The sequence below is a fragment of the Rhodococcus sp. T7 genome (assembly GCF_009872365.1).
In the GTDB taxonomy this organism is placed as follows: Bacteria; Actinomycetota; Actinomycetes; order Mycobacteriales; family Mycobacteriaceae; genus Rhodococcus_F.
In genome coordinates, this window is the sequence record NZ_WXYH01000358.1 from 1 (window position 1) to 42560 (window position 42560).

At 67.7% G+C, this 42560-nt stretch carries 43 protein-coding genes and 3 pseudogenes; 29 read left to right on the top strand and 17 right to left on the bottom strand.

What is annotated here, in order from left to right; translation table 11 throughout:
• Positions 1 to 138 (bottom strand): annotated as a pseudogene (locus tag MLGJGCBP_RS36605) (acyl-CoA dehydrogenase family protein); the annotation flags it as partial.
• A 131-nt stretch (positions 139 to 269) separates the two neighbouring features.
• On the bottom strand, positions 270 to 851 hold the full coding sequence (locus MLGJGCBP_RS36610; protein ID WP_160102031.1) for a TetR/AcrR family transcriptional regulator: 582 nt from the start codon (positions 849 to 851) through the stop codon (positions 270 to 272).
• A 227-nt stretch (positions 852 to 1078) separates the two neighbouring features.
• On the opposite strand from MLGJGCBP_RS36610, the gene MLGJGCBP_RS36615 reads away from it, so the two are divergent.
• From MLGJGCBP_RS36615 to MLGJGCBP_RS36635, 4 genes are all read left to right on the top strand, one after another.
• A complete protein-coding gene (locus MLGJGCBP_RS36615) occupies positions 1079 to 1558 on the top strand; it encodes a nuclear transport factor 2 family protein (protein ID WP_160102033.1) in 480 nt (159 codons plus the stop codon).
• Positions 1555 to 1902, top strand: coding sequence for a DUF485 domain-containing protein (locus tag MLGJGCBP_RS36620; RefSeq protein ID WP_160102035.1), 348 nt, complete (start codon positions 1555 to 1557; stop codon positions 1900 to 1902). Before MLGJGCBP_RS36615 ends, MLGJGCBP_RS36620 begins: the two co-directional genes overlap by 4 nt.
• Positions 1899 to 3503 carry a solute symporter family protein gene (locus MLGJGCBP_RS36625; protein ID WP_160102037.1) on the top strand — a complete coding sequence of 535 codons (1605 nt, stop codon included), beginning with the start codon at positions 1899 to 1901 and terminating at the stop codon, positions 3501 to 3503. The genes MLGJGCBP_RS36620 and MLGJGCBP_RS36625 overlap by 4 nt, the downstream gene beginning before the upstream one ends.
• Before the next feature lie 170 nt (positions 3504 to 3673).
• Positions 3674 to 4372, top strand: coding sequence for an HAD family hydrolase (locus MLGJGCBP_RS36635; RefSeq protein ID WP_160102039.1), 699 nt, complete (start codon positions 3674 to 3676; stop codon positions 4370 to 4372).
• Between the two features lie 32 nt (positions 4373 to 4404).
• Here MLGJGCBP_RS36635 and MLGJGCBP_RS36640 read toward each other — a convergent pair whose 3' ends face one another.
• The gene (locus MLGJGCBP_RS36640; RefSeq protein WP_160102041.1) at positions 4405 to 5487 is read right to left on the bottom strand and encodes an NAD(P)H-dependent amine dehydrogenase family protein; all 1083 of its coding nucleotides are present in this window, start codon (positions 5485 to 5487) and stop codon (positions 4405 to 4407) included.
• Between the two features lie 119 nt (positions 5488 to 5606).
• Entirely contained in the window at positions 5607 to 7484 is a 1878-nt protein-coding gene (locus MLGJGCBP_RS36645) for a M13 family metallopeptidase (RefSeq protein WP_201453302.1), read from the bottom strand.
• A 233-nt stretch (positions 7485 to 7717) separates the two neighbouring features.
• On the opposite strand from MLGJGCBP_RS36645, the gene MLGJGCBP_RS36650 reads away from it, so the two are divergent.
• The 6 genes from MLGJGCBP_RS36650 to MLGJGCBP_RS36675 all read left to right on the top strand — a co-directional run bounded on the left by MLGJGCBP_RS36650 (position 7718) and on the right by MLGJGCBP_RS36675 (position 11821).
• Entirely contained in the window at positions 7718 to 8068 is a 351-nt protein-coding gene (locus MLGJGCBP_RS36650; RefSeq protein WP_160102045.1) for a YrdB family protein, read from the top strand.
• Positions 8069 to 8335: 267 nt separating this feature from the next.
• Positions 8336 to 9568, top strand: a complete 1233-nt coding sequence (locus MLGJGCBP_RS36655) for an alkane 1-monooxygenase (RefSeq protein WP_087558810.1) — start codon at positions 8336 to 8338, stop codon at positions 9566 to 9568.
• The gene (locus MLGJGCBP_RS36660; protein WP_087558809.1) at positions 9568 to 9735 is read left to right on the top strand and encodes a rubredoxin; all 168 of its coding nucleotides are present in this window, start codon (positions 9568 to 9570) and stop codon (positions 9733 to 9735) included. The genes MLGJGCBP_RS36655 and MLGJGCBP_RS36660 overlap by 1 nt, the downstream gene beginning before the upstream one ends.
• A gap of 1 nt (position 9736) precedes the next feature.
• Complete coding sequence (locus MLGJGCBP_RS36665) at positions 9737 to 9922, top strand: rubredoxin (RefSeq protein ID WP_012689462.1); 186 nt, start codon at positions 9737 to 9739, stop codon at positions 9920 to 9922.
• Positions 9919 to 11193: an NAD(P)/FAD-dependent oxidoreductase gene (locus MLGJGCBP_RS36670; RefSeq protein ID WP_160102047.1), complete on the top strand. Its 1275-nt coding sequence runs from the start codon at positions 9919 to 9921 to the stop codon at positions 11191 to 11193. Before MLGJGCBP_RS36665 ends, MLGJGCBP_RS36670 begins: the two co-directional genes overlap by 4 nt.
• Positions 11194 to 11203: 10 nt before the next feature.
• Positions 11204 to 11821, top strand: a complete 618-nt coding sequence (locus MLGJGCBP_RS36675; RefSeq protein WP_160102049.1) for a TetR family transcriptional regulator — start codon at positions 11204 to 11206, stop codon at positions 11819 to 11821.
• Between the two features lie 42 nt (positions 11822 to 11863).
• Here MLGJGCBP_RS36675 and MLGJGCBP_RS54440 read toward each other — a convergent pair.
• From MLGJGCBP_RS54440 to MLGJGCBP_RS36705, 7 genes and pseudogenes are all read right to left on the bottom strand, one after another.
• A pseudogene (locus MLGJGCBP_RS54440) lies at positions 11864 to 12309 on the bottom strand (type I restriction enzyme endonuclease domain-containing protein); the annotation flags it as partial.
• 166 nt (positions 12310 to 12475) lie between these two features.
• Positions 12476 to 12739: a HepT-like ribonuclease domain-containing protein gene (locus tag MLGJGCBP_RS36685; RefSeq protein ID WP_160102051.1), complete on the bottom strand. Its 264-nt coding sequence runs from the start codon at positions 12737 to 12739 to the stop codon at positions 12476 to 12478.
• Between the two features lie 69 nt (positions 12740 to 12808).
• A complete protein-coding gene (locus MLGJGCBP_RS36690) occupies positions 12809 to 13087 on the bottom strand; it encodes a nucleotidyltransferase family protein (RefSeq protein WP_236581576.1) in 279 nt (92 codons plus the stop codon).
• 153 nt (positions 13088 to 13240) lie between these two features.
• Positions 13241 to 13482: pseudogene (locus MLGJGCBP_RS52310) on the bottom strand (hypothetical protein); the annotation flags it as partial.
• A 266-nt stretch (positions 13483 to 13748) separates the two neighbouring features.
• The gene (locus tag MLGJGCBP_RS36695) at positions 13749 to 14927 is read right to left on the bottom strand and encodes a 4-hydroxybenzoate 3-monooxygenase (RefSeq protein ID WP_160102053.1); all 1179 of its coding nucleotides are present in this window, start codon (positions 14925 to 14927) and stop codon (positions 13749 to 13751) included.
• Between the two features lie 91 nt (positions 14928 to 15018).
• Positions 15019 to 15756: an IclR family transcriptional regulator gene (locus MLGJGCBP_RS36700; protein ID WP_160102055.1), complete on the bottom strand. Its 738-nt coding sequence runs from the start codon at positions 15754 to 15756 to the stop codon at positions 15019 to 15021.
• Between the two features lie 16 nt (positions 15757 to 15772).
• Entirely contained in the window at positions 15773 to 17836 is a 2064-nt protein-coding gene (locus MLGJGCBP_RS36705; protein ID WP_160102057.1) for an acyltransferase family protein, read from the bottom strand.
• A 218-nt stretch (positions 17837 to 18054) separates the two neighbouring features.
• Between MLGJGCBP_RS36705 and MLGJGCBP_RS36710 the strand changes: the two genes are divergently transcribed.
• The 3 genes from MLGJGCBP_RS36710 (at position 18055) to MLGJGCBP_RS36720 (ending at position 20315) form a co-directional block, all read left to right on the top strand.
• The gene (locus MLGJGCBP_RS36710) at positions 18055 to 19332 is read left to right on the top strand and encodes an MFS transporter (protein ID WP_160102059.1); all 1278 of its coding nucleotides are present in this window, start codon (positions 18055 to 18057) and stop codon (positions 19330 to 19332) included.
• A gap of 90 nt (positions 19333 to 19422) precedes the next feature.
• The gene (locus MLGJGCBP_RS36715) at positions 19423 to 19896 is read left to right on the top strand and encodes a VOC family protein (protein WP_087558801.1); all 474 of its coding nucleotides are present in this window, start codon (positions 19423 to 19425) and stop codon (positions 19894 to 19896) included.
• 26 nt (positions 19897 to 19922) lie between these two features.
• A complete protein-coding gene (locus MLGJGCBP_RS36720) occupies positions 19923 to 20315 on the top strand; it encodes a VOC family protein (protein WP_160102061.1) in 393 nt (130 codons plus the stop codon).
• Here the strand turns inward: MLGJGCBP_RS36720 and aztA are convergent.
• Positions 20264 to 20944 (bottom strand): zinc ABC transporter ATP-binding protein AztA, encoded by a 681-nt coding sequence (aztA, locus tag MLGJGCBP_RS36725; protein WP_160102063.1) that lies wholly within the window; start codon positions 20942 to 20944, stop codon positions 20264 to 20266. The two genes, MLGJGCBP_RS36720 and aztA, sit on opposite strands and share 52 nt — an antisense overlap.
• 18 nt (positions 20945 to 20962) lie before the next feature.
• On the opposite strand from aztA, the gene aztB reads away from it, so the two are divergent.
• The 4 genes from aztB to aztD all read left to right on the top strand — a co-directional run bounded on the left by aztB (position 20963) and on the right by aztD (position 25268).
• On the top strand, positions 20963 to 21817 hold the full coding sequence (aztB, locus tag MLGJGCBP_RS36730) for a zinc ABC transporter permease AztB (protein ID WP_160102065.1): 855 nt from the start codon (positions 20963 to 20965) through the stop codon (positions 21815 to 21817).
• Between the two features lie 13 nt (positions 21818 to 21830).
• A complete protein-coding gene (locus MLGJGCBP_RS36735; RefSeq protein WP_160102067.1) occupies positions 21831 to 23087 on the top strand; it encodes an ABC transporter in 1257 nt (418 codons plus the stop codon).
• A gap of 5 nt (positions 23088 to 23092) precedes the next feature.
• Positions 23093 to 24004, top strand: a complete 912-nt coding sequence (gene aztC / locus MLGJGCBP_RS36740; protein WP_160102097.1) for a zinc ABC transporter substrate-binding protein AztC — start codon at positions 23093 to 23095, stop codon at positions 24002 to 24004.
• A 67-nt stretch (positions 24005 to 24071) separates the two neighbouring features.
• Complete coding sequence (gene aztD / locus MLGJGCBP_RS36745; RefSeq protein WP_160102069.1) at positions 24072 to 25268, top strand: zinc metallochaperone AztD; 1197 nt, start codon at positions 24072 to 24074, stop codon at positions 25266 to 25268.
• A gap of 9 nt (positions 25269 to 25277) precedes the next feature.
• Here the strand turns inward: aztD and MLGJGCBP_RS36750 are convergent, their stop codons facing one another.
• Genes MLGJGCBP_RS36750 through MLGJGCBP_RS36760 form a run of 3 tightly spaced genes read right to left on the bottom strand, consistent with a single transcriptional unit; the run spans position 25278 to position 28517 of the window.
• On the bottom strand, positions 25278 to 25697 hold the full coding sequence (locus tag MLGJGCBP_RS36750) for a carboxymuconolactone decarboxylase family protein (RefSeq protein ID WP_160102071.1): 420 nt from the start codon (positions 25695 to 25697) through the stop codon (positions 25278 to 25280).
• Positions 25698 to 25740: 43 nt separating this feature from the next.
• Entirely contained in the window at positions 25741 to 27285 is a 1545-nt protein-coding gene (locus MLGJGCBP_RS36755; protein WP_160102073.1) for an NAD-dependent epimerase/dehydratase family protein, read from the bottom strand.
• Positions 27285 to 28517 (bottom strand): aminotransferase class I/II-fold pyridoxal phosphate-dependent enzyme, encoded by a 1233-nt coding sequence (locus MLGJGCBP_RS36760; RefSeq protein WP_160102075.1) that lies wholly within the window; start codon positions 28515 to 28517, stop codon positions 27285 to 27287. The genes MLGJGCBP_RS36755 and MLGJGCBP_RS36760 overlap by 1 nt, the downstream gene beginning before the upstream one ends.
• A 185-nt stretch (positions 28518 to 28702) precedes the next feature.
• Between MLGJGCBP_RS36760 and MLGJGCBP_RS36765 the strand changes: the two genes are divergently transcribed.
• On the top strand, positions 28703 to 29818 hold the full coding sequence (locus tag MLGJGCBP_RS36765) for an acyl-CoA dehydrogenase family protein (protein ID WP_160102077.1): 1116 nt from the start codon (positions 28703 to 28705) through the stop codon (positions 29816 to 29818).
• Positions 29819 to 29895: 77 nt separating this feature from the next.
• The gene (locus tag MLGJGCBP_RS36770) at positions 29896 to 30264 is read left to right on the top strand and encodes an MmcQ/YjbR family DNA-binding protein (RefSeq protein WP_043824596.1); all 369 of its coding nucleotides are present in this window, start codon (positions 29896 to 29898) and stop codon (positions 30262 to 30264) included.
• Here MLGJGCBP_RS36770 and MLGJGCBP_RS36775 read toward each other — a convergent pair.
• The gene (locus MLGJGCBP_RS36775) at positions 30245 to 31597 is read right to left on the bottom strand and encodes a TIGR01777 family oxidoreductase (protein ID WP_160102079.1); all 1353 of its coding nucleotides are present in this window, start codon (positions 31595 to 31597) and stop codon (positions 30245 to 30247) included. The genes MLGJGCBP_RS36770 and MLGJGCBP_RS36775 overlap by 20 nt on opposite strands.
• Positions 31598 to 31656: 59 nt before the next feature.
• Between MLGJGCBP_RS36775 and MLGJGCBP_RS36780 the strand changes: the two genes are divergently transcribed.
• Positions 31657 to 33138: an SDR family oxidoreductase gene (locus tag MLGJGCBP_RS36780; protein WP_087558791.1), complete on the top strand. Its 1482-nt coding sequence runs from the start codon at positions 31657 to 31659 to the stop codon at positions 33136 to 33138.
• On the opposite strand, the gene MLGJGCBP_RS36785 is transcribed toward MLGJGCBP_RS36780, so the two are convergent.
• Entirely contained in the window at positions 33117 to 33719 is a 603-nt protein-coding gene (locus MLGJGCBP_RS36785; RefSeq protein WP_160102081.1) for a lipocalin family protein, read from the bottom strand. The two genes, MLGJGCBP_RS36780 and MLGJGCBP_RS36785, sit on opposite strands and share 22 nt — an antisense overlap.
• Before the next feature lie 186 nt (positions 33720 to 33905).
• Here MLGJGCBP_RS36785 and MLGJGCBP_RS36790 point away from each other — a divergent pair, with 186 nt between their 5' ends.
• The 9 genes from MLGJGCBP_RS36790 to MLGJGCBP_RS36830 all read left to right on the top strand — a co-directional run bounded on the left by MLGJGCBP_RS36790 (position 33906) and on the right by MLGJGCBP_RS36830 (position 42381).
• On the top strand, positions 33906 to 34571 hold the full coding sequence (locus MLGJGCBP_RS36790) for a fasciclin domain-containing protein (RefSeq protein ID WP_087558984.1): 666 nt from the start codon (positions 33906 to 33908) through the stop codon (positions 34569 to 34571).
• A 163-nt stretch (positions 34572 to 34734) separates the two neighbouring features.
• Positions 34735 to 35382: an alpha/beta hydrolase gene (locus tag MLGJGCBP_RS36795; protein WP_160102083.1), complete on the top strand. Its 648-nt coding sequence runs from the start codon at positions 34735 to 34737 to the stop codon at positions 35380 to 35382.
• Positions 35375 to 36715, top strand: coding sequence for an NAD(P)/FAD-dependent oxidoreductase (locus MLGJGCBP_RS36800; protein WP_160102085.1), 1341 nt, complete (start codon positions 35375 to 35377; stop codon positions 36713 to 36715). Before MLGJGCBP_RS36795 ends, MLGJGCBP_RS36800 begins: the two co-directional genes overlap by 8 nt.
• Complete coding sequence (locus MLGJGCBP_RS36805; RefSeq protein ID WP_160102087.1) at positions 36712 to 37452, top strand: DUF1365 domain-containing protein; 741 nt, start codon at positions 36712 to 36714, stop codon at positions 37450 to 37452. Before MLGJGCBP_RS36800 ends, MLGJGCBP_RS36805 begins: the two co-directional genes overlap by 4 nt.
• Entirely contained in the window at positions 37449 to 38852 is a 1404-nt protein-coding gene (locus MLGJGCBP_RS36810; protein WP_160102089.1) for a class I SAM-dependent methyltransferase, read from the top strand. The genes MLGJGCBP_RS36805 and MLGJGCBP_RS36810 overlap by 4 nt, the downstream gene beginning before the upstream one ends.
• On the top strand, positions 38849 to 40177 hold the full coding sequence (locus MLGJGCBP_RS36815) for an SAM-dependent methyltransferase (protein WP_160102091.1): 1329 nt from the start codon (positions 38849 to 38851) through the stop codon (positions 40175 to 40177). The genes MLGJGCBP_RS36810 and MLGJGCBP_RS36815 overlap by 4 nt, the downstream gene beginning before the upstream one ends.
• Positions 40174 to 40974, top strand: a complete 801-nt coding sequence (locus MLGJGCBP_RS36820) for a DUF1295 domain-containing protein (RefSeq protein ID WP_160102093.1) — start codon at positions 40174 to 40176, stop codon at positions 40972 to 40974. Before MLGJGCBP_RS36815 ends, MLGJGCBP_RS36820 begins: the two co-directional genes overlap by 4 nt.
• 98 nt (positions 40975 to 41072) lie before the next feature.
• Positions 41073 to 41651, top strand: coding sequence for a sigma-70 family RNA polymerase sigma factor (locus MLGJGCBP_RS36825; protein ID WP_087558783.1), 579 nt, complete (start codon positions 41073 to 41075; stop codon positions 41649 to 41651).
• Positions 41644 to 42381, top strand: a complete 738-nt coding sequence (locus tag MLGJGCBP_RS36830) for an anti-sigma factor (protein ID WP_160102095.1) — start codon at positions 41644 to 41646, stop codon at positions 42379 to 42381. Before MLGJGCBP_RS36825 ends, MLGJGCBP_RS36830 begins: the two co-directional genes overlap by 8 nt.
• Positions 42382 to 42560: the final 179 nt, after the last annotated feature.

Genomic DNA, 42560 nt, shown 5'->3' on the forward strand with positions numbered 1-42560 from the left:
CTGCACCGGATCCAACTCGTTCGCGACCGGCAGCACCTGCGTCATCGCGAACTCGCGAGCCAGATCCCGGATCGCCAAGCGGTCCTCGGTCAGATACCGCGGTGAATCGGTACGCGGCTGCGACGGCCGATGCGTCATGAAGGCTCCTCCACTCGTACTACGGGGCGCGTGAAACGGGGAACTCGCGGTTCCGCACTCGGATCACATTAACGCTTGTTCACCCAGTAGAGCACGGCCGGGAGCGCATCGTCAATGCCGAACTGCGCGGCTCAGGCCGGGCGGTAGCCCACCAGGTTGAGCGCGTACACGCCGTACGAATCCGCTACGGCCTGCGCGGACAGGGGGCCGTCCGCCCGGTACCAGAGCGCGATTCCTGCGCACATGGTCAGCACGGCGGTCACCGCCTGGTGGACGTGCGGGACGTCGAAGTCACCGCCCGCGACCCCCGCTTCGGCAATGGTGACGAACAGGTGCTCCTGGGCGTCGCGCGAGCCCACCACCCGTTTCCGATCGACCTCGTCGAGATAGCGCAGTTCGGTGTTGGCCACCAGGCATGCGCGCTGGTTGCGTGCGGTGTACAGCGAGTGCGCGACCACCGCGGCCGTCCACTGCTCCGCGGGCGCGGCACCCACCTTGCGCAGGGCATTCCGGGTAGCGGTGAACTGCGCGTCGCTGGCCGCGCGCAGGATCTCGACGAGGAGTTCATCCTTGTTGTCGAAGTGGTTGTAGACGTTCGCGGCGCTGCACCCGGCGCGTTTGGCGATGGTTCGCATGGTCGCGGCATGAAAGCCGGCGGTGTAGAACTCCTCCAGTGCTGCGTCCAGAATCCGCTCCCTGACGTGAGGAATCAACGCGCTGCTTGACCGAGTGTTCACCCCTCGGAGGGTAGAGGCAGCGCGCGACGCGAGCAACGATTCGGCCGGAAATAACTGTTCAGCACCACTCCATGGAGGGGAGGCGTGGGACCGACGCTCGGTCTTGACCCACGACACATCGTCGATTATGGTCCCCATCACATGAACGGTCGTTAATGATCGCTTCGCATATTTTGCACATCGCACCGTGGAGGTATGCCACCTTGAGCACCCTCGAAGAACGAATTGGCCGACTGGAAGACCTGGAGGCCATCCGATACCTCGACGCGCAGTACTGCCGCCATCTCGACGACGGCAACTGGGACGCACTGATGGACCTGTTCACCGACGACGGCGAATTCGACGGATTGTCCAACCCGAAGGGCAAGAGCGAGATGCGGGAGTTCTTCGCCGGACTCGCTCCCGGTGGGCTCACCGCGTTCTGGCACTTCATCACCAACCTGGAGATCGACCTCGACGGAGATCGCGCGACCGTCCGCTCGTTCCTGTGGCAGCCGTGCGTGACCGACGGCACCGCCTCGATCGCCGCAGGCCGTTACACGGACGAGGCCGTCAAGGTCGACGGTCGCTGGTTGTATCGCGTCAAGCAGGTGCGTTTCCACTACTTCGGGCCGCTGGCCGAGGGCTGGGACGAGAACCGGTTCGCCCTCGAGTCGGCACGGCGCGCGGCGGTGAACGCATGACCACCGAATCGCCCACCACGGCGTCGAGAGCATGGTCGCCGATCCTCGCGCTACCCGAGTTCGTCGAACTGCGGCGTCGCCGCCGGACCGTCACCACCGCACTCGGCCTGGTCGCGATCGCGATGTTCGCAGGCTTCCTCGTCGGATTCGCCTACTTCCCCGAGTTCCTCGGCCACAACACGGCATTCGGCATTCCGCTGTCGCTGTGGGTGGTGTTCTCCCAGTTCGCCGGCACCTGGGTACTGGTGTACGCGTACTTCCGGCTCTCCCGCACATTCATCCAACCCGCCGCCGATGCCGCCGTCCTGGCCATCGCACAACGTGATCAGGAGCTTGCGTCATGACCGGCGACGCTGATTTCCTCGCCATCGGCATCTGTGCCGCCGTCATCTCCCTCACCCTGTGGGTGACGTTCGCCGCGTCGCGCCGAAGTCGCAGCGCCACCGGATTCTTCGCCGCGGGCCGCTCGATCACCGGGTGGCAGAACGGTTTCGCGATCGCCGGTGAGTTCATCTCCGCGGGCAGTTTTCTCGGCACCACGGGATTGATCTTCTACAAGGGCGTCGACGGCGCCGTCATCCTCTGCACGTCGGTGGTGTCCTTCCTCCCCGTCTTGTTCCTCCTCGCCGAGAAGATGCGCAACGTCGGAAAGTTCACGCTCGCGGATGTTCTGGTGTTCCGGACCGGTGCACGACGCGTCCGGGTGGTGGTCGCGCTCAGCACCATCGTCACCGGCACGTTCGTGCTGCTCGCCCAACTCGTGGCGGCGGGCGTCCTGCTCGAGTCGGTGTCGGGGATCCCGTTCGGCCTGTCCGTCGTGGTGGCCGGTTCGCTCATGGGCATCTACGTCTTCGTCGGCGGCATGCTGGCGACCACGTGGGTTCAGGTGATCAAGTCGTCCATCCTGTCGGTCCTCGCGGTCGTGGTGTGCCTGGGAATCCTGGCGAAGTTCGGTTTCAGCCTCCCAAGCATGCTCGGAGCGGCCACGTCGAATGCCGCCGCCGGGGACGCCATCCTCTCGCCGGGCCTGATCTTCGGGCAGACCGGCGCGATCAACCTGATCTCGTACTCCCTGGCGTTCGCGCTCGGCACGGCCGGCATGGCGCACATCCTGATTCGCTTCTTCACCGTCCCCGAGGCCGCGACGGCGCGGAAGTCGCTCGGCTGGACCGTCGCGCTGTGCAGCGTCTTCTACCTGATCGTCATCGTGATGGGCTTCGGCACCGCGGCGCTCCTCGGCCCGGACGGGGCGGATCAGGTCGGCGCGGGCGGCAACCTCGCCGCACCCACGCTGGTCACGGAACTCGGCGGAGGCGCCGGCACCATCGGCGGATCGATCGCGCTGGCCATGGTCGCCGCCGTCGCATTCGCGAGCATCGTCGCCGTCGTCGCCGGTGTGGTGATCTCGGCGGCCGGCACGTTCGCCCACGACGTCTGGCCCACGCTCACCCGCCGGAAGTCCGCCGACGCCGACACGGAGACGGCGGATGCCCGGGAAGCGAAGGTCGCGCGGTACGCGGCAGTCGCGTTCAGCGTCGTCGCGGTCGGATTGACGATGGCGATCGGCGACACTACCAACATCACGTATTTCATGGGGATGGCCTTCATGGTCGCCGGCAGTGCGCACCTGCCGAGCCTGCTGCTCAGCCTGGGCTGGCGGCGATTCAACAGCACCGGCGCCATCTGGGGAATCTCGGTTGGATTGACCTCCACTGTGGTCAGCCTGATGTTCACCGAGGCGCTCTGGCTGGGGAGCGGACCGGCGCCGTTGACCATTCAGCTGCCGGTGATCATCACGATGCCGCTCGGGTTGGCCGCAGCCGTGATCGGCTCGCTCGCCGGCGAACGCCGTCACGGACGTTCGGCGGACCGGGACGAGAAGTTCGCCGAAATGCTGGTCCGCGCCGAAACCGGCATCGGCGCAGAACTCGCCGAAACGCACTAGCGTCCACTCGCGACGGGTGCACGAAGTGAAGCCCGCCCTCTCCCAGACGCCGCGGATCATCAACACCACAATCGACGGCACCGAGTGGTCACAGATGGGTGAGCTCGAGGTCGGCTGACCGCGTCCGGCTTCACGCTGAAGCCACACGCACGGCGCGTTAGCCTGGAATCGTGGCTTCCGATCTCACCGAATTCGACGCAGTGATCTTCGACTTCTCCGGCACGCTGTTCCGGCTCGAGGAGGACGACAGCTGGATGGCCGACCTCACCGACCACGACGGTGAACCGTTCGACCTCCACCAGCAGGCCGAGTTGATGCGGCGCATGACGGCGCCGGTCGGTCAGACGGTCGAGATGGACGCCGCCGAACACCACGCGTGGACCAACCGCGACCTCGACCCGCGGTTCCACCGGCAGGCGTACCTCGACGTGCTGCGCAAGTCCGGGGTCGCGCACGAGGACCAGGCGGTCGGGCTGTACGAGCGGGTGATCGACCCGGGATGCTGGAGCGCATACCCCGACACCGCGGAAGTGCTTGCGTCGCTGAAGGACCGTGGAATCAAGGTCGCGGTCCTGAGCAACATCGCGTTCGACATCCGGCCGGCGTTCGCGGATCTGGGAGTCGAGCATCTCGTCGACGCGTTCGTGCTGTCGTTCGAGGTGGGCGCGATCAAACCGGACCCGAAGATCTTCGAGCACGCCGTCGCCGCACTCGGTTCCGAACCCGGACGCACTCTGATGATCGGCGACAGCGAGGAAGCCGACGGCGCCGCGCGGAACGTGGGTTGCGCGTTCGCGCTCGTCGAACCCGTCCCCCTCGCGGAGCGCCCGGACGGTCTCCGAAATGCCTTGAGTGCCTTCGGCCTGTGAGTACTTGTTAACGTCGGGCGGTTAACAAGTACTCACGGGCGCGGAGCGCACAAGCCGCGTCCCGTCACGAGCGGCAGGTCGAGTGCGGTCACCAGCCCGGGCTTCGCGTCGACCACCGCCTGCACCGAATTGACCAGGCGCATCGCGGTGACGATCATCCCCGACACGTTGTGGTCGCCGTGCTCGCCGTGGTGGTCGAATTCGAGTGTCATCATCGGTTCGCCCGTGATGTCGATGCGGTAGCACCCGTCGCCGCGGGTGGGTTTCGGCCAGTGCGGCTGCTGGCCGGGGTGGGTGCGGGTGATGTGCTCGAGGACCACGCGCGGCACCCCGTCGACCGTGCCGACTACTTCGAACCGCACCGTCGCCACCGTTCCCTTCGCGATGTGGCACGACAGGATGTCCAGGTCTTCCTCGGCGGGGATGCGTTCGAACTTCTCGACCAGCGGTTCGTCGAGGGTGAGGTCCAGTCCCGCGGCGATCTGGCGGACGACGCTCCCCCACGCCAGCGACAGCACGCCCGGCTGGAACAGCATCGGCGTCTCGTCGACGGGTTTGCCGAAGCCGAAGATCTCGCTCATCACCACCGGCTGGTAGTAGGTGGAGTAGTCGGCGATCTCGGAGCAGCGCACCTCGTCGATCCGCTGCGACAGGCTCGTCATGGCCAGCGGGAGAACATCGTTCGCGAAACCCGGGTCGATACCGTTCACGTGGAGACTCGCGCCTCCCTGTTCGCCGGCGCTGCGGATGCGGTCGACGAGTTCGTCCGGGACCACACCGATCGGGTACTGCAACAGGACGGGGCCCGAGGACACGACGTTGACGCCGGCCTCGAGGAAGGAGATCAGGTCCTCGATGGCGTCGAAGATGCGGTCGTCCGTCATCGCGGTGTGCACGATGCAGTCCGGCTTCAGCGCGAGAAGTGCAGCTTTGTCGTCGGTCGCCGTCACCCCGAGGTCGCGGCCGAGGCCCGCCAGTTCGCCGGCGTCCTTCCCGACCTTTGTCGGGTCGGACACCCACACGCCGACCAGTTCGAGGTCGTCGCGGGCGTCGATGCCTGCGATGGCGTGACGCCCGACCGTACCGGTGGACCATTCGACGACGCGGTAGCTCATGAGTTCTCTCCTCGTTCCAGAAGCAGTACCCCTCCCGCGAATGTAACAGGTTCTAGCGCTTCGACCTGTGAGTACTTATTAACCGCCGGCGGTTAATAAGTACTCACAGGGCGAAGCCACTACCAGATCACCACCCGTTCGTCGCCCTTGTGCACCAGCGGGGAACCCGGCGGGCAGTCGAACGATTCCCCGAACCCCTGCACGTTCGGGACGACCCCGTTGACGCGAAGATCCGACGGCGCGTGCGGGTCGCTGCTCAGCTGGGTGATCAGGGCCTCGTCGCGGGTCTTCTCGCGCCACACCCGGGCGTAGTTGAGGAAGAACCGCTGACCGGGCGTGTAGCCGTCGATCTTCTCCTCCGCCGACCCGGGGTCGGAAGCGAGCGCGGCCTGCAGTGCGTCGTACGACGCGTTGACGCCGCCCAGGTCGGCGATGTTCTCACCGAGCGTCAGGTTGCCGTTGACGTGGATGTCGGGCCGGCCGGGGATCGGGGCGTAGCCGTCGAACTGGTCGACGAGTTTCTCCGTCCGGGCCGCGAACTGTTCGCTGTCCGCGGGGGTCCACCAGTTCACGTTGTTACCTTTGCCGTCGAATTGGCTGCCCTGGTCGTCGGACCCGTGGGTGGCCTCGTGCCCGATGACGGAGCCGATGCCGCCGAAGTTGAGGGCGTCGTCGGCGTTCGGGTCGAAGAACGGGGCCTGCAGGATCGCGGCGGGGAAATTGATCGTGTTGTCGCTCGGGTTGTAATACGCGTTGACGGTCTGTGGGGTCATCGCCCACTGCGTGCGGTCGGACGGTTTCCCGATCTTCGCCAGATCGTAGGCGTGATTGAACTTGTCGGCTGCGGCGAGATTGCCGAAGTAGTCGCCGCGGCTGATCTGCAAACCGGACCAGTCGCGCCACGTGTCGGGGTAGCCGATCTTGGGGACCAGTTGCGACCACTTGTGGAGTGCCTTCTGCTTGGTTTCCGGACTCATCCAGTCCACGTTCTCGATGCGCACCTTCAGCGCGTCGAGGACGTGCCGGACGAGTTGCTGGGCGCGGTCCTTCGCTGCCGGGTCGAACGCCTCCTGCACGTACAGTTCGCCCATCACCTCACCCATCGCGGTGTTCACGTCCGCGACGGCAGTCTTCCAGCGGGGCTTCTGCGCGGTGCTGCCCGAGATCTGCTTGTCGAATTCGAATTGGTTGTCCCGAAACGGCTTCGACAGCCGCTCGGCCGAGCGGGACACCACCTGTGCGCGCAGGTAGGACTTCCACTGGTCGACGGGAGCGCGTTCCAGGAGTTCGTTCACGCGAGTGAAGTAGGGGGTGGCGGCGAGGGAGAATCCCGCGTCGGGCGAGACGCCCTGCGCGGCGAGGTACTGCCGCCAGTCGAATGCCGGTGTCGTCGCGTTCGCCTGATCCACGGTGACGAGGTTGTACTGCGTCGCGGGATCGCGTGCCTGTTCGGGTGACAGCGACGCGTCCGCCAGCGCCTTCTCGAGTTCGACGGCCTGATCGGCCTGCGCCGCGCCGGCGCCGATCAGGTCGAGTGACGTTCCGAGGTAGCTGCGGTAGGCGTCGAGGATCGGTGCGTACTGCGGGTCGCTGTAGTAGTCCTTGGACGGCAACGATATTCCGGTCGGGGCGACGAATCCGATCTGCTTCGTCGCATCCCGGTAGTCGGCGCCCGCGGTGAGGCCGAAGACGATCGATCCGCCGTCCGCGGCATCCTCGGTGAGGAATGTCGCGACGTCCGCGGCGGATCCGATGGCATCGATCCGAGCCAACTCCGGTTGCAGCGGGGCGACACCGGCTGCATCGATGGACTTCTCGTCCATCGCCGACTCGTAGAGCGCGCCGATCTTGGACCGGTCCGAATTGGCGTCCTCACTCCCGAGGTTCTCCGCGGCGTCCTGGGCGATGCCCCGCTGCGTCTCCAGACTCTTGTCGCGCAGCTGGTTGAAGACGCCGTACCCGGATTCGTCGTCCGGGATCGGGTCTCCCGGAGCCAGGTGCCGTTGACCGTCCCGTAGAGGTCGTCACAGGGGTTGATCGCGGAGTCCAGTTCGGTGGTGTCGAAGGCGGCGTCCGTGGCCGGCGGCGACGAGCAACTCGCGACGCCCATTGTCAGGGCCGCCCCCGTCGCCACTACCGCGAACCATCGTCTGCGCCCGAACTGCACCAGTCTCTCTTCCGTCGTCCCGTATTCGCCGTCCCTTCCAACGTACGCATTTAAGCTGGGGCGATGAGCGAGGCCGGCGCGCAACGAGTGGGTGCTCTCGACGTCGTGGCGTTCGCCTGCGAGATGGCGATGCTGGTCCTGCTTGCCGTCGCGGGGTGGTCGCTCGCGAACTCGACGGTCGTGCAGGTGGTACTCGCGGTGCTCCTCCCAGTGGCAGCGGCCGTGATCTGGGGCGTCGCGATGGCCCCGAAATCGAGTCGGCGACTACCCAACCCCGCGCGACTGGTCGCCCAGACCGCACTGTTCGCGGTAACCGGCGTGCTCGTCGCATTCGACGGTCACCCGTGGTGGGGGCTGGTCTTCGCCGTCGTGGCGACGGCGACGTTCGCGGCGCGCTTACGCACGCCGGAGTAGAGGACTACCAGCGGTACCCGAGCAGGCCGAGAACGAATTCGAGCCAGTCGGGCAGTCCGGGGTCGCGGAACATCGGGGACCTCCTCCGCACAGGGAAACGGTGTCGCACCGTCTATCGGCCGGGACGACCCCGGCGTTAGAGCGGCGCCCTGTCGTGATTTACAAATCACTAATTTTGTCTAGACCCTGGATCCAAGTCCGTGTACTGTCCAAGGGAGAGTGAGCTGGTTCATACCGCGACAGCTACTGGACGAGGAGGTTCGGACCGTGACGACGTCGGATATCGGCAGGACGACAGAGGAAGCACCCCCGGAAGCCTGGCGCGACCGCAAGCGCTACCTGTGGCTGATGGGGTTGATACCCCCGACCGCGCTGTTCCTCGCCGCGGGGCTGGTGTGGGCCTTCAACCAACTCGGATGGTCGGCGGTGGCTCCGGTGTGGTGGTGGATCGGCGCGCTGTTGCTGTTCATCGTGCTCCCGATCCTCGACAGGTTCTTCGGACCCGACGGTCAGAACCCGCCAGAGGAAGTGATGGAACAGCTCGAGAACGACAGGTACTACCGGTACTGCACGTACGTGTTCATCCCGTTCCAGCTGGCGAGCCTGGTGTTCGCATGCTACCTCTGGTCGGCGGACAGCCTGTCCTGGCTCGGCATCGACGGCGGCCTCGGACTGGTCTCGAAGATCGGTGTCGCGTTCAGCGTCGCCGTCATGGGCGGCATCGGCATCAACACCGCCCACGAGATGGGTCACAAGAAGACCGACCTTGAACGCTGGCTGGCCAAAATCACTCTCGCGCAGACCTTCTACGGCCACTTCTACATCGAGCACAATCGCGGCCATCACGTGCGGGTCGCGACCCCCGAGGACCCGGCGAGTTCCCGTTTCGGAGAAAGCTTCTGGGCGTTCCTCCCCCGCAGCGTGTGGGGCAGCCTGAAGTCGTCGTGGGAGCTGGAGAAGACCCGGATGCACCGACTCGGTAAGAGCACGTGGAGCATTCACAACGACGTGCTCAACGCGTGGCTCATGTCGGTGGTGCTGTTCGGCGCACTCATCGCGATATTCGGTCCGGTCGTCATCCCGTTCCTGATCATCCAGGCCGTCTACGGTTTCTCGCTCCTCGAAACGGTCAACTACCTCGAGCACTACGGCCTGATGCGTCAGAAGACCGCCAGCGGCCGCTACGAGCGTTGCGCGCCCGTACACAGCTGGAACTCTGACCACATCGTGACCAACATCTTCCTGTACCACCTGCAGCGCCACAGCGACCATCACGCGAACCCGACTCGGCGGTACCAGACGCTGCGGAGCATGGACGGCGCCCCCAACCTGCCCAGCGGCTACGCCAGCATGATCACGCTCGCGTACTTCCCGCCGCTGTGGCGCAAGGTGATGGACCATCGGGTGCTCGACCACTACGACGGCGACATCACCCGCGTGAACATCCAACCCGGCAAACGCGAGAAGGTTCTGGCCAAGTACGACGGCGGAGTTCGGTGATGGCCGCCTACCAGTGCCCGGTCTGCGACTACGTCTACGACGAAGCGTCCGGCGCACCCCGTGAAGGATTCCCCGCCGGCACCCCGTGGGCCGATGTGCCCGACGACTGGTGCTGCCCCGATTGCGGGGTCCGCGAGAAGATCGATTTCGAAACGAAGGTGGCATGACATGAGTACCGATTTCAAGCTTTTTCGCTGTGCCCAGTGCGGATTCGAGTACGACGAGGCCGAGGGCTGGCCGGAGGACGGCATCGAGCCGGGCACCCGGTGGGACGACATTCCCGACGACTGGTCGTGCCCCGACTGCGGCGCCGCCAAGGCCGATTTCGACATGGTCGAGGTCAGCCGGGCATGAGTGCGGTGCCGAATCCGTCCACCGAACCGTCGACGGTGGTCATCGTCGGGTCGGGTGTCGCGGGGGCAAGCGCCGCGCAGACGCTCCGCTCGGAAGGTTTTCGCGGGCGCGTCGTCCTGATCGGAGACGAACCCTCGCCGCCGTATCGGCGCCCGACGGTGTCGAAGGACCTCCTGTCGGGTGCCACGGCCGCGGAGAAGACCGCGCTGAAGCCGGACTCGTTCTGGACAGAGCAGGACATCGAATTGGTTACCGGAGCAACGGCGGTCGAACTCGACGTACGACGGAAGGTGTTGACGCTCTCGTCCGGCGAGACACTGCATTTCAGTGCTCTGCTGCTCGCGACCGGTGGCCGGGCGCGCCGACTCGACGGCGTCTCCGGCGCAAACGTCTTCACCCTTCGGTCGATGGCTGATGCGGATTCGCTCCGGGAGTCGATTCGACGCACCGGTTCCCTGCTCGTGATCGGCGGAGGCCTCATCGGATGCGAGGTCGCCGCAACGGCGCGGTCGCTGGGCGCGGACGTCACCGTTCTCGAACGGGACCCGTCGCTCCTCAGTCGCATCGTGCCGCCGGACGTCTCGACGATGATCGCCGCCCTACACTCCGAGAACGACGTGGACGTCTGCACGAACGTCGCGCTCGCCTCGCTCGACGTGGGCGACGACGGCGCCGCCCTGGCCACCGCGGCCGATGGTCGCACCTGGAGTGCCGGGACCGTCCTCGTGTCGGTCGGCACCGTTCCCGAGGTGTCGCTTGCCGTCGCGGCGGGACTGCGCGTCCACAACGGCATCACCGTCGACGGGATGTTCCGCACGTCGGCCGACGGCGTCTTCGCCGCCGGCGACGCAGCCAACATGCCGGGCGCGCGTGACACCGAACGGTATCGCTCCGAACACTGGAACGGCGCTCAGGCACAGGGGATTGCCGCCGCGCACTCCATCCTCGGCAATCCCACACCGTTCACGGACGTTCCGTGGGGGTGGTCCACGCAGTACGGCCACACCGTGCAGTTCGCAGGCGCAACCCGTGTCGACGATGACTACGTAGTCCGCGGTTCGATCGCGGATCGCGACTTCACGGCGGTCGCGGTGCGCGAGAACACGCCGGTCGGGGCTATCGCCCTCGGCCGTCCGAAAGACCTCCGGACCGTGCGCACGATGATCGCCCGGGGCGGTACGGTCGACCGCGCCGGGTTGGCTGACGAGTCGGTCGCCCTGGCGGACGTGCTCGCCGGTGAGCGTGAAGGCCTGGTAACACCCGCCCGCTAGCATCGATCTCATGTCCGCACACGATCGCGCCGAACGACAGAGCCGGTACCGGCTCGCCGCGACGTCGCTGATGCGGGAGACAACCCTCGATGCGCTGCGGGAACTGCTCCTCGAACGTCCGTGGCCGACGATCACCATGACCGACGTCGCGGCCGCTGCAGGCATGAGCAGGCAGACGATCTACAAGGAGTTCCGCTCGCGGCGCGGCCTTGCGGAGGGATACGCCCTGCGGTTGACCGACAGCCTCGTCACCGTCATCGAGTCCGCGTTGTACGACAACCCCGACGACGTGACAACCGCTCTGCGGCAAGGCTATGCGACGTTCTTCGCACTCAGCGGCGCCGATCCCCTGGTGTTGTCGCTGCACCAGGGGCAGGCGCCCGAGGATCTGCTGCGCCTGATCACCACGGACAGCGACATCATCATCCGCCCCGCGGCCGAACGGCTCGCCGAAACGTTGCAGCGGTCGTGGGTGAACGCCTCCCCCGAAGACGCGGACATCCTCGCGCACGCCATCGTCCGGCTTGCGTTGAGTTTCATCGCCAACCCGCCGGAAGACACCGCGGCGGCGTCGGCGAACACCGCCCGGCTCTTCGCCCCCTTCCTACGGCGGCTCCGCCACCCGTGAGTACTTGTTAACGTCGGGCGGTTAATAAGTACTCACGGGTGCGCGGCGCATCACCGCGACCAGGTCGCGGGCGATCTCGGCCAGCTTGCCTTCGCCCTGTTCTTCGACCGCGGACTCGTTTTGCGCGACAGCGTCGTAGAACGCGAGTTCGTTCTCGCTAAAAGGGGGCGAGAACTTCTTCCCCCGATCCGACTCCGCCACCACTTCCTTCGCGACCTCAACGAGCGCCGCGATCACTTCCGCGGAAGTGAGCTGACTGTTGGTGTGAGATCCTCACCTGATTCGACGGAGGCAGCCATGAGCTGGCGCAGTGCCCGCCGGACGTCCTCCGGCAACGCCTCGCCGCGGGCATTCCGCGCCTCCGCGTCCCACTTCGCCATGTATACGCGCACTTCTTCGAAGGAGGCGGCGGATGCCGGCTCCCGCAGTTCCTCACGATCACCGCAGATTACCCACACGCGGCACAGCTGGGACGAGAACTTGCGGAAACCACGCTCGCACAGCGCACTCGGGAAGCCCTGCCCCACGCGGGATTCGATTCACCCGCCGGCTCGACGTCGCCGATCTGGAACAAGCTCCGGTGGGCGACGGGGTGGAGTCCTCGACCGCAGTCAGCGAGGGAAGTGGCAGCAGTTTCGCTGCGTCACCCCGCCTTCAAACGTCAGTTTGTCTGTCGAGGATTCGCTCGATTGCCTTGCGCAGCTGAGGCAAATAGTTGATGACTATGCCTTCGACAATCGACTGATTCACCCGGAAGTACTCGTGGATCGCGAGGTTTCGAAATCCGGAGATCTTGTGCCATTCGATCTCCGGCGTCTTCGCCTTCGTTTCCGGATCGAGTCGATTGGCGGCCTCCGCGATGGCCTCGAGCTGGCGCACGATCGCGTCGTGCGCCATGTCGCGGTCGTCACCCGACATTTTGGGTAGTACCGCATCGCTGCCCCGATGGCGCCAAGGATGTCCTGGAGTGGTCGCGGTCTGCCCTACTCACACGTCGACCATGTCGGTTCGCGCCGTATCGGAAACTGCGTCCTTGGCTACCCCACGCGCAACGACGTCCACCTTGGTTCCCAGCAAACCGGACAGTTCGTCGGCTAGGCCGAGCATCGAAACAACCTGCTCGTAGTCTGGAGCATCGATAGTGACCATCAAGTCGATGTCACTGTCAGCCCCCGCGTCGCCTCGTGCAACGGACCCGAACAACTTGACATCGAATGCACCGTACTTCGCGAAGACCCGCCGCACCTCGTCGCGATGTGCGGTCAAGACCGCTCGCAGCCGTTCACTGTGGGGGGTCGGTCCAGCCATGTCGACGTCCTTCCCCAGTAGGCACTCGCTTCCACGGTACCTTTCGTCCACGCGACTGTGACTACGTCTTCACCGCACTCGACCACTCTCGAACGGATGCGCCGTTCCAGTTCACCACGTGCATCCGGCGCGAAAGTCGTGCACTGTGCCGATGGTGCGATTCCCGGCACCCCAACTTTCGCACACGAGGGCCTGCAACCGCACTGACTCGTCGAATGAGCGAGGAGTTCAGTCGACGAAGGCTCGATCTTCTCGCCAATCGGCTCGCCGTCGTCCTCAACCGCGTCAGGACCGACGTACCGTCCGGGAGTCAGCGCGTAGTCAGCTTCCTTGATCTCAGCGAGCGAAGCCGAATCCGAATGCTCGCCGCGATCCACATTTGCACAGCAAGCATGGTGGGCGGCACTTGATCGACGCGATCTCATTCACACGTTGCTACTGCAGAAGTCGCGTCCGGGTACGAGCACGAACCAGTTACTCGCCGCCGTTCTGGGTTCCGACAAGTCTCAGCACCCTGCGCGCGCCACTTGGATTCAGCAGCACGAGGATTCGCGCGTGCGGCTCCGCCACCCGTGAGTACTTATTAACGTCGGGCGGTTAATAAGTACTCACGGGCGCGTCAGCGCAAAGGAGTGCCGACATAGTTCTCCGCGATGAGGGCGCGGCCTGCGGCGGAGCGGGTGACCATGTCGAGTTCGGCGACCTGCCGTTTGTGGCCGAATCCGGTGTCGTCGGGGAGGCGGTGCAGCATCGAGGACATCCACCAGGAGAAGTGCTGGGTCCGCCAGACGCGCGGGAGGACGCTGTCGGTGTAACCGTCGAGTCCGGCACGGCTGCGGGTGGCGAAGTACTCGGACATCGCTTCGGACAGGAAGTACACGTCGGCGATGGCGAGGTTCATGCCCTTCGCGCCGGTGGGGGGCACGGTGTGGGCGGCGTCGCCGGCGAGGAAGAGGTTGCCGTGCTGCATGGGTTCGCACACGAAGCTGCGGAACTGGAGGATCGACTTCTGGAAGATCTTGCCGTCCTTGATTTCCGCGCCTTCGCCGTCGACGCGGGCGTGCAGTTCCGACCAGATGCGGTCGTCGGACCAGTTGTCGACGGAGTCGTCGGGGTCGACTTGCAGGTAGTGCCGCTGGACGTCGGGGGTGCGGGTGCTGATGAGGGCGAAGCCGCGCGGGTGGTTGGTGTAGATCAGTTCCTCGGACGACGGCGGGGCCTCGGCGAGGATGCCGAACCAGGCGAACGGGTACTGCCGGAAGTGGTCGGTGCGGACGGTGGTCTCGGGGATGAGGCGGCGGGTGGAGGTGCGGGAGCCGTCGCAGCCGGCGACGAGTGCGCACGTCAGGGTCTGCTCGTTGCCGTCGGCGTCGACATAGGTGATCTTGGGGTTGTCGGTGGTGTGGCCGTGCACCTGCACGTCGGAGACGCCGAAGCGGATGTCGCCGTCGTCGTCGAGGCGGCGGGCGATGAGGTCTTTGAGAACCTCGTGCTGCGGGTAGACGGTGACGGCGCGGCCGTTCGTCAGTTCGTCGAAGTCGATGCGGTGGCCGCGGCCGCCGAATCGCAGTTCGATGCCGTGGTGGGTGAGCCCTTCACGCTTGACGCGGTCGCCGAGTCCGGTGTCGACCATGAGGTCGACGGTGTTCTGTTCGAGCACACCGGCCCGGATGGTGCCCTCCACCTCCTCGCGGGTGCGGCTTTCGAGCACGACGGAATCAATGCCCTTGAGGTGCAGGAGATGGGACAGCATCAGTCCTGCGGGACCCCCGCCGACGATCCCGACCTGTGTGTTCATGAGCAGACTCCTCGCGTAGTTCGTGACACCAGTCACTGTGCTGCGCGGCGTGTGATCGCAACACCCCCTCTTTCACTGAGTGAAAGACACGCTATGCGACGCCCCGGGAAATGCCCCGTGCCGCCGCCCGCACGGCGGGGATCAGGGGCGCGGGATCCTTCTCCGCCGGAACCACGACGGACACGGCGGCCACCACCTCACCCGTCGACCGCGACACCGGCGCGGCCACGGCCAGCGTTCCGACGTTGAGATGTTCGCGGCACGTGACCCACCCGGTCCGTCGAATGTCGTCGAGGGTGCTGCGCAGGCGATGCTCGGTGGTGATGGTCGACGGGGTGAAGCGCTCGAGGCCCGCCGCGAGGACGTCGTCGAGCAGGGCCTTGCCACCGAACGCCAGCAGCACGAGACCGCCGCTCGACGCGTGAAGCGGCAACCGGCCGCCTGCCCTGCCGACGACGGCCACGGCCCCGCGCGCCGACAGCCGTTCGATGTACAGCGCCTCGAGATCCTCCCGGACCACGAGTTGCACGTTCTCGCGGGTCGCCTCGTACAGGTCCTCGAGGTACGGCAACGCGACCTGCCGCAGCCCGTGGGCGCGGGGTGCGAGCGCACCCAACTCCCACAGCCGCACCCCGATCTCGTAGTGCCCGTCGTCGACGCGTTCGAGCGCGCCGTTCGCGACCAGCTGACGGCACAGCCGGTGCACGGTCGGCAGCGGTAGTCCGGTGCGACGGCTCAGCTCCGACTGCGACAGCCGCGGGCGTTCCGACGTGAACGACCCCAGCACCAGGAAGGCCCGTCCCAGCATGCTGCGGTCGTCTTCGGGCATGCCGTCAGTATCCCGGTCACCACCAGCGGGTGGCCATGCCGACCTGCCGGTCGAGTTCGGGGGCGAGACTCCGGACGTACGTCGCCGAGAGGTGGTGCGAATCGTGGTAGACGAGGATGTTTCCCTGCACCGCACGGCAGATCGCCACGTCACAGACGGCGTCGGTGAGGTCGAGCGGATGCACCGACGGCAGGTCGCGGGCCGCCTCGACCGTCGGATTGTCCGGGGCCAGTACGTCGTCGCGGGGCAGTCCGCAACCGTCGGGGTCGCCGCCGTCGGCCAGGCAGTCGACGGCCGAATACGGGACGCCGTCGTGGTGTAGCCACGGGGTGTCGCGGATGCCGAGGAACGGGAGCCCGAAATCGGCGAGCCGCTCCCACAGGCCCACGTAGTCGTCGGGGGTGACGTCGCCGGCCCCCTCGTCGTTGGGCCTCGAGGACGTCGAGAACACCCAGTCCGGCCGGTGATCACGCAGCCGGTCGAGGACGTCGCGGGACCAGTCGCCGCAGTCGGGATAGGGCTCGCCGGCGAGCAACGGGACGTCCGCGACCGTCAGCGGGCACCCCATCTTCAGGTACGTCTCGACGCGGACGCCGCGCTGTTGTCCGATGCGGTCGAGCGCGGGCACCCAGTGTTCGGCGTGGGAACTGCCCACCACCGCGATCGTCCGATCGGCGGACACGTCGCCGTACACGCAGGTGACGACGTCGCGGGTGCTCAGATCGGAGATGCAGCCGTCGAGGGTCGGCTGCGGCAGGTCGCCCGGCGCCTCGAGCAGGGTGGGCCGCATGTCCGCGCGCGGCGAGAACAGACCGTCTGTCAGCGACGCCGCGCCGGGGTACAGCCAAGGGTCCAGCGCCCCGACCCGGGCGGTCGTCTCGGGGTTGCGGACGAGGTACGCGTGCCACCCGAACGCCGAGCCGACGACGGCGACGCCGAGGACCGCGACCAGGGCGGTGAGCGCGCGTCCCGGACGGGCCCCGCCCTGGAACCGCGCCTCGATCAGCCGCTGGGTGAGCCACGCCAGCACGAGCGACACGAGGATCACCGCGAGCCCGCCGAGCGCTCCGACCGCGGGCCGCTCCCGCCAGGTGAGGTAGAAGACGAGGATCGGCCAGTGCCACAGGTACAGCGAATAGGCGAGGCCACCGAGTTCGACGAACGGCCGGGACGCCAGCATCGTCACGACTCCCGGCCGGTCGGACGGGCCGGTTCCGGCGAGGATCAGCGCGACCGCCGCGCCCACCGGGATCAGGGCCGCCGGTCCGGGGAACAGGGCGGCGCCGTCGACGAGGAATCCGCACCCGAGCACGATGGCTAATCCCGACACCGCGAGGACCACCCGCCACCCTCGGGGCAGGTCGACCCGGTGCACGACGAGCGCGAGCAGCGCACCCGCGAGCAACTCCCACAGTCGCGCGAACGTGTCGAAGTACGCCCACGACTGCCGGTCCTGCGACACCGCCGCGGCATAGCCGAACGACACCAGGAACCCCGCACCGAGGATGCCGCCGAGCATGGGCCGCACGAGACCGATCCGGCGCCGGCACGTCCAGGCCACCCCCGCGACCACCGCGAGTGCGAGCACGTAGAACTGCCCCTGCACGGACATCGACCACAGGTGCTGCAGCGGACTGACGGAGGCGTCGGCGGCGGCGTAGTCGGACGCCGTCCGGGCCAGTTGCCAGTTCTGCATGTACAGCAGCGACGCGAGGAGTTGATCGGCGATCCCGGACCACTGCGTGAAGGGCCGTTGGACGACGGTGACGACGGCCGTCGCGGCCGTCACCACCACCAGCGCGGGCAGCAGTCGCCGGGCGGTGCGCCGCAGGACGGCGGGGATCGACGGGCCGGAATCCGCGCCCACCCGGCGCACGAGCATGCCGGTGAAGAAGAAGCCGGACAGCACCAGGAAGATGTCGACACCGCCGGACACCCGCCCGAACCACACGTGATAGACGACCACGAGCGCGATCGCGATGCCGCGCAGTCCGTCGAGGTCGTACCGGTAGGCGCTCGCCGTCGACGGTGACGCGGCGCCGCGCGGACGGCCGGTAGCCACCTGGTGGTTGGTTCTCACAGTCCGTCCTGGCTCATCGACTCGGTACCCGGTCGATTATCCACACGGGTTTACCAAGCCTTGACCAACCCGTGGCGGCATTGGGCGCACGCCCAGGGTCGGCGGACCGCCCACATGTGGAGTGGCCATGTTTGACAGGCAACTATGGCGCGCCACACAATGAGTGCGCCTATAGAACCAGGGTTCGTATCGCGAACACCGCTCGAGTCGAGGACATCATGACCACTTCCCAACGAAGCGCCGCCCGCGCCTCCACCGCCCTCTGGGTCGCACCCCTCTGCTGGGTGGCCGTGCTGCTCGACGGTTTCGACCTGGTCGTCCTCGGCGCCGTCATCCCCTCGCTCCGCGAATACAGCGACTGGAATCTGTCGACGGGCGCGATCACGTTCATCTCGACGTTCGGCCTGGTCGGCATGACCATCGGCGCGCTCGTCATCGGCACGCTCACCGACGTCATCGGACGCAGGCGCGCCCTGCTGTACGCGGTGGCCGCGTTCTCGGTCCTCACGCTCCTCTGCGCGGTCGCGCCCAACCCGTTCCTGTTCGGACTGTTCCGCTTCCTCGCCGGGGTCGGTCTCGGCGGCGCGCTGCCGACCGCGCTCGCCCTGGTGAACGAATTCTCGAAGAAGCAGGGCGGCGGTTCCGCGTCGACTCTGCTGATGACCGGATATCACGTGGGTGCGGTCGCGACGGCGGCGCTGGCGATCGTCCTGATCGAACCGTTCGGCTGGCGTTCGATGTTCGTCGTCGGCGCCCTGCCCGCGGTGGTCCTGATTCCGCTGATGCTGCGCTACCTCCCCGAGTCCCCCTCGTACCTGCTGTCGCACGGCAAGCGCGCCGAGGCCGAGGCCATCGCGAAGCAGTACGGCCTGGAACTGGAAGGGGCCCCTGCCGCCGACGCCCCCGTCGCCGCCTCGGCCAACCCGGTGCGCGCCCTGTTCTCGCGGCCGTTCCTGCGCAACAGCATCGCCATCTGGGTCACCTCGTTCATGGGACTTCTGCTCGTCTACGGCCTCAACACGTGGCTGCCGACGATCATGCGCGAGGCGGGCTACGACCTCGGCGCGTCGCTGACGTTCCTGCTGATCCTCAACGCCGGCGCAGTGGTCGGACTGCTGATCGCGGGCGGCGTCGCCAACAAGATCGGTCCGCGCACCGCGGCCATCATCTGGTTCGCGGGCGCCGCGGTGTTCCTCGCCCTGCTCAGCGTCAAGGTGTCGTTCGGCATCTACGCCCTGGTGTTCCTCGCCGGTTGCTTCGTGTTCAGCGCACAGGTTCTCGTCTACGCGTTCACGAGCGCGAACCACCCGCCGCAGATCCGTGCGACCGCCCTCGGCTGGTCGGCCGGGGTGGGCCGGGTCGGCGCGATCTGCGGCCCGATCCTCGGCGGTGTCCTGCTCGGCGCCGGCTACGCGGTCCCGTGGGGCTTCTACGCATTCGCCCTGGTCGGGCTGTTCGGAGCGATCGCCATCTCGTCCACCAGGACGGTGCGCTGAACTCCTGACAGCGGTCCGATGAGTTTCGAGCGTAGGCGCGGTCTATATCGGCGAGGATGAACCGACGAGGACCCGCGAGAGGAATGCGCCATGAAACCCATCACCCCCTGTCTCTGGTTCGACACAAACGGCGAAGAGGCCGCGAAGTTCTACACCTCCCTGTTCCCGAACTCGCGGATCACGGAGGTCACCCACTACGGTCCGAACACTCCCGGCCCGGAGGGACAGGTGTTGACCGTGTCCTTCGAGATCAACGGACAGCCGTTCATCGCGCTCAACGGCGGCCCGCAGTTCACGTTCGACGAGGCCATCTCCTTCGAGATCCTGTGTGCCGACCAGGAAGAAGTGGACCGGTACTGGGACGCCTTCACCGACGGCGGCGAGGAAAGCCAATGCGGTTGGGTCAAGGACCGTTTCGGGGTGTCCTGGCAGGTGGTCCCGGAGCGGCTGTACGAACTCATGCGCGACCCCGACGACGCGAAGGCGCAGCGTGCCATGCAGGCGATGCTGAAGATGCGCAAACTCGACGTCGCCGAACTCGAGAAGGCAGCCGAGCAGGCGTGACGCCTGCCGACGGGGAGGTGGACGGCATGAGCGAAGACGGAAAGACTCACATCAACGGGGTGCATACGGTCGCGGTTCCCGTGACCGACCAGGATCGTGCACTCGAATTCTACGTGGGCACACTCGGTTTCGAGCGTCGCATGGATGCGGAGTTCAGCCCCGGCCAGCGCTGGGTGGAGGTGGCACCGCCGGGTTCGGCCACGTCGATCGCGCTCGTGCCGACCCGCGACGGTGTCCCGGCGGGCGTCGAAACCGGCATCCGGCTCACCACGTCGGACGCCGACGCCGACCATGCCACCCTGTCGGCGAGCGGCGTCGACGTAGATGCGGAGGTCCTGCGGATGGGCGACTACGTGCCGCCCATGTTCTACTTCCGCGATCCGGACGGCAACAAACTCGTCATCGTCGAAGTGGGCTGAGTTCCGCTCGGCACCAGCACCCCCGACGACAGGGTGAGCACGTGGTCGGCACGGTCCGCGTCGCGGGATTCGTGCGTGGCCGTCACGACGATCGCACCCCGCGCGGCCTCTTCTTCGACGACGTCGCCGATCACCGCGCGGGCGTGCGCGTCGAGTCCGGTTGTCGGCTCGTCGAGGAGCAGCAGGTCGCCGCGTTGCACGAGCGCCTGCGCGAGCAGGGCGCGCTGACGCTGCCCACCCGACAGCGCGCCGATCGGCCGCGCAGCGAGATCCGCGAGACCCAGCCTGCTCAGCGCCGCGTCGACGGCGTCCCGGTCGCCGCGGGTGAGCCGCCGCCACAATCCGCGCCGTTGCCAGGCCCCCATGGCCACCACCTCACGCACGGTCAACGGTAGCTGTTCACTCACCGCATTCCGTTGCGGCACATACGCCGTGCGCAACCCGTCCGTGCCGTCGATCCGCCCCGACGTGACCCGCGCGATGCCGGCGAGGCACTGCAGGAGCGTCGACTTCCCCGAACCGTTGTGCCCCACGACGGCCGTGACGGTGCCCGGCGTGAGACACACACTCACACCGTTCAACGCCGGGGTCGCACCGTATCGGACCGCGATTTCGCTTACGACAATCATTATCGTTAGATTAGCAGAGTGGATTGGCTACTCGACCCCCTGACGGTGTCCTTCGTCCAGCGCGCACTGCTCGCGGGCATGCTGGTGTCCGTCCTCTGCGGACTCGTCGGCACGTGGGTCGTGTTGCGGGGCATGGCCTTCATGAGCGAGGCCATCTCGCACGGCATGCTGCCCGGCGTGGCCGTCGCGTATCTCGCGGGCGCCAATCTCCTCGCCGGCGCGGCCGCCAGTGCGGTCGTCATGATCCTCGGCGTCGCGTGGGTGTCGAAGACCTCGCGGCTGTCCGAGGACACCGGGATCGGCCTGCTGTTCGTCGGCATGCTCGCGCTCGGCGTCGTGATCGTCTCGCGCGCACGATCGTTCGCGGTCGATCTCACCGCCTTCCTCTTCGGTGACGTCCTGTCCGCGACGCTCGGCGACCTGGTCTGGCTCACCGCGGCGGCCGCTGTCGCCGGGATCGTCTCGGTGATCGCGTACCGCCCGTTCGTCGCCCTCGTCTTCGACGAGCGCAAGGCCCACACCCTGGGGCTGCGGCCGCGGTGGGCGCACCTCGCCCTGCTCGCGCTGGTGGTCCTCGCCGTGGTGGCGTCGTTCCGGATCGTCGGCACCCTGCTCGTGTTCGGACTGCTCGTCGCGCCCTCGGCCACCGCGGCGCTGTTCGGCAGGTCGATCGGCGCCACGATGGCCATTGCCGTACTGCTCGGCTGGTCCGCGACGCTCACAGGACTGATCGTGTCGTGGAACGCCGACACCGCCGCGGGCGCGACGATCGCCGGGATCGCTGTCCTCCAATTCTTCGTCGCCGCCGTCGTCCGGTCGGCATCGCGACGACTCCGACCTGCCGTGTCACCCAACCCGATACCCGTTCGATAGATGGAGAGCCCGAATGCCGAACACGACCCTTGCCCGCGCAGCGGTAGCCGCGGTGGCCGCACTGACCGTCGGCGCCTGTGCGTCCCCGCCGGAGGAGGCGGCCTCCCCCGGCGGCCGAGGCCAACCGGGTAGCGACCTCGCCGCCGAGGCCGGATCCACCGAGGTGGAAGGGCCCGAACCCCGCCTCATCGTGTCGGACGCCGACTCCGGCCGCGTGAACGTCCTCGACCTCACGACCGGCGAGACCCTCCGTTCGTTCGAGTTCGACAACCCGGCACAGGTGACGACGGTGAAGGACCGCTACGCATTCGCCGTCGACGGTACCGGCGGCGCCGTGCACGTCGTGGACGCCGGCACCTGGACCATCGACCACGGCGACCACACCCACTCGTACACCAAGGAACCGGTCGAACTCGGCGCCCTCGAGGGCGACGGCCCTGGGCGGGTGATCGAGGGCGACGACAAGGTCGCGACGTTCTTCGACGGCGACGGCGTCGCCCGGGTGATCGAGTTCGCCGCGCTCCGCAAGGACGGCATCGACGTCGGCACGGTCGTGGAGGCCGACGCCCCGCACCACGGTGTCGCGCTGCCGATCGCCGACGGATTCGTGATCTCGGCGGCGAACGGCACCGGCCCGCTCGACCTCCACACCGCGGACGGCGGGTTCCAGCAGAGCTTCGACACCGCCTGCCCGAACCTGAACGGCGCGGCCGTGTCCGACACACACATCCTGGGGGCGTGCGAGGACGGACTGTTCCTCGCGACCACCGCCGACGGCACCTGGACGTCGGAGAAGGTTGCATACCCGGCGGGCGTCGGTGCCGCCACCCGTCCCACCGCGCTCCGCGGACACGACGGACTGCCGCTCCACGTCGCCACCGCGGGGCCCGCCGCCACCAACGACGGACTACTGGTCTTCGATGCGCGCACCCGTGGGTGGACGCACGTCCGGACCCCGGATCGGGCGCTGGACGTCGCACTCGCGGGCGACGGACGCTCGGTGTTCGCTGTCCTCGCCGACGGCACCTTCCGCGTGTACGACGCGCAGTCCGGCGCGGAGACCGCGTCGTCCCACGTCCTGGCACGCCCCTACGACACGAGCGACGCGTCCGCGACCCCACCGGTGATCGCCGTCGGCGGCACACGCGCGTACGTGTCGGATTCCGCGTCGAAGACGGTGGCCGAGATCGACTTCCGGGAAGATGCCCGGATCGCGCGCACCCTCGACGTGGGCGTCGCCGCGTCCACCCTAGGCGTGGTCGGGCTGTGACGAGGATGCGGCGCCTGCTGCCGCTGGCCCTCATCACCGCACTCGCGGCGCTGCCGCTGACCGCGTGCACGCCGGGCTCATCCGACGGGCCCGTCGTCGTGGTGACCACGAACATCCTGGGCGATGTGGTGCAGAACGTCGTCGGCGACCGGGCCGACGTGACGGTGCTGATGCCGAGGGGCGCCGATCCCCATTCGTTCGAGATCTCCGCCTCGGACGCCGCGCGGGTGGAACGCGCCGACCTCCTCGTGTCGAACGGACTCGGCCTCGAGGAGGGAATCGGCAAGACCGTCGACACCGCGCGCGCGGAGGGCGTTCCGATCCTGCAGATCGGTGAGGCGGTGCGGCCGATCGAGTATCGCTCCGGAAAGTCCTCGGGCGCCATGGATCCGCACGTCTGGACCGATCCGGACCGCATGCGGGACGCCGTCGCCCTGATCCGCGACGCGGTGATCGAACACGTGCCGGACATCGACGCGGATGCCGTCCGCACGAACGCCGACGGCTACGCCCGGGAACTCGAGGAACTCACCGCCCGGATGACGGACAGATTCGCGACCGTCCCGCCCGATCGGCGCAAGCTGGTGACCAACCATCACGTGTTCGGTTATCTGGCAGAGCGTTTCGGCTTCGACACGATCGGGGCGGTGATTCCCAGCGGGACCACCCTCGCGTCCCCCAGCGCGTCGGATCTGTCGGACCTGGCCGCGACCGTCACGGCGGCGAAGGTCCCTGCGATCTTCGTCGACTCCTCCCAGCCCGATCGGCTCGCACAGGTGCTGGCGTCGGAAGCCCGCGTTCCAGTGGACGTCGTCTCGCTGTTCACGGAGTCGCTGGGTGAGCCCGGCTCGGGTGCGGGCACGTACATCGAGATGATGGATGCGAATTCCGTGGCGATCGCGCAGGGGTTGACGTGATCGATGCATCGCCACATGCACACTTACGACTTTGACAACCGTTTGCAACAAGGGGTACTTCTCATGGGTGACCCTTTTTCGTAAGCCCCGTCCCACCGCCGTTGCCGCCGTTGCACTCTCGGCGGCACTTCTCACGTCCTGCTCCACCGACTCCGGCACGGCCGAAGCGTCCACCACCGACTCGGCCACGCCGCGGCTGGCACTGAGCTACGACGGCGGGGTGCTCGTCCTCGACGCGCAGAGCCTCGACGTGGTCGGTTCGGCCGAGGTGGACGGCTTCACCCGGCTCAACCCCGCCGGCGACGACCGGCACGTGCTGATCAGCACCGGCAACAGCTTCACCGCCCTCGACACGGGAACCTGGACGGACGGCGGCAGCCACTACACCGCCGCACCCGCCCTCACCGACGTCGCGTTCGAGGCGAAGACGCCCGGGCACGTGGTCCGGCACGACGGCAAGACCGTGCTGTTCGACGACGGCACCGGACTGGTGCGCGTGTTCGACCCGGCCACGCTCGCCCAGGGCACCCCGGCCACCACCGAATTCACGACCCCGGAAGCGCATCACGGTGTGGCCGTGGAACTCTCCGACGGCAGCCTGCTCACCACCGTCGGCAACGAGGACGAGCGCACCGGCATCGTCGTCCTCGACCGCGACCGAAAGGAGATCGCGCGCAACGAGGACTGCCCCGGCGTGCACGGGGAGGCCGTCGCCGCCGACGAGACGGTGGTCGTGGGATGCCAGAACGGCCTGCTGATCTACCGGGACGGCGTCGTCACAAAAGTGACGAGCCCCGACCCCTACGGGCGCATCGGCAACCAGGCCGGCGACGAGAACTCCCCGATCCTGCTGGGCGACTACAAGACCGACCCCGACGCCGAACTCGAACGCCCCGAACGGGTCTCCCTCACCGACACCGCCACGGGACAGCTCACCCTCGTCGACCTGGGCACCAGCTACACGTTCCGGTCGCTCGGGCGCGCCCCGCACGGTGAGGCCCTAATCCTCGGCACCGACGGCGCCCTGCACGTGATCGACCCGAGCACCAAGGCCGTGAGCCGCACCGTCGACGTCCTCGACCCGTGGACCGAGCCGGACAAGTGGCAGTCGCCGCGTCCCGCGCTGTACGTGCAGGACCACACGGCCTACGTGACCGATCCCGCGAACAAGAAGATCCACACGATCGACCTCGACACGTGGGCCGTGTCCGGGCAGGCCGACCTGCCGGAGACCCCGAACGAGATCACCGGCGTGACGGGCTGAGCCGGGTCGTCAGTGCTGGGATTCGAGCGGTCCCAGTTCCGCGTCGAGCGCCTCCTGCACCACGGCCATCGCCGACAGGCCGGCGGGGGCACCGCAGTAGGCGCTCGCGTGGATCACCGCCTCGACGATCTCGGTGCGGGTCAGACCGTTTCGCAGTGCACCCCGCACGTGCCCCTTCAGCTCTCCGTGCGCCCGGAGCGCGATGAGCATGCCGAGGTTGAGGAGACTGCGGCTGCGACGGTCCAGCCCGGGCCGATTCCACACGGCGTCCCAGACGTGCTCGGTGACGAACTCCTGCAACTGCTCGCTGTCGGTCCCCGCGGTCCGGGTGAGCGCCCGCTCGACGAAGTCGGGACCCATCACCTCACGCCGCACCGTCAGGCCTGCCTCGACGGCGGGGCTCCGTGTCGGGGGCACTTCACTGGTCATCGGCTTACTCCTGTTCACGGCGTCGACGTGGTCAGGAGTCACTCTACGAGTCGACTCGATCGGCGTGGACGACCGAGGTGACGTCGCGGGCGGAGTATGCGTGCGGGAGGTGTTCGAGCCCACCCTGGTAATCCAGTTTGCGCGGGAGCAGTCCGTCGGCCGGATTGACGACCGCCCGGGTCCGCGACCGGGCGACCCACGACCGCCACCGTCCCGGCCTCGACACCGACGGGGGCTCGTCGCCCACCCGGACCACGTGCGCAGTGCCGCCGAACCGGATCCTGGCGTACCCGAGCGCGACCGCCAGGGCGTCGTGTACCCCGGCCGCCGTCGCACGACCGCGCTTCCCGGTGCTCAGCCCGTGCCCGGGAAGGTCCACGACGACGACGTTCACACCGTTCTCCGCCAACTCCACGGCAAGCGGCGTGAGGTACCGCGCGTGGAGTCCGGGCGGCGCGGGCAGTACGACGGTGGCTGCGCCGCCCGACTCCACAGTGGCACCGCCCGACCGTGCGGAGTGGACCTCGGCGTGCACGGCTCCGGTCGCCGCGGGAATCTGGACGTGTTCGAGCCCGCGGCCGTCGACACCGACGAATTCGGAGGCCGGCTCGAGCGCGGCCTCGCAGGCGACGCGGCGTTCCAGGGCATCCTCTCTGCGCAACAGGGGTTTCCCCTGCAGCAGGATCATGACGGCCGCCGACTCCCGGGCCGTCAGCGAGGGCGTCCAGCCCGTCGCCTCGGTGAGCCGCGTCGAATCGACGACGGTCTCGCCCGCAGTCACCCACTGACCGGAGAACGCGGTGAGGCCGAGCCGGAACAGGACATTTGCGGCCACGACTGCCGGTCGTTCGGGCACGTCGAACATCCGCTGTCCCTGCATCGCCGCGAGTTCGCGGACCCCCACCCAGTCCCTCGGACCGAGGTTGAACGGTCCCACCAGGTCCTGCTTCACCGCGCGATGGAACGCGTCGGCCATGTCCCGCTGGTGCAGAAACTGATATGCCGCTTCGTCGGCGCGCGGGAACGCGCCGACCGGACCGGTGAGCTGGTCGATGCCGTCGTTGGAGAAGGCGGGTCCGATGATGTAGGTGGGGCGCAGCATCGAGATCGCCATCTCCCCCGGATGGCGGCGCAGCCACCACTCGGCGTAATGCTCGACCTCCGCCTTGTCGTGGAAGTAGTACCGGTCGGGATCCCCTGCGGGATATACGTCTTCGGTCACCGGCTTCGGTCGCAGTTCCGGTCCGTACGCGTTGATGCTCGACGCGATCACGACGCGGAGCACTCCCGCCCGGTAGGCGGAGTCGACGACGTTGCGCGAACCGCTCAGGTTGATGTCGTGGGTGACCGCCTTGTCCCGGATCTCCTCCACCACGAACGCCAGGTGAACGACGGCCTCGCAGCCGCGGAACACGTCCTCGATGTCCGGGTCGCGGATGTCCATGCGGACGAACTCGAGTTTCGGATGTTCGATCGTCAGTTCCCGCCTGCCGAGCCCGATCAGCGTGTCGATCTCCGGATCGTCCAGCAGCACGGGCAGGATCGCGGCGCCGAAATCGCTCGTCGCCCCGGTGACCGCCACCTTCATCAGGCCGCGGCTTCCGTGACGGTCTCGGAGATCACGTCCACCGCCCGCCGCAGCTGGGCGTCGGTGTGGGTGGCCATGACGCAGAGCCGGAGCATCGCACCCGATCGTGGGACGGCGGGATATAGTGCGGCACTGGTGAACACGCCCCGATCGAACAGCGTGCGCCAGATGCCCATCGCCTCGAGGTCGTCGCCGATGTGGACGGACACGATGGGCGTCACCGTCTCACGGCCGCCGGGAAGTGGAGACAGCGCGCCCACGTCGAGACCGTTGTCCGCGAGTCCGGACCGGAGGACGGCGGCGTTGTCCAGCGCCCGCCGCGCGCGTTGTTCCCCCTCCTCGCTGCGGATCAGCCGCACCGCGGCAAGGGACGCCCCCACCGCGGCGGGAACACCGGACGTCGTGAAGAGGAAGGCGCGGGCGTTCACCCGCAACGAGTCGAGGAGATCGCGGGATCCCGCGATGAATCCTCCTGTGGAGCTGGGACTCTTGGACAGCGAGGCCATCCGGATGTCGGTGTGACCGTCGATGTGGAGCAGTTCGGCGGCGCCGGTCCGCTGCTCGCCGAAGATGCCGAGGCTGTGCGCCTCGTCCACCATCAGGGCCGCGCCGTACCGGTCGCAGAGTTCGGAGACCGCGCCGAGTGGGGCGAGATCGCCCTCCATCGAATACAACCCGTCCACGATCACCAGCACCGCGCCGTCGTCATCGGCCGTTTCCCCGAGAATGGTTTCCAGGTGGGCGACGTCGTTGTGACGGAACTTGCGGATCGTCGCGCCGGACAGAGCACAGCCGTCCCGGATCGACGCGTGGGCGGCGGCGTCGACGGCGACGACGTCGCCCTTCCCGACGACGGCACTGATGGTGCCCAGATTCGTTTGATAGCCGGTGGTGAAGACCATCGCGTCCTCGGTGCCGTGCCATTCGGCGATCTCCGACTCGAGGTCGAGGTGCAGGTCCATGGTGCCGTTCAGGAGCCGGCTTCCGGTGATCGCGCCGCCGAACGTGTCGAGGGCGTCCTGCGCTCCCCGACGGATGGCGGGATGATCGGCGAGACCGAGATAGTTGTTGGAACCGAGCATGATCCGGTCGGCGCCTTCCACCTGGACGACGGGTGCGGTGACGGACTCCATCACCCGGAAGTAGGGACTCACGTCGGACTCACGAACTGCCCGGAGTAGATCCACCCGGTCGTCGCCACCCAGCCTCTTGATCAACCTGTTCACAGCCATCGAAACCAACTCCTCGCGGTGTGCATGATCGGGATTACTCCGTTGATTCGGAGCGGTGGCCGATGCGGTTTGGTGACACCGACCAAACCACGACCACACCTCGCTCCGAATGTCCCTATGGATATCCCTGTTCCATCGATGTTTCGGGAAATCCGAAATGTCCGCGAATACATTCGAGGAGTGTCATGACCGCATTGATGGCCCGCGAACACGCAGCGCTGAAGTCCTACCTGCCCGACCTCGCCACCTACCTGGACGAGACACCACTGCTCACACTGGAAGGCAGAGACAGCGGGGCGATCAGGCGTTTCCGGGAAGCGGGCGGTACCGCGCTGACCATCCCGAAGGAGTCCGGTGGGCTGGGCGCCACCGCGCTGGAGTCCGTGCGCGTCCAACGGGCCATCGGCAGCAGGTCACCCTCGCTCGGCGCCGCCACCACGATGCATCATCTGTCGCTCGCCACCCTCAACGAGTTCGCGCAGGAGGCCACGGACGACGACCGCGCGCTGATCAAGAGCCTCGTCGAACAACGCGCCGTCGTCGCCTCCGGCTTCTCCGAGGGCGTCACCGGTGGCAGCGTGTTCATACCCACCATGACCGCCAGGAAGAAGGGCTCGAGCTACATCGTCAACGGCAGCAAGAAGCCGTGCAGTCTGTCGGGGTCGATGGACCTGCTCACCGCGAGCGTCGAGGTCGACACCGGGGAGCGGGCGATCGCACTGATCCCGGCCAACACGCCGGGGATCACGGTGCGGCCGTTCTGGGAGAGCTGGATCCTCGCCGGCGCCGAAAGCGACGAGGTACACCTCGAGGACGTCGAGATCCCGGCCGACCTCGTCCTGCTCAACGGCGCCGACGACCCGGACGGGCAACACGAGATGACCGGCTACCTGTGGTTCGGGATGCTCGTCACCGCCAACTACCTGGGTGCGGCGAGCGCGCTGCTCGAACGACTGCTGGCCGCAGGCAAGGACGACTACGAGGGGTACGTGCGCGCCGCCGCCGACATCGAGAACGCCATGGGCGCCGTCGAGAACATCGCCCGCGCGGTGGACGAGGGCGAACGCGGACAGGACATCTCGGTGCGCCTCCTCTTCTCACGCATCGCGATTCGCGACGCCCTGGTCCGCGCGTCCTCGGCGGCCGTCGAGTCGCTCGGCGGGATCGCGTTCATCAAGTCCTCCGACATCGGCTACCTCACCGCCGCCGTGCACGCGTTCGCGTTCCACCCGCCGTCGCGGCGGTCGGTCTCCGAATCGCTCGCAAAGTTCCACGCCGGGGACGAGTTCGCCTTCGTCTGAGCGTGCCGCGGTCCGGGCTGTCGGTGATCGGGACTATAAAGGTCTCCGAACCACCGACCGCCGGACCAGGAGCTGTGATGCCCACCGAACACGACGTTCGCGCGATGATGCTGGCGTTGCCGGAGGCGCACGAGGTGGTGATCGCGAACTGGGGCGACCAACCGACGTTCCGGGTGCGCAAGAAGATGTTCGGCCTCGTCGGGTACGGCGCCCCCACCGTCTGCCTCAAGGCGACGAAGGAGACGCAGGCCGCGCTGCTGCAGGAGGATCCCGACGTGTTCCTGGTCGCACCGTTCTTCGGACGGTGGGGCTGGATCGACGTCGTCCTCGACCGCGTCGACTCCGAAGAACTGGCCGAACTCGTCGAGGAGGCGTGGCGTCTCACCGCCCCGAAGCGGGTCGTGGCGGCGTACGACGCGGGGCGCGCTACCCCTCGTCCGTCTTGAACCGGCCGAGTTGGTGGCGCAGCGCCGTGTCGAGGTCGGGCCGCCGGAACCGGTGGCCGCGGCCCTCGAGTTTGCCGGGGGTGACGCGCTGATCGGCGAGGGCGAGCTCGCGCGCACCCTGCTCCCCGAGCAGCAGTTTCGGGCCGAAATCGGGTACCGGAAGGAAGGCCGGTCGGTGCAGCACCGACGCCAGGACGGCGGTGTACTCCTCGTTGCGAACAGGATTCGGTGCCACCGCATTCACCGGGCCGCTCAACCCCGAATCCACGACGGCACGGTGGTAGACGTCGATCAGATCGTCGATGTCGATCCACGACAGCCACTGGGTTCCGGCGCCCAGGCGACCTCCGAGTCCGACCTCGAACAGCGGCCGCTGCAGGCGCAGCACACCGCCGCTCGGGGACTGGACGATCCCGGTGCGGACGTGCACCACCCGCAGTCCGGCGTCCGCTGCCGGCGTCGTCGCGTCCTCCCAGTCCGCGACGACGTCGGCGAGGAAGCCGTCGCCCCGCGCATCCTGCTCGTGCAGCACCTCGTCGCCGCGGTCGGGCCCGTAGTACCCAATCGCCGACGCACTGACGAACGTCTTCGGCCCCTTCCCGGACGCGGCCGCCACCTCCGCGAGCCGCCGCGTGGGTTCGATACGACTGTCCCTGATCGCCCGGCGATGACCGTCGGTGAACCGCCCCGCGATGGACGCGCCTGCCAGGTGGATCACCGCGTCGACGCCGTCGAGCAGATCCGCGGCGGGCGCATCCGGGTTCCAGCGCCGCTCGTCGGGGGTACTGGGAGCGCGGCGCACGAGACGGATCACCCGGTGCCCGCCCGTGCTCAGGAACGCGGTCAGGGCAGAGCCGACGAGCCCCGAACTTCCCGTCACCGCGATGGTGAGGGGACCGGGCAGGAGCGTGGACGCCCAGTGGTGCCGGGCTAGGTCGTCGGCGAGTTGGCGGTGCCGGTAGACGAACGTCGACCGGAGGAACTGACCGGGCACGACGGTGTCGACGCGGTCGGTGACCCGGGTCCGGCCCTCGGACACGACGTCGAACGTGTGCGTGTGCCGCCACGGCACCAGCAGGCGCAGTGGCAGGGCGGCCGAATAGTCGACGAACCGGTGCGGAGGGTCGTATTCCTTCGCGTCGTGCTGCGCGACCCACTTCAGGCCACCGGGCATGCGCAGTTCGGCACGACCCGATTCCAGAGACTCGGATTCCTTCGCGAGACTGAGCGGCTGCCACGGCGGCGAGAGCCGAGTGAACGCCCCGGCCCTCGTGTGCCAGGCGAACAACTCGTCCCGCGCGGCCTCGACCACACTCGAATGCACGATGCCCATGACCCGACCATAGTCGCGACAGGCCGCGCGGCGGTGACAACGACGGGTAGCGTGTGGGAATGACGCAGTTACGTGTACTGGTCACCGGAGCCACCGGATACATCGGCGGACGCCTCGCTCCCCGGCTCTCGGAAGCCGGCCACCGGGTGCGGGTGCTGGTGCGTTCACCGGAGAAACTGACCGACGTTCCCTGGGCGTCCGACGTCGAAATCGCCCGCGGCGATCTGAGTGACCCCGAATCCCTTTCTGCCGCTTTCGCGGACATGGACGTCGTTTACTACCTCGTGCATTCGATGGGAGGGTCGGACGAGTTCGAGAAGGCCGAACGCATCAGCGCGGAGAACGTGGCCGAGGCGGCCCGCACGGCCGGTGTCGGCCGGATTGTCTACCTCGGCGGACTGCATCCCGATTCGGCGGATCTCTCGCCGCACCTGCGGTCCCGCACCCAGGTGGGACGGATCCTCGTCGACTCCGGTGTCCCCACAATGGTTCTGCAGGCCGGGGTGGTCATCGGCTCCGGTTCGGCATCGTTCGAGATGATCCGCCACCTCACCAACCGGCTCCCCGTAATGACGACGCCGCGGTGGGTGAACAACAAGATCCAGCCGATCGCGGTCCGCGACGTGCTGCACTATCTCGTCGCCGCAGCCGACGCGCCGTTGCCGCACAGTCGGACATTCGACATCGGTGGTCCCGACGTCCTCCGCTACGGCGAGATGATGCAGACGTACGCCGAGGTCGCCGGTCTGCGGCAGCGTCGCATCCTCGTCCTCCCGGTGCTGACCCCGAAACTCGCAGGCCTGTGGATCGGTTTGGTCACCCCGATCCCCCGCTCACTCGGGCGGGCACTGATCGAATCGCTCCACAACGACGCCGTCGCAGGCGAGCACGACATCGACAACGTGATCCCGCCGCCGAAGGCGGGGCTGACGACGTACCGGGACGCCGTCCGACTGGCGTTGCGGCGCATCGACAACGGCGAGGTGGAAACGACGTGGGCCAGTGCGTCCCCGGTCGGCGCCCCCTCCGATCCGCTGCCGTCCGACCCCGACTGGGCAGGTGAGGTCGTATACACCGACGAACGCACCAAGGACTGCGACGCCGACGCCGCAACGCTGTGGACTGTCGTCGAGAGCATCGGCGGCGAGAACGGCTGGTACTCCTTTCCACTCGCGTGGTCCGTGCGCGGCTGGCTCGACCGCGTCGTCGGCGGGGTCGGACTCACCCGTGGACGCCGGAACCCCAAGCAGCTCAACACCGGTGACCCCCTGGACTTCTGGCGGGTCGAACGCATCGACCGGGGGTCGCTGCTCCGGCTACGCGCCGAGATGCGGGCACCGGGCGGGGCGTGGCTCGAATGGACCGTCCACAGCGTGGATCCCGACCGGTCCCGGCTCGATCAGCGCGCCATCTTCTTCCCGAAGGGTCTCGCCGGGCGGCTGTACTGGTACTCGATCCTGCCGTTCCACGGAATCATCTTCAAAGGCATGATGGAGAACATCACCGGGTCGGCAGCCCGTCAGACCGTGCAGAGCGGCTGAATCCCCTCTCTGCCACCGGTGGTCGGGGACGTCAGCAACAAGCACGAATTGTAGCCGCGCGATTCCACCACCTGCCGGATCTGCTGCCACCCCGCGTCGTCGACCGCCGGGGTGCGGGAGAGCACGAACCCCGACAGCCGGGCCGGGTCACCGACCAGCGCCCACGAATAGTCGTCGGCGATGTACGTAACCACATAATTGGTGGGACCGTCCGCCGCACTCTGGAACGGCACGTCCGGGAAACTCACGTGGAGCTGCGCATTGGTGACCGGATCGTTGACGCGCGCGTTGCCCCTGATTCCGTTCGCCCCACCCGCCCACGTGGTGCACGAGTTGGCCACGCTGACGTTCGACGGGTCGAACAGTCCGTACGTCGCCCTCGTATCCCGCGCGCAGTCGAGGTTGAACGGCTGTGGCACAGCGGCCAACTGATACCACGTGCCCAGGTACCTCTGGACGTCGAGGGACGGAACGGGTGCGAGCGCACCGGGCTGCGCCTGTGCCGGAGTGGCTACCAGCACCGCCGCCGCTGCGGCCGTCAACAGTCCTGCGGCGAATCCACGTGCCTTCGAGAACGTCATCTCTGTCCTTTCGCGTTCGTGCCCTATCCGAGCATTCGTTACCGCTCCGCGATAGGGCATTCGGCGCCGCTCCCGGATCGGATGGGTCGATACGGGGAAAACCTTCGACCCATCCGCTTCGGAGACTGCTCCGAATGCCTGTCGATGGTGCTCCCCCGCACCCACACCGGAGAGAGGCAATTTCTGATGAAGATCACCACACGAGTCCTGGCAGTCGCCGCGAGTACGTCCCTGGTCCTGCTGGGCGCGGCGTGTTCGTCGGACGACAGCGACTCGTCGAGCAGCGGCTCCGCTTCGGAGGCGATGACGTCCGAGTCGATGTCGTCCGGTTCGATGACCTCGTCCGCGATGGCCGATCCCGCCGCCAACCTGGTCGGCCCTGGCTGCGCCGAGTACGCGAAGACGGTGCCGGACGGTGCCGGTTCGGTCAGCGGCATGGCGCAGGATCCGGTTGCGACGGCCGCATCCAACAACCCCCTGCTCACCACGCTCACCGCCGCGGTGTCCGGTCAGCTCAACCCGCAGGTAAACCTCGTCGACACGCTGAACAGCGGGCAGTTCACGGTCTTCGCGCCAGTGGATGCCGCGTTCGCGAAGGTCGACCCGGCAACAATCGAGACCCTCAAGACCGACGCCGCACTGCTCACCAAGGTCCTGACGTACCACGTGGTTCCCGGCCAGATCGCGCCAAGTGACATCGCCGGTGAGCACACGACCGTCGAAGGCGGCACGGTCACCGTCACCGGTTCGGGTGACGACCTGAAGGTCAACGACGCAGGCGTCATCTGCGGCGGCGTCCAGACCGCCAACGCCACGGTGTACCTGGTCGACTCCGTCCTGATGCCCCAGTAGGCACCACGTCTCACGGTTTCACCGCGCCCGGCGGCATCGGTTCCACACCGATGTCGCCGGGCCGACCCACGTGAGTGGGAAAGCGTGATCCGGCACGCTTTCCCACTCACGTGCGGTGCCGGGGACCGCCCATCCGATGCAAAGTCAGCTCCGAATAATTGATATGGACAGAGGCTCACCCACCGCCCCGGCATACGTGCTCGTACTGCCCGGCGGCAAACCACGCAGTCAGGACCCGTCGCGCTGCTGGCACCTGTCGAACCTGCGCATGATCTGGTTGGCCCGGTCGCTGAGGTCGACGCTCGGACCCCACGGCATCGCCGTGCAGCGACTGCAGTACCGGGTCCGCGGGTGGAACGCCCCCGAGGCCAGCCCGGTGCACGACGCCCGGATCGCCCTCGAGCGGGCCCGACTGCGGTTCGGGGACGTTCCCGTCGCCGTCGTGGGGCATTCGATGGGCGGCCGCGTCGCCGCTCACCTCGCCGACAATGAGAATGTCCGGGCGATCGCTGCCCTCGCACCCTGGTGGCCCGAATCCGACGGCGACCGGGTGCCCGCCGACCGCAGCCTGATGGTCGCGCACGGAACCACCGACCGCTGGACGGACCCCGTCGCCTCCCGGGCCCAGACCGAACAGGCACTGGCGCGCGGCGTGAACGCCTCCTGGCATCCGCTCTCCGGAGCCGGCCACTTCATGCTCACCCGGCCGTGGTGGTGGCATCGCATCACCGCCGATTTCGTTCTCGACGCCTTCGTCGCGGAAGGCGTCGTCGCCGCACCGACAGACCGGAAAGCAGGTCGCCATGCATGATTCGGAGAAGCTGGAACGCAGGAACGTCGCCGTGATCGGCAGCGGCGTCGCGGGATTGACCGCCGCCTACGTTCTGTCCCGCCACGACCGCGTCACCCTCTACGAGTCCGACGCCCGTCTCGGCGGCCACGCCCACACCCACCACCTGACGCTCGACACGGGTGTGGAGGTGGACGTCGACACCGGCTTCATCGTGCACAACGACCGCACCTACCCCACCCTGCTGCGACTGTTCACCGAACTCGACGTGACCACCCAGGATTCGGACATGTCGATGTCGATCCGGTCCGACGTGACCGGGCTCGAGTACGCGGGCGCGAAAGGCCTGCGTGGACTGTTCCCGACCGCTCGCAATCTGACCCGGCCACGTTACTGGCGCATGCTCGGCGAGGTCCTCCGGTTCCACCGCTGCGCCCGGACCGTGCTCGACACCCCCGCCGGTGAGTCCGGCGGGCAGGAACCGCTGGGTGAATTCCTGGGCCGCAACGGTTTCAGCCCGTACTTCGTCGAGAACTTCATGACCCCGCTCGTCGCGGCGGTGTGGTCGTGCGATCCCGCGACGGCCGCGCAGTACCCAGCCCGCTACCTGTTCACCTTCCTCGACCATCACGGAATGCTCACCGTCTTCGGCTCACCCACCTGGCGCACCGTGACCGGCGGGTCCGCCCGCTACGTCGAGAAGGTGGCGGCACACATCGACGAGATCCTTCTCGAAACGCCCGTGCAGCAGGTGGAGCGCACCCCGGACGGCGGCGCATGCGTCGTCGACGGCCGCGGCGACGTCCGGTACTTCGACGCCGTGGTGATGGCCGTGCACCCGCGTCGGGCGCTCGCCATGCTCGGCGACGCCTCCGATCTCGAGGCGGAGATCCTGGGCGCCATGCCGTATTCGGTGAACCACGCGCAGTTGCACACCGACGTGTCACTGCTCCCCCGCGCCGAGCACGCCCGGGCGTCCTGGAACTACCTGACACCTGCCGACGGCAGGGACGCGGCAGGTGTCGTCGTCACCTACGACATGACCCGGCTCATGCGCCTCGACACCGTGCGCGACCGGCGGTTCCTCGTCACGCTCGGCGGGAGGCACCTCGTCGACCCCTCGACGGTCGTGGCGGAGATGACGTACGAGCATCCCATATATACCCCCGATTCCGTTGCGGCGCAGTCGCGGTTGCACGAACTCGGTTCCGGCACGTTCGCTTTCGCCGGCGCCTACCACGGCTGGGGGTTCCACGAGGACGGGGCGCTCTCGGGACTGCGCGCCGCCGAACGTGTCGGTGGCTCGTGGGATGCGCGGACGGCTCGCCCTCACGAACGGGAGACGGTGTCGTGAGCGCGCCGGCGATCTACTCGACGAGGATCCGGCACGCGCGCACCGAACCGGTCCGCAACAGTTTCGAGTACACGAGCTACAGCTGGTACGTCGACGTGGACGCCCTTCCGCGCCTCCCCCGGTGGCTCGGACCGTTCGCCCGCTTCCGCGCCGAGGACCACTTCGAACCGGATCCTGCCGCCGCCGCGGACACGCTGCGCAGCAGGGTCGATGCGTTCCTCTCAGGGCACGGAGTCGATCTCCGCGGCGGCCGGGTCACGGCTCTGGTCAACGCGCGGGTGCTCGGCTACGTGTTCAACCCGCTCAGCGTGTACTGGTGCCACGACGCCGACGGCAGCCTGCGATGCGTGATCGCCGAAGTGCACAACACGTACGGACAACGGCACAGCTACCTGATCCGGCCCGACGGCGACGACCGCGCCGAGGTGGACAAGCAGTTCTACGTCTCACCGTTCAACGACGTGAGCGGGCGCTACGACATGCGGTTCCCCGAGCCCGGCGACACCCTCTCCCTGAACGTGGTTCTCCACCGCGACGGGCACGGACCGTTCACCGCGACGGTGCGGGGATCGCGGCAACCGGCCACCAGCCGGACCGTTCTGAAGACTCAACTACGCACTCCCCTGGCACCTCTCGTGGTGTCGGCTCGTATCCGCATCCAGGGAATCACATTGTGGGCCCGTGGACTCCCCGTCATGGCCCGGCCCGACGGCCGTCAGAAGGAGACAGTTCAGTGAGAAGGAACAAGGACACCGGCACGGACGGGTCGCCTGCCGTGAGCACGGCCGGCCAGGGATTCGCCGACGAGGAGTTCACCGGCGAGGACCCGCGGATCGACAATCGGATCTGGCCCGGGCTGGCCGACGTGCCGACCGGTGTGCGTGCCGCGGCGTCGGCGAAGGTCGCCGACCGGCTGTTCCGCCGCGCAGCCGCCGACCTCGACGTCCGCATCGAGTATCCCGACGGCACCCTGGTGGGGGCACACCGGGAGCAGGAAATTTTGCCCCGCATGATCATCCGCAATCCCGACGCGTTCGCCCGGCGGGTCGGAACGAGCGGCCTGATCGGTTTCGGCGAGTCCTACATGGCCAGCGACTGGACGTCGCCGGATCTCGCCGCGGTGCTCAGCGTGTTCGCCTCCCGGATGGCGACGCTCATTCCCCGCCCGCTGCAGCGGCTGCGCGCACTGTATGTCGCCAAACACCCGGCGCAGGAACGTAACACCGAGCAGAACACTCGTTCCAACATTTCCCGGCACTACGACCTGTCCAACGAGCTGTTCGAGACGTTCCTCGACGAGACGCTGACGTATTCGAGCGCACTGTTCTCGTCGATGCCGACGCGCGTGGGGCAGGCCCGGGACGTGACCATCCTGCGGGCGCCCGTCCCGCAGGTCACCCCGAAGTGGGACGACTTCGCCGACGCGCAGCGCCGCAAGATCGATCGGCTGCTCGACGAGGCCGGCGTCGGCGCGGGCACCCGGGTGCTCGAGATCGGGACCGGCTGGGGCGAGTTGTGCATCCGGGCCGCGGAACGCGGCGCCGTGGTCCGCTCCGTGACGTTGTCCAGCGAACAGCAGAGCCTGGCCCGCCGGCGCGTCGCCGAGGCCGGACACTCGGACGCCGTGCAGATCGACCTGCTCGACTACCGCAACGTCGACGGCGAATACGACGCCATCGTGTCCGTCGAGATGATCGAAGCCGTCGGGCACCAGTACTGGGCAACCTACTTCCGGGTGCTCGACAAGCTCCTCGCCCCGGGCGGAAAGGTTGCGCTGCAGGCGATCACCATGCCGCACGATCGGATGCTGCAGACCCGCAACACCTACACCTGGGTGCACAAGTACATCTTCCCCGGCGGATTCCTCCCGTCGACCGAGGCGATCGAATCCGTCACCGCCGAACACACCGGGCTGCGGGTGCGGGAACGCCTGAGCATGGGACAGCACTACGCGGAGACGCTACGGCTGTGGAAGGAGCGGTTCGCCGCGCACAGCGCGCAGGCGGAGGAACTTGGATTCGACGAGACGTTCCGCCGCATGTGGCATTTCTACCTCTGCTACTCGGAGGCCGGGTTCCGCTCCGGCTACATCGACGTCCAGCAGCTCGTCCTCGACAAGACGGGAGCACGACCGTGACCGTTGCCGCCGAACTCGACAAGGCGTTGCGTCCGCTCGTCCGCGGCGAACTGCCCGTGCATCTGACCGCGTGGGACGGCAGCACCGCAGGCCCGGCGACGGCGCCGAAGGTGGTGCTGCGCAGTCCCGACGCCCTGCGTCGATTGCTGTGGAGCCCGGGTGAACTCGGGGCGGCGCAGGCCTACGTGACGGGTGAGATCGACGTCGAGGGCGACCTGGGTGAGGCCCTGGCCCACGTGTGGGCGGTGGCCCGCGAGCGTGGGCTGAGCGGAGTGCGGCCGAGCCCGTCGACGATCGCGAAGGTGCTGCGCGTCGCCGCGAAACTGGGCGTCGTCGGCGGCCCCCTCCCCGCACCCGCCACGCAGGCGAACATCCGCGGCCGGCTGCACAGCGTGCTCCGCGACCGCGCCGCGATCAGCCACCACTACGACCTCTCCAACGATTTCTACTCGCTGATCCTCGACCCGCAGATGGCCTACTCCTGCGCGTACTTCACCCGGAACGCGCCGGGCGCGCCGAAGGATCCGGACTACCGGCTCGAGGACGCGCAGCGGGACAAGCTGGACCTGGTGTGCCGCAAGGTCGGGCTCGAACCCGGCATGCGGTTGCTCGACGTCGGCTGCGGCTGGGGGTCGCTGAGCCTGCACGCCGCATCCGCGTACGGCGCCCGGGTCGTCGGGGTCACGATCTCCCGGGAGCAGAAGGCCTTCATCGACGAGCGGATCGCCGAACGCGGGTTGCAGGACCGCGTCGAGATCCGTCTGCAGGACTACCGGGAGGTCCCCGACGGGCCGTTCGACGCCGTCGCCTCCCTCGAAATGGGTGAGCACGTGGGCGAGAAGAACTACGCCCGGTACGCGCAGGCCCTCTACGACAACGCGAAGCCCGGTGCGCGGGTGCTGATCCAGCAGATGTCGCGCACCGGACGCCATCCCGGCGGCGGCCCGTTCATCGAGTCGTTCATAGCTCCCGACATGACCATGCGTCCGGTCGGCGAGAGCGTCGCGTACCTCGAACGAGCCGGGCTCGAGGTGCGCGACGTGCATGGCCTTCGCGAGCACTACGTCTGGACCGTCGACGCGTGGCTGGAGCAGTTCGAGTCCCACTGGGACGACGTCGTCGCGATGGTCGGGCTGGAGATGGCCCGGGTGTGGCGGCTGTACCTCGTCGGCGGCGGGATGAGCTTCGCGCAGGGCCGCATGGGTGTCGATCAGATCCTGGCCGTGAAGCCGACCGCGGCGGGCCAGTCGCTGATGCCGGCGGTGCGGGGCGATGCCACCCCCGCAGTGCAGGCCGACGTCACAGGTTCCGGCGTGCTCCGATGAACGGATTCGATTGGTCGGATTTCAGCGCCGTCACGGCGGCGAGCCTGCTCGTGCTCGCCGTCCTGCAAGCCGCGACGTTCCTCGTCGGCCGCCGGATCGGGCGCTACAACGTCGTCGACGTGACGTGGGGCCTCGGCTTCGTGCTGGTGGCGTTCGTGGCGGCCGTCCTCGGCGACGGCGACACACTCCGCCGGTGGCTGATGTTCGTCCTCGTCGCGGTGTGGGGTCTGCGGCTGACCTGGCACATGTACACCAAGTCCGCCGGGAAGGGCGAGGACCCGCGGTACGAGGAGATGCTCGACCGGGCCGGCGGCGACTCGCCGGGCGTCGTCGTCAGGAAGATCTTCCTCACCCAGGGCCTCGCGCAGTGGTTCGTCTCGCTACCCCTGCAGGTGTCGGCGGTGCTCGGTCCGGCGTCCGGAATCGGCGCGGTGGCCGTGGTGCTCGGTGTGCTCCTGTGGGTGCTCGGCGTCGTGTTCGAATCGGTCGGCGACCACCAGTTGAAGACGTTCAAGGCCGACCCGTCCCACAAGGGCGAGATCATGGATGTCGGCCTGTGGGCGTGGACGCGGCACCCGAACTACTTCGGCGACTCCTGCGTGTGGTGGGGGCTGTGGCTGATCGCGGCGAGCGTGTGGCCCGGCGCCGTCACCGTGCTGTCCCCCGTGGTCATGACGTATTTCCTGGTGTTCGCGACGGGGGCGAGGCTGCTCGAGAAGTCGATGTCGCAGCGCGCGGGCTACCCCGAATACCAGCAGCGAACCAGTTACTTCCTTCCCCTGCCGCCGAAGCGGTGAGCACCGTGCCGGCATCGCTCGCCCCTCCCCGGGTCCTGTCCTGGTCACACCGGCCGCAGCCTGCTATTAGGCTGTGGATCGATGAGCGGAATGGGCCGATGACCGGCGTCGACAGGGACACGGAGAACGTGACGCTGACGGCGTTGCTGGCGCGTATCTCGCGCGGCGAGCGGGATGCGTTCAGCGACTTCTACGAACGCACCAGCACGCGGGTGTACGGCATGGTGCTGCGGGTGCTGCGCGATCCCGGATACAGCGAGGAAACCACGCAGGAGGTGTACCTGCAGGTCTGGAACAACGCAGCGAAATTCGATCCGAAGCAGGGATCGCCGCTGTCGTGGCTGATCACCCTCGCCCACCGCCGCGCCGTCGACCGGGTGCGGTCCGAGCAGTCCGGATCCGAACGCGAAGCCGCCTACGGCGCCTCGAGTTGGTACGGACCGTTCGACGCGGTGTCGGAGGAAGTCACCCGGCGGGGCGACACCAGCGACGTCGTCGACTGCCTCGGCACGCTCACCGAAGTCCAGCAGCGGACCGTGGTCCTCGCGTATTACGGGGGGCTGACCTACCGGGAAGTGTCGGAGCGGTTGTCCGTGGCGCTTCCCACGGTGAAATCACGAATTCGAGACGGATTGATCAGGCTCAAGCAATGTCTGGGGGTGCAGTTCGATGGATGAATCCCAGCACGACATCCTCGACCTCGCTCAGGTGTATGCACTCGACGCCGTCGACGATCAGCAGCGCCACGAGATCGACACCGCGATCCAGAGCGCACCGCCGCACATTCGGCTCGAATTCGACAACGCTGTGCGCGGGGTGCAGGAGACGATGGCCGCCCAGTCCGCGTCCACCGCGGTCGACCCGCCCGACTACCTGCTCGGACGCATCCTCGACGCCCTGCCCGGCACGGCCTCGGCATCTGCGCCGGTGGCGCTGGACGAGGTTCGTGCGCGCAGGCGCAGGCGCCTCCTCGGCGCCCTGAGTGCGGCGGCCGCCGTGATCGTCCTCGCCGTCGGTGGCATCACCGTCGCGCAGCAGTTGCAGAGCGACGAAACCCAACCCGTTCCCGCGCAGATCCTCGCGGCCGACGACGTCCGCACGGCGGCAGCGCCGATCGCCGGTGGCGGTTCGGCGACCGTCGTGTACTCCAAGGACGTCGACGCCGGACTGCTGGTCATGAACGACGTCCCACCGCCCGAGCCCGGTTCGGTCTATCAGATGTGGCTGCTCGGGCCGTCCCACGAACCGGTGTCCGCCGGGATCATGGAGGCCGACGACGTGGCACCGTCGACGACCGCGGTCGTGAACGACATCGATCAATCGACGGCGCTCGGGTTCAGTGTGGAACCGCCCGGCGGTTCCACCCAGCCCACCGGCGACATCTTCGCGACGGTAAACCTCACCTGACACGTGAGTGGCAAAGTGTGCTCCCGCACGCCTTGCCACTCACCTGTCGGTCTGTCGGGCGCTGTCGGTCAGGCGTTGGCGGCTTTGTATTCGCGGCGGCGGCGGTGCAGGATCGGTTCGGTGTAGCCGGAGGGCTGCGCGGTGCCGTCGAGGATGAGTTCCTTGGCGGCCTGGAACGC

Coding starts and splice junctions, on each gene's coding strand:
- MLGJGCBP_RS36620 (WP_160102035.1), top strand. CDS start 1,555: ATGACCACCGAATCGCCCACCACGGCGTCGAGAGCATGGTCGCCGATC.
- MLGJGCBP_RS36625 (WP_160102037.1), top strand. CDS start 1,899: ATGACCGGCGACGCTGATTTCCTCGCCATCGGCATCTGTGCCGCCGTC.
- MLGJGCBP_RS36640 (WP_160102041.1), bottom strand. CDS start 5,487: ATGAGCTACCGCGTCGTCGAATGGTCCACCGGTACGGTCGGGCGTCAC.
- MLGJGCBP_RS36650 (WP_160102045.1), top strand. CDS start 7,718: ATGAGCGAGGCCGGCGCGCAACGAGTGGGTGCTCTCGACGTCGTGGCG.
- MLGJGCBP_RS36660 (WP_087558809.1), top strand. CDS start 9,568: ATGGCCGCCTACCAGTGCCCGGTCTGCGACTACGTCTACGACGAAGCG.
- MLGJGCBP_RS36665 (WP_012689462.1), top strand. CDS start 9,737: ATGAGTACCGATTTCAAGCTTTTTCGCTGTGCCCAGTGCGGATTCGAG.
- MLGJGCBP_RS36670 (WP_160102047.1), top strand. CDS start 9,919: ATGAGTGCGGTGCCGAATCCGTCCACCGAACCGTCGACGGTGGTCATC.
- MLGJGCBP_RS36675 (WP_160102049.1), top strand. CDS start 11,204: ATGTCCGCACACGATCGCGCCGAACGACAGAGCCGGTACCGGCTCGCC.
- MLGJGCBP_RS36685 (WP_160102051.1), bottom strand. CDS start 12,739: ATGTCGGGTGACGACCGCGACATGGCGCACGACGCGATCGTGCGCCAG.
- MLGJGCBP_RS36695 (WP_160102053.1), bottom strand. CDS start 14,927: ATGAACACACAGGTCGGGATCGTCGGCGGGGGTCCCGCAGGACTGATG.
- MLGJGCBP_RS36700 (WP_160102055.1), bottom strand. CDS start 15,756: ATGCCCGAAGACGACCGCAGCATGCTGGGACGGGCCTTCCTGGTGCTG.
- MLGJGCBP_RS36710 (WP_160102059.1), top strand. CDS start 18,055: ATGACCACTTCCCAACGAAGCGCCGCCCGCGCCTCCACCGCCCTCTGG.
- MLGJGCBP_RS36715 (WP_087558801.1), top strand. CDS start 19,423: ATGAAACCCATCACCCCCTGTCTCTGGTTCGACACAAACGGCGAAGAG.
- MLGJGCBP_RS36720 (WP_160102061.1), top strand. CDS start 19,923: ATGAGCGAAGACGGAAAGACTCACATCAACGGGGTGCATACGGTCGCG.
- aztA (WP_160102063.1), bottom strand. CDS start 20,944: ATGATTGTCGTAAGCGAAATCGCGGTCCGATACGGTGCGACCCCGGCG.
- MLGJGCBP_RS36735 (WP_160102067.1), top strand. CDS start 21,831: ATGCCGAACACGACCCTTGCCCGCGCAGCGGTAGCCGCGGTGGCCGCA.
- aztC (WP_160102097.1), top strand. CDS start 23,093: ATGCGGCGCCTGCTGCCGCTGGCCCTCATCACCGCACTCGCGGCGCTG.
- MLGJGCBP_RS36750 (WP_160102071.1), bottom strand. CDS start 25,697: ATGACCAGTGAAGTGCCCCCGACACGGAGCCCCGCCGTCGAGGCAGGC.
- MLGJGCBP_RS36755 (WP_160102073.1), bottom strand. CDS start 27,285: ATGAAGGTGGCGGTCACCGGGGCGACGAGCGATTTCGGCGCCGCGATC.
- MLGJGCBP_RS36760 (WP_160102075.1), bottom strand. CDS start 28,517: ATGGCTGTGAACAGGTTGATCAAGAGGCTGGGTGGCGACGACCGGGTG.
- MLGJGCBP_RS36765 (WP_160102077.1), top strand. CDS start 28,703: ATGACCGCATTGATGGCCCGCGAACACGCAGCGCTGAAGTCCTACCTG.
- MLGJGCBP_RS36770 (WP_043824596.1), top strand. CDS start 29,896: ATGCCCACCGAACACGACGTTCGCGCGATGATGCTGGCGTTGCCGGAG.
- MLGJGCBP_RS36775 (WP_160102079.1), bottom strand. CDS start 31,597: ATGGGCATCGTGCATTCGAGTGTGGTCGAGGCCGCGCGGGACGAGTTG.
- MLGJGCBP_RS36780 (WP_087558791.1), top strand. CDS start 31,657: ATGACGCAGTTACGTGTACTGGTCACCGGAGCCACCGGATACATCGGC.
- MLGJGCBP_RS36785 (WP_160102081.1), bottom strand. CDS start 33,719: ATGACGTTCTCGAAGGCACGTGGATTCGCCGCAGGACTGTTGACGGCC.
- MLGJGCBP_RS36790 (WP_087558984.1), top strand. CDS start 33,906: ATGAAGATCACCACACGAGTCCTGGCAGTCGCCGCGAGTACGTCCCTG.
- MLGJGCBP_RS36795 (WP_160102083.1), top strand. CDS start 34,735: ATGGACAGAGGCTCACCCACCGCCCCGGCATACGTGCTCGTACTGCCC.
- MLGJGCBP_RS36800 (WP_160102085.1), top strand. CDS start 35,375: ATGCATGATTCGGAGAAGCTGGAACGCAGGAACGTCGCCGTGATCGGC.
- MLGJGCBP_RS36820 (WP_160102093.1), top strand. CDS start 40,174: ATGAACGGATTCGATTGGTCGGATTTCAGCGCCGTCACGGCGGCGAGC.
- MLGJGCBP_RS36825 (WP_087558783.1), top strand. CDS start 41,073: ATGACCGGCGTCGACAGGGACACGGAGAACGTGACGCTGACGGCGTTG.
- MLGJGCBP_RS36830 (WP_160102095.1), top strand. CDS start 41,644: ATGGATGAATCCCAGCACGACATCCTCGACCTCGCTCAGGTGTATGCA.